The sequence below is a fragment of the Fervidobacterium sp. genome, assembly GCF_059913585.1.
The window spans coordinates 115,187-172,857 of record NZ_DBOLZL010000012.1; the positions used below are offsets into that span (position 1 = coordinate 115,187).

At 38.9% G+C, this 57,671-nt stretch carries 47 protein-coding genes (2 of these 47 running past the window's edge); 24 read left to right on the forward strand and 23 right to left on the reverse strand.

The genetic code is table 11. From position 1 onward, the window contains the following. The 6 genes from AC3M61_RS03900 to AC3M61_RS03925 all read left to right on the forward strand — a co-directional run. Positions 1-240, forward strand: the 3' end of a protein-coding gene (locus AC3M61_RS03900) for a phosphate signaling complex PhoU family protein (RefSeq protein ID WP_500779590.1). The gene continues 468 nt to the left of window position 1, outside the view; 240 of the gene's 708 nt are visible here — the last part of the coding sequence; its start codon lies off the left edge, out of view; its stop codon occupies positions 238-240. Between the two features lie 93 nt (positions 241-333). Then, complete coding sequence (locus tag AC3M61_RS03905; protein ID WP_500779591.1) at positions 334-3,657, forward strand: LptF/LptG family permease; 3,324 nt, start codon at positions 334-336, stop codon at positions 3,655-3,657. A 10-nt stretch (positions 3,658-3,667) separates the two neighbouring features. Next, positions 3,668-5,023 (forward strand): tRNA lysidine(34) synthetase TilS, encoded by a 1,356-nt coding sequence (gene tilS / locus AC3M61_RS03910; RefSeq protein ID WP_500779592.1) that lies wholly within the window; start codon positions 3,668-3,670, stop codon positions 5,021-5,023. Then, positions 5,013-6,863 carry an ATP-dependent zinc metalloprotease FtsH gene (ftsH, locus tag AC3M61_RS03915; protein WP_500779593.1) on the forward strand — a complete coding sequence of 617 codons (1,851 nt, stop codon included), beginning with the start codon at positions 5,013-5,015 and terminating at the stop codon, positions 6,861-6,863. Before tilS ends, ftsH begins: the two co-directional genes overlap by 11 nt. A 36-nt stretch (positions 6,864-6,899) precedes the next feature. After that, positions 6,900-7,298 (forward strand): thioesterase family protein, encoded by a 399-nt coding sequence (locus AC3M61_RS03920; protein WP_500779594.1) that lies wholly within the window; start codon positions 6,900-6,902, stop codon positions 7,296-7,298. A gap of 40 nt (positions 7,299-7,338) precedes the next feature. Beyond that, the gene (locus tag AC3M61_RS03925; RefSeq protein WP_500779595.1) at positions 7,339-8,745 is read left to right on the forward strand and encodes a B12-binding domain-containing radical SAM protein; all 1,407 of its coding nucleotides are present in this window, start codon (positions 7,339-7,341) and stop codon (positions 8,743-8,745) included. Between the two features lie 54 nt (positions 8,746-8,799). On the opposite strand, the gene AC3M61_RS03930 is transcribed toward AC3M61_RS03925, so the two are convergent. The 7 genes from AC3M61_RS03930 to AC3M61_RS03960 all read right to left on the reverse strand — a co-directional run bounded on the left by AC3M61_RS03930 (position 8,800) and on the right by AC3M61_RS03960 (position 14,670). Further along, a complete protein-coding gene (locus tag AC3M61_RS03930; RefSeq protein ID WP_500779596.1) occupies positions 8,800-9,021 on the reverse strand; it encodes a TM0026 family membrane protein in 222 nt (73 codons plus the stop codon). A 9-nt stretch (positions 9,022-9,030) separates the two neighbouring features. After that, positions 9,031-9,588, reverse strand: coding sequence for an ATP-binding cassette domain-containing protein (locus tag AC3M61_RS03935; RefSeq protein WP_500779597.1), 558 nt, complete (start codon positions 9,586-9,588; stop codon positions 9,031-9,033). 155 nt (positions 9,589-9,743) lie between these two features. Next, the gene (locus AC3M61_RS03940; protein ID WP_500779598.1) at positions 9,744-10,646 is read right to left on the reverse strand and encodes an ABC transporter substrate-binding protein; all 903 of its coding nucleotides are present in this window, start codon (positions 10,644-10,646) and stop codon (positions 9,744-9,746) included. Positions 10,647-10,977: 331 nt separating this feature from the next. Further along, positions 10,978-12,120, reverse strand: a complete 1,143-nt coding sequence (locus AC3M61_RS03945) for an ROK family transcriptional regulator (RefSeq protein WP_500779599.1) — start codon at positions 12,118-12,120, stop codon at positions 10,978-10,980. Positions 12,121-12,477: 357 nt separating this feature from the next. Beyond that, the gene (locus tag AC3M61_RS03950) at positions 12,478-13,155 is read right to left on the reverse strand and encodes a 16S rRNA (uracil(1498)-N(3))-methyltransferase (RefSeq protein ID WP_500779600.1); all 678 of its coding nucleotides are present in this window, start codon (positions 13,153-13,155) and stop codon (positions 12,478-12,480) included. Between the two features lie 106 nt (positions 13,156-13,261). Then, positions 13,262-14,371, reverse strand: a complete 1,110-nt coding sequence (locus AC3M61_RS03955; protein ID WP_500779601.1) for an ABC transporter ATP-binding protein — start codon at positions 14,369-14,371, stop codon at positions 13,262-13,264. Positions 14,372-14,376: 5 nt separating this feature from the next. After that, the gene (locus AC3M61_RS03960; protein WP_448378968.1) at positions 14,377-14,670 is read right to left on the reverse strand and encodes a type II toxin-antitoxin system Phd/YefM family antitoxin; all 294 of its coding nucleotides are present in this window, start codon (positions 14,668-14,670) and stop codon (positions 14,377-14,379) included. A gap of 175 nt (positions 14,671-14,845) precedes the next feature. Between AC3M61_RS03960 and AC3M61_RS03965 the strand changes: the two genes are divergently transcribed. From AC3M61_RS03965 to AC3M61_RS03975, 3 genes are read left to right on the forward strand one after another with little or no spacing between them, the layout of a single operon-like run. Further along, entirely contained in the window at positions 14,846-16,294 is a 1,449-nt protein-coding gene (locus tag AC3M61_RS03965) for a radical SAM/SPASM domain-containing protein (RefSeq protein WP_500779602.1), read from the forward strand. A 47-nt stretch (positions 16,295-16,341) separates the two neighbouring features. Next, the gene (locus AC3M61_RS03970; RefSeq protein WP_500779603.1) at positions 16,342-16,908 is read left to right on the forward strand and encodes a TetR/AcrR family transcriptional regulator; all 567 of its coding nucleotides are present in this window, start codon (positions 16,342-16,344) and stop codon (positions 16,906-16,908) included. 30 nt (positions 16,909-16,938) lie between these two features. Continuing rightward, entirely contained in the window at positions 16,939-18,141 is a 1,203-nt protein-coding gene (locus AC3M61_RS03975) for an MFS transporter (protein ID WP_500779604.1), read from the forward strand. Between the two features lie 102 nt (positions 18,142-18,243). On the opposite strand, the gene AC3M61_RS03980 is transcribed toward AC3M61_RS03975, so the two are convergent. From AC3M61_RS03980 to AC3M61_RS04000, 5 genes are all read right to left on the reverse strand, one after another. Then, positions 18,244-18,606, reverse strand: a complete 363-nt coding sequence (locus AC3M61_RS03980) for a S1 RNA-binding domain-containing protein (RefSeq protein WP_033191244.1) — start codon at positions 18,604-18,606, stop codon at positions 18,244-18,246. A gap of 41 nt (positions 18,607-18,647) precedes the next feature. Next, positions 18,648-18,860 (reverse strand): 50S ribosomal protein L31, encoded by a 213-nt coding sequence (gene rpmE, locus AC3M61_RS03985; protein ID WP_500779605.1) that lies wholly within the window; start codon positions 18,858-18,860, stop codon positions 18,648-18,650. Positions 18,861-18,941: 81 nt separating this feature from the next. Further along, the gene (locus AC3M61_RS03990; protein WP_500779606.1) at positions 18,942-20,756 is read right to left on the reverse strand and encodes a heme NO-binding domain-containing protein; all 1,815 of its coding nucleotides are present in this window, start codon (positions 20,754-20,756) and stop codon (positions 18,942-18,944) included. An 80-nt stretch (positions 20,757-20,836) separates the two neighbouring features. Then, positions 20,837-22,402: a GGDEF domain-containing protein gene (locus AC3M61_RS03995; RefSeq protein WP_500779607.1), complete on the reverse strand. Its 1,566-nt coding sequence runs from the start codon at positions 22,400-22,402 to the stop codon at positions 20,837-20,839. A 155-nt stretch (positions 22,403-22,557) separates the two neighbouring features. Then, positions 22,558-23,733: a CsgG/HfaB family protein gene (locus AC3M61_RS04000; protein ID WP_500779608.1), complete on the reverse strand. Its 1,176-nt coding sequence runs from the start codon at positions 23,731-23,733 to the stop codon at positions 22,558-22,560. Positions 23,734-23,869: 136 nt separating this feature from the next. On the opposite strand from AC3M61_RS04000, the gene AC3M61_RS04005 reads away from it, so the two are divergent. The 8 genes from AC3M61_RS04005 to polA all read left to right on the forward strand — a co-directional run bounded on the left by AC3M61_RS04005 (position 23,870) and on the right by polA (position 36,291). Next, positions 23,870-24,547 carry a class II glutamine amidotransferase gene (locus AC3M61_RS04005; RefSeq protein WP_500779609.1) on the forward strand — a complete coding sequence of 226 codons (678 nt, stop codon included), beginning with the start codon at positions 23,870-23,872 and terminating at the stop codon, positions 24,545-24,547. A 2-nt stretch (positions 24,548-24,549) separates the two neighbouring features. Next, positions 24,550-25,755, forward strand: coding sequence for a diaminopimelate decarboxylase (gene lysA, locus AC3M61_RS04010; RefSeq protein ID WP_500779610.1), 1,206 nt, complete (start codon positions 24,550-24,552; stop codon positions 25,753-25,755). Between the two features lie 90 nt (positions 25,756-25,845). After that, positions 25,846-28,191 (forward strand): DUF4350 domain-containing protein, encoded by a 2,346-nt coding sequence (locus AC3M61_RS04015; protein WP_500779611.1) that lies wholly within the window; start codon positions 25,846-25,848, stop codon positions 28,189-28,191. Between the two features lie 149 nt (positions 28,192-28,340). Further along, a complete protein-coding gene (locus tag AC3M61_RS04020; RefSeq protein ID WP_500779612.1) occupies positions 28,341-30,827 on the forward strand; it encodes an ATP-dependent Clp protease ATP-binding subunit in 2,487 nt (828 codons plus the stop codon). 59 nt (positions 30,828-30,886) lie between these two features. Continuing rightward, positions 30,887-32,290, forward strand: coding sequence for a DNA repair protein RadA (radA, locus tag AC3M61_RS04025; RefSeq protein ID WP_500779613.1), 1,404 nt, complete (start codon positions 30,887-30,889; stop codon positions 32,288-32,290). Positions 32,291-32,322: 32 nt separating this feature from the next. Then, the gene (locus tag AC3M61_RS04030; protein WP_500779614.1) at positions 32,323-33,198 is read left to right on the forward strand and encodes a DegV family protein; all 876 of its coding nucleotides are present in this window, start codon (positions 32,323-32,325) and stop codon (positions 33,196-33,198) included. 38 nt (positions 33,199-33,236) lie between these two features. Beyond that, on the forward strand, positions 33,237-33,620 hold the full coding sequence (locus AC3M61_RS04035; protein WP_500779615.1) for a carboxymuconolactone decarboxylase family protein: 384 nt from the start codon (positions 33,237-33,239) through the stop codon (positions 33,618-33,620). Then, entirely contained in the window at positions 33,598-36,291 is a 2,694-nt protein-coding gene (polA, locus tag AC3M61_RS04040) for a DNA polymerase I (RefSeq protein ID WP_500779616.1), read from the forward strand. Before AC3M61_RS04035 ends, polA begins: the two co-directional genes overlap by 23 nt. A gap of 4 nt (positions 36,292-36,295) precedes the next feature. On the opposite strand, the gene AC3M61_RS04045 is transcribed toward polA, so the two are convergent. After that, on the reverse strand, positions 36,296-37,168 hold the full coding sequence (locus AC3M61_RS04045; RefSeq protein ID WP_500779617.1) for a DMT family transporter: 873 nt from the start codon (positions 37,166-37,168) through the stop codon (positions 36,296-36,298). A gap of 105 nt (positions 37,169-37,273) precedes the next feature. On the opposite strand from AC3M61_RS04045, the gene AC3M61_RS04050 reads away from it, so the two are divergent. From AC3M61_RS04050 to AC3M61_RS04080, 7 genes are all read left to right on the forward strand, one after another. Next, on the forward strand, positions 37,274-37,837 hold the full coding sequence (locus AC3M61_RS04050; RefSeq protein WP_500779618.1) for a chromate transporter: 564 nt from the start codon (positions 37,274-37,276) through the stop codon (positions 37,835-37,837). A 6-nt stretch (positions 37,838-37,843) separates the two neighbouring features. Next, positions 37,844-38,365 carry a chromate transporter gene (locus AC3M61_RS04055; protein ID WP_500779619.1) on the forward strand — a complete coding sequence of 174 codons (522 nt, stop codon included), beginning with the start codon at positions 37,844-37,846 and terminating at the stop codon, positions 38,363-38,365. Positions 38,366-38,418: 53 nt separating this feature from the next. Next, entirely contained in the window at positions 38,419-39,198 is a 780-nt protein-coding gene (locus tag AC3M61_RS04060; protein ID WP_500779620.1) for an oxygen-binding di-iron domain-containing protein, read from the forward strand. Positions 39,199-39,202: 4 nt separating this feature from the next. Further along, positions 39,203-40,045: a methyl-accepting chemotaxis protein gene (locus tag AC3M61_RS04065; RefSeq protein WP_500779621.1), complete on the forward strand. Its 843-nt coding sequence runs from the start codon at positions 39,203-39,205 to the stop codon at positions 40,043-40,045. 31 nt (positions 40,046-40,076) lie between these two features. Further along, on the forward strand, positions 40,077-40,949 hold the full coding sequence (locus AC3M61_RS04070) for a sulfide/dihydroorotate dehydrogenase-like FAD/NAD-binding protein (RefSeq protein WP_500779622.1): 873 nt from the start codon (positions 40,077-40,079) through the stop codon (positions 40,947-40,949). Then, positions 40,940-42,370 carry an NADPH-dependent glutamate synthase gene (gene gltA, locus AC3M61_RS04075; protein ID WP_029684206.1) on the forward strand — a complete coding sequence of 477 codons (1,431 nt, stop codon included), beginning with the start codon at positions 40,940-40,942 and terminating at the stop codon, positions 42,368-42,370. The genes AC3M61_RS04070 and gltA overlap by 10 nt, the downstream gene beginning before the upstream one ends. Before the next feature lie 65 nt (positions 42,371-42,435). Continuing rightward, a complete protein-coding gene (locus AC3M61_RS04080) occupies positions 42,436-42,714 on the forward strand; it encodes a hypothetical protein (protein WP_029684208.1) in 279 nt (92 codons plus the stop codon). Between the two features lie 51 nt (positions 42,715-42,765). On the opposite strand, the gene AC3M61_RS04085 is transcribed toward AC3M61_RS04080, so the two are convergent. The 10 genes from AC3M61_RS04085 to AC3M61_RS04130 form a co-directional block, all read right to left on the reverse strand. Continuing rightward, entirely contained in the window at positions 42,766-43,773 is a 1,008-nt protein-coding gene (locus tag AC3M61_RS04085; protein WP_029684209.1) for a substrate-binding domain-containing protein, read from the reverse strand. Positions 43,774-43,801: 28 nt separating this feature from the next. Continuing rightward, positions 43,802-44,575 (reverse strand): glycoside hydrolase family 16 protein, encoded by a 774-nt coding sequence (locus AC3M61_RS04090; RefSeq protein ID WP_500779623.1) that lies wholly within the window; start codon positions 44,573-44,575, stop codon positions 43,802-43,804. 155 nt (positions 44,576-44,730) lie between these two features. Continuing rightward, positions 44,731-47,955: a cellobiose phosphorylase gene (locus AC3M61_RS04095; RefSeq protein WP_500779624.1), complete on the reverse strand. Its 3,225-nt coding sequence runs from the start codon at positions 47,953-47,955 to the stop codon at positions 44,731-44,733. A gap of 30 nt (positions 47,956-47,985) precedes the next feature. Next, positions 47,986-50,097, reverse strand: coding sequence for a glycoside hydrolase family 3 N-terminal domain-containing protein (locus tag AC3M61_RS04100; protein WP_500779735.1), 2,112 nt, complete (start codon positions 50,095-50,097; stop codon positions 47,986-47,988). 72 nt (positions 50,098-50,169) lie between these two features. Beyond that, a complete protein-coding gene (locus tag AC3M61_RS04105; RefSeq protein ID WP_500779625.1) occupies positions 50,170-51,099 on the reverse strand; it encodes a carbohydrate ABC transporter permease in 930 nt (309 codons plus the stop codon). Then, positions 51,096-51,947, reverse strand: coding sequence for a carbohydrate ABC transporter permease (locus AC3M61_RS04110; protein WP_500779626.1), 852 nt, complete (start codon positions 51,945-51,947; stop codon positions 51,096-51,098). The genes AC3M61_RS04105 and AC3M61_RS04110 overlap by 4 nt, the downstream gene beginning before the upstream one ends. Then, on the reverse strand, positions 51,944-54,301 hold the full coding sequence (locus AC3M61_RS04115) for a DUF5696 domain-containing protein (protein WP_500779627.1): 2,358 nt from the start codon (positions 54,299-54,301) through the stop codon (positions 51,944-51,946). The genes AC3M61_RS04110 and AC3M61_RS04115 overlap by 4 nt, the downstream gene beginning before the upstream one ends. Further along, positions 54,291-56,330, reverse strand: coding sequence for a YIP1 family protein (locus tag AC3M61_RS04120; protein WP_500779628.1), 2,040 nt, complete (start codon positions 56,328-56,330; stop codon positions 54,291-54,293). Before AC3M61_RS04120 ends, AC3M61_RS04115 begins: the two co-directional genes overlap by 11 nt. A gap of 38 nt (positions 56,331-56,368) precedes the next feature. Further along, on the reverse strand, positions 56,369-57,241 hold the full coding sequence (locus AC3M61_RS04125) for a carbohydrate ABC transporter permease (RefSeq protein ID WP_500779629.1): 873 nt from the start codon (positions 57,239-57,241) through the stop codon (positions 56,369-56,371). A 35-nt stretch (positions 57,242-57,276) separates the two neighbouring features. Then, a protein-coding gene (locus tag AC3M61_RS04130; protein ID WP_500779630.1) for a carbohydrate ABC transporter permease crosses the window boundary here: on the reverse strand, positions 57,277-57,671 show its final stretch. Its footprint extends 499 nt past the window's final position; only the last 395 of its 894 coding nucleotides appear in the window; its start codon lies beyond the right edge, outside the window; its stop codon occupies positions 57,277-57,279.

Here is a 57,671-nt window from a genome sequence, read left to right on the forward strand (position 1 = left end):
GAGTCTTACTCAAAATTCAACGAAGAAATAGTTCGACTGATTCAAGATAATCCAAGAGTTGTTAAACGTGCGTTGATGTTGATGGACATTTCAAAAGGGTTGGAGGAGATATCAGATTATTCGGTCCAGATAATCGAAGTTACCCACTTCATTGTTACGGGCAAATACTATACGTGTTATAAAGACTCACTTAAAGAGTTTTCTATAGAACTCTTCAAAAATTTGTCTCAACAAAGTTGAAAAGTATTTCGAGTATAGGTTCTGACCTTAAAGCATATTCCACCAATAAACCTTTTTCAGGAGGGATATACTCTGAGAACTCTCACAAAATACGTGCTCAAACAATCTCTTAAACCTTTTTTCATGGGGCTTGCTGGGTTCATCGTCTTTGTAAGTGTTGAGTGGTTATACCAAATCTCCGACTATATAATAAGAAACAGGGTTGGGGTTTCAAAGCTTTTATTGTTTGTCGCCTATAACATTCCTTATTTCACAGTTCTTGGCATACCGGTGGGTGTGCTTTTTGCGATATTTTGGGTGATTAGCGAAATGTCGACAAATAGGGAAATTACAGCGATATTAGTTCATGGAATCTCGTCAAAAAGGCTCGTAACTCCATTTTTGATTCTTTCAATAATCTTGGGATTTTTTTCTTGGCTTTTGAATGATTACATCGTTCCTAACGCAAATTACAAATCGTCACAAGTATTAAATCAATACATCCTTCAAGCTCCAGAAACTGTTATCAAGACAAATATGCTTGTAGAACTTGAAAAAGACGTTTATTTTTACGTAAAGCAATATGACAAACAAAAAGGAGAACTATACGATGTCGTTCTTTTTAGAAACGAAGAAGGGAATGAGCAGATTTTAACATCAAAGAAAGTCATAAAGAAAGAAGATGGCTGGTATTTGCTTGATGGTAACATGTATGTTGTTGAGCTAGAAACTGGTTTTCTAAAACTGGATATGCAATTTAATGAAATGAAGTTGGATGTTGCAGGTGAAATCGAACAGATGCTTAGAGCCTATAAAACAACTCGTGATAAGACTTCAAAAGAACTTCGTGAACAGCTCGAGACTTACAAAAAGTTAGGTATAAACACTGCATCACTGACTGTGGAGTTACATCAACGTTATGCAACAGCTCTTGGTTCATTGGTTATAGTGCTAATAGGTTTGCCTGTATCGTTACTTTTTGGTTTTTCCAGCAAATCCTGGAGTGTGATTTTGACGTTCATACTTGTTGTGCTTTATCAGGGTTCTGGAGCATGGCTTTCTGGTATGGGAAAAGAAGGACTTATGGATCCAGTATTAGCTACCTGGTTACCAAACATACTGTTTGCAGTGGTCGGGCTCATACTCTACTTGCTTATGGATACCCCAATAGCCTACAGAGCAAGAGAAATTCTTAGTAAATTCTTTGTAGTCTTTTTAATCATTGTTCCCTTTACTTTCCTTCTCTCATCAACAGGGTTTGCCGGTGATTTGAAAGTTACAGCAAGTATTGCGAATTTTTCAGAAAATTCCGTCTTTTTGAAAGACGGAATTACAGTAGTATGGGATAAATATAGACTTGAATGTGATGAGGCAACTGCTACACTGGAGGACGGTAAGGTAAAAACAGTATTTGCTTTCGGAAACGTGTCATTCTACGATGGCGATAGGAAATACGTTGCAAAATCGCTTACTTACCACTTTGAAACAAGTAGAGTGCTCGTAGTTAATGCAAAGACCATCTATACTTACAATTACAAAGGTAAAAACGTTCCCATATATGTGTATGGTTCAGAGATAGAGGGCGAAAACATCGACGACGAAACAAAAACAAAGATAGAAATACGTAACCCTTCGATAACCACTTGTAGCTACGAAGAACCTCACTACCTGATACTCTCAGAAGAAGTTTACGTTTTGGAAAACAAATACATCATTGCCACGAACTCGTTCCTTGTAGTTCTTGGAGTTCCTATTTTCCCATATCCTGTTTTTGTAACAGCACTCCAAGGTGAACCACCGTATTCTTTGACTTTTACTTTAGGTAATACATTTGGAGTTTCCCAAACTTTTGCTTTTAATGTTAACAACTGGAACGCGAAGTTGACTTTGGGAATAGACAACATAATGTTTCAAGCTAACGATAACATCAACAAGCTGAATAAAGTATCATACGACCTGAAAGCAGATAAATTTGAGTTTACACTCTTTCCTCTGACTTATAGGTATTCCAACAAAACGGTATATTACAAATACGACGGCATGGTTTACCTTGAAGGTAACTATCTCTCAGATACTAACTACTACCAAAGAATAGGACTTTCATTACAAAATGCGAATGCACAACTTTATTTCAAGCCTCACATAATGTACGACGCGCGTTTGACAGATACGATAGTTAGTATTAACGGTGGCGTCAGAAACGTGTCCTTTGTCATCTTAGATGCTAATAGACTCAACTTTAGCTTTGATAACAATTTACAGCTAAGAACTGATGGATATTTAACATCGTTAGAAAGAAATTGGGTATCAGTGTACCGAGGTTCATATAATTTGAATATCGCTAATAATGATATAAAGTATACTCTTAACCTATCAGGCACGTTATCCGAAAGTGGTCATAACAGAACTTTTCTTTATACTTATCAACTTCCTTGGACTTTCAAATGGAACTCGTTTACTACGAATTTCAACTATACTTTCAATATCAAGGGTGTTTCAAATATATCTACAACGAAAACAGAATCCCTTGCTATGTCTGATAGATACCTTGTAGATTTAAACTACAATGTTGGTCCATTTCGATTTACAGGTAGCTGGGAACAATCTTTTGCATTTTTAGACGAGCCACAGTCAACTAACAAAAATATCTTTAAACTTACCTTTACCTTGAATTCTGGCAAGTTGACAGCAAATGTTAGTAGAGGCTTCGATTTTCTGAATAACAAACAATTGCAAGACACATTCACAATAAAATATTCAGAGCAATTTGGTCCAATCAATGCAAGCGGTTCAATCTCTGGAACATACGACAATAGTAACGCAAAGCTTGGTGTTCAGAACATCAATTTTGGTATTAATCTCAAGGAGTTCCAAACAAGTTACTCTCTTCAGTTCTCAGTAATTCCTGGGAATCCAATAGCAGTGTTTGTTCACACTCTAAAATACTCCAACCTCAGTGCAACGATTTATCAGAAACCTGATTACATAGAGAGAGCAACAGTGTCTGGCTCGCTTAATTTGTTTGACTACACTACTAAGATAAGTGGAACATATTATGTGAGAACAGTAGGAGCAGAACCAAATTGGAGCTTGTCTTATAGTATGGAAAAGAAAGATGAGAAGTATGTGATATCTTATAACACAGATAATACAAAAAAGTATCTTCTTGAATTGAGTACAAAAAAGATAGATCCAAATATTTATATAAAGCTTAGATACGACCCATCAAGAAATGTTATTGATAGCATGAATTTATCAATTGATAAGTCCTTGCACTGTTGGAGGCTTCTTATAGGTGCAGACTTATCATACAAAAGCACTGGTAACTGGTTAGATTTCTTGGACAAGCTTACTTTTAAATTCTATCTTACAGACATATCTGACATTTTCTTCCTTCTGGATCCAAAGGCAGGTCAATTTCAATTCAGTGGGATGTGATAACACCAGTATGGCATATTTGACAGATTTTAGCTCTCATAAATTTGAAACGCTCGACCTCTATGAAAAGTTCAAAAAGGTAATAGATGAGTATGCTTCAGGAGTAACTTCCTTTCTTCTTGCCGTCTCGGGTGGAGTAGACTCAATAACTATGCTTGATTTGTTTTTCAAACTAAAAGAAGAAAGACAACACTTGCGAATAGGTGTTGCAACGTTCAACCATAAACTTCGCCCAGAAGCTGACGAAGAAGTTGAGTTTGTAAGAGCCAAATCAGAACGAATGGGATTTACATTCTACACAGATTCTGCCGATGTTAGGAGTTTTTCTCAGCAGAATAAGATGTCAATTGAGGAAGCTGCAAGAGCTCTGAGATATGGTTTTCTTGATCAGGTTATGAAAGAGCACCATTACGAATTAACTGCAACTGCCCACAATGCTAATGACTTACTTGAAACAATGATTATGCGGTTTACAAAAGGGACAGGTCCTTTCGGACTGGCAGGACTGAAAATAATTTCGAACAATTATTTCAGACCACTGTTATTTTTCACAAGGCAAGAGATAGAACTTTATGCAAAGGATAGAAATTTGGATTATGTTGTTGATATGTCAAATTACGATGAACACTATCAGAGGAATTATATAAGACACAACATAGTGCCACTTCTCAAAAAAATCAACCCCAAACTTGAAAGTGCAGCAATTTCTTTAGCGCTTAGTATTTGGGAAATGGATGAATATGTTGAACGAGCGATAGAAAAAACGGAAAAGTATATCTTGGGCAACAGGTTGATTTTTAAACTACATAGCGACCCATTTTTACAAATCGAGCAACTACGCAGGTTATCACTACGAGTCTTTGGTAAACCATTGGATAGGGAGAAGATTGAGCGTTTTTCAAAAAATGTTATTAAATCTAAATCGTTCAAGGTCTCGTTTTGGGGGGAACTTGGGGCTGAAGTATCCCACGGATGGGTGATGCTTGGGAATATTAAACGTTTTGATTCTTTTAAATTCGTTATTGAGCTATCAAATGATAATGGAGATTTCTCGAAGAAACCCATGAAAGGTATAGAGGTCAACGGGTACTTTATTAATTTAGTGATTCATGGTATAATTAAGTCTGATGTTTCTAAAATTTGCTTAGTTGTGAGAAATTGGAATGAAGGCGACAAAACTTTTGAAGGTAGAAAGTTGAAAGAAATATTCAATGAAAAGAAGGTTCCGACTTTTGTGAGGAGGTTGATACCAATAGTTGTGTTAAACGAACGTGTAGTTTACGTGCCGGGATACTACAAATCAAAAATCCTTGATGAGATGGGATTGGAAATTGTTTCGAAAGGAGGTATAAATTTTGAATCGTAACTTGAGTTCCATTATTTTTTTCATACTAACAGCTCTCTTTCTCTTCTGGGTTTACCAAGGACTGGTAAATTCAAAAGGTGTTGTAGAAATTAATATGAGTTACAGCGATTTTGTCAATCGCTTGGGTAATGGAGAAACCGATATAGCAAAGGTTATTATCAAAGACGATGGGAATATTTCAGTTGAAACAAAGAACGGAAAGTTGTATTCAGTTTATGCTCCGTGGTTTAGATACGATGTCGAAAAAATTAATAAACTCGTCGAATATGGAATTATTGTTGAAGGTGAGCGAAGTGTTGATAGTTCATTTTGGATAAATGTGATAGGAAATATAGCGATGTTTATAATAACATTGCTACTTTTTGCCTTCATAATCCGCGGACTTGGGAGAGGCAACAACCAAGCCTTTAACTTTACAAAAAGCAGAGCAGAAAAAGTAGGACCTAACAAGATAAAAGTAACGTTTAAAGATGTTGCTGGTGTTGATGAAGCAGTTGAAGAGCTTAGAGAAACTGTTGATTTTCTAAAGAACCCCGGAAAGTATGCAAAAATTGGTGCACGAATGCCTAAAGGGATACTGCTTGTAGGACCGCCTGGTACAGGAAAAACACTTCTTGCACGTGCGGTTGCAGGAGAAGCTAATGTCCCATTCTTCCACATAAGTGGTTCTGATTTCGTTGAGTTATTTGTTGGTGTTGGTGCTGCGAGAGTTAGAGACCTTTTTGAACAAGCAAAAGCAAGCGCACCGTGTATAGTTTTTATAGACGAAATCGATGCAGTTGGTAGACATAGAGGTGCTGGTCTTGGTGGAGGACATGATGAAAGAGAACAAACGTTGAACCAGTTGCTTGTAGAAATGGACGGGTTCGATGTTAACCAGGGAATCGTAGTCATGGCCGCAACAAATAGACCAGATATACTTGACCCTGCGCTTTTAAGACCTGGCAGGTTTGACAAGAAAATCGTTGTGGATCCACCAGATGTGAAAGGCCGCGAAGCTATATTGAGAGTTCATTTAAGAAATAAACCTATAGACAGAGATGTGGATGTTTCTCTGCTAGCTAAAAGAACTACGGGATTCGTAGGTGCAGATTTGGAAAACTTGGTCAATGAAGCTGCTCTTTTGGCTGCAAGGGCAGGGAGAAACATCATTAAGATGGAGGACTTTGAAGAAGCGATAGACAGAGTAATAGCTGGACCTGCAAGAAAATCAAGGATGATTTCTGAAAAGCAAAAGCGAATAGTTGCCTATCACGAAGTAGGCCATGCTATTATAAGTTCTTCCTTACCAAATGCGGATCCTGTTCACAGAATTTCTATTATTCCGCGTGGTTACGCAGCTCTGGGTTATACCTTACATCTTCCAGCGGAAGATAAATACCTTGTGAGCAAAAGTGAACTCCTTGACAACATAACAACATTACTTGGTGGAAGGGCTGCTGAAGAGCTCGTTTTTGGTGATTTCACAAGTGGTGCAGCAAACGATATAGAACGTGCAACGGAAATCGCAAGGAAGATGGTTTGTGAGTACGGAATGAGTGAAAGTTTCGGTCCATTGGCTTGGGGAAAGACAGAACAGGAAGTATTCCTTGGTAAAGAACTCACCAGAATCCGTAACTACAGTGAAGATGTCGCAAAACTCATCGACCATGAGATTCAAAAAATAGTGATGAGCTGTTATGAACGAGCAAAACAGATACTTGAAAAGAACCGCAGCAAAATGGACCAGATAGTTGCCGTATTACTTGAAAGGGAAATTATGACTGGCGAAGAACTGAGAGCTATGCTAAATGGCAACGAGGAAAGCGGGAATTCCCAAGACGAAGTAGCAGCAAACTAAAAGTCAGGTGTGAACAATCTACAAGGGGGAATAGGAATGGAGCGTTTTGAAAGCCTTTTAGGCTTGAACAAATCTTTTGAAATTGTAACCGATGAATCAATGGTTTGGGACGAAGATAACGAGCTTTCTTATCTTCATCTAGTCTCCACATCGTCTCTTTTTAAAGAAATAAGTGCCTCTTCCTTTGAGTTGTTGAACAATTATCTGACCGAGGATGAAACGTCGGTTGTTACAAAAGTGGAAATTGAACACATAGCACCTGTTGTTGTCGGGGAGCGCCTTGTGGCCGGACTAAGGATAACAGATGTTTCCAAAAATCACATTACGTTCAAAGCACTTATTTTGAGAGAAGCGCAAAAAATTGCAGAAATTAAACTGACACGCGTCGTTGTTTCCAAGAATTACTTAAGAAGAAAAGCAGTTGAACATGCATGATTAAAAACCAAAAAGACAAGAAAGGTGAATAACTTAAAGGATGAGAAGACCGCGTAGTTCGGAAGCTTTTAAAGAGTATAGCTATGTTTTAAAATTTAGAAACTCTGAAAAGATTGTTAAAAAAATAGAGGGCAACCTTGGTAGGGTTGCCCTCATTTTCCCAAATTCCTATACAGTTGCGAGTGGTTCATTGGCTTGGAGTTGGGTGCAAACTCTACTGGCAGAACGTGGGTTAAATGTTCAGAGATTTTTCTACGAAAACTGGTTTGAACGCTTTTACTCCATGGAGGACCAGATTCCTTTAGACGAATTCCCCGTATGGCTATTCACGTTACAGTTTGAAAACGACTTGATAAACGTCGCAGATATCCTCGTCAAAAAGGGTATCCCTTTGTCAGTATTCGAGCGACAACCCTACCATCCGATAATTGTAGTTGGTGGACCTGTAACGCTTTTCAATCATGAATTAGTAGACGAAATATCTGATTTTGTATTCGTTGGAGATTTAGAATGCAGTGTTGATGAATTCTCAGAAGCGTTGCGATTTGATGAGAAAGATGATATAATCAGACACCTGTTGAATATCAATCAAATCTATTCAAGAAAATTCGGAAAATTGAAATTTTCAAATTGTATTGGCAACTTAAGCCCAGTGCCGGTGGGCCACTTCATAACCCCTTTTTCCCCATATAAAAATAAATTACTTGTTGAAATAGGACGAGGGTGCATTCGTAGATGCGCGTTTTGTGTAACCGGTTATACGAAAAAGCCTGTGAAATTTGCAAGTCTTGATGAAGTCATAAACGTTTTTGAAAAGTACAAAGGTTTTGAGTATGGATTGATAAGTGCAACAATAACTGACTACCCTTATCTTGAAGGACTGTTAGACTACCTAGAGAATCAAAATATACCGTTTTCAGTTTCATCAATGCGGGCAGATAAGATTGACAAAAGACTCTTGATGTTGTTGAAAAACACAGACCATCATTCTTTCACGATAGCACCAGAAGGTATATCACAAAGGATGAGAGATATCATGCTTAAAGATTTAACAACAGAACAGATTATCAAAACTCTTGAGTTAGGAAGAGAAGTTGGCTTCAAGCATGTTAAGTTTTACTATATCATCGGACTTGAAGAAGAGGACGAGGGTGATTATGCAGAGTTTTTCGACTTTCTAAAAACTGTAGTTGATATGGGTTATCAGGAAGTTGTGATAAGTGTCAATCCACTTGTTCCAAAACCATTCACACCTTTTGCTGGTAGAAAAATGATAGAGAAACGAGAGTATGAGGAAAAAACGAAGTTCATAAGAAGAAATCTTCCGAAAAAAGTCAAAGCAGACTTTGAAAGTTACAAGCTAAGTAGAATACAATACGAGCTCTCACACTTAAAAGGTTCTCAGACGGTAGCTTATTTGGGGCAAATCATCAAAACAGAAAAATAAAAGACGCGGAACTTGAGTTCCGCGTCTTTTTTTGCTCTGCAATTTTTTGCTTTCTTACCTTTCTTTCTTCTTTTCTTCAATTTCCCGCTCTTCGAGTTCTTTACGTCTTTTTTCCTTACTTACAACAAAAATCAAAACCACAGCGGTGAATACCGTGAGCCCAAGGTTTAGATAAAACTCGAAGGGTTTAGGTTCCTTACCTAAGTAGTAAGTTAATACTAAAAGTTCAAGCACAAAAGCCCATGTGAATATAGTTAAAACAGTGCGGGTAAACATATTTGAACATCACAACCCTTCCAGTTTTCTGTATAATTTTGGAACACTTTCGACAAGTAGTTTTGTGTATTCATGGGATGGTTGCAAAACAACCTTGTCTGGATGACCACTTTCGACTACTTCTCCATCTTTCATTACGAGTATGTTGTCGGAAACGTAATAAGCGAGGACTAAATCGTGTGTGATGAAGATGATAGAGGTTCCCTGTTCTTCCCTTAGCTCTTCGAGCAATTTGATTATACCTCCACGACTCGAGGCATCAATCATAGAAGTTGGTTCGTCTGCAACTATTAGTAGAGGTCTCAAAATCCAGCATCTTGCAATCATTATTCTTTGTTTTTGACCTCCAGAGATTTGGTGTGGATATTTTCCAAGGACATCCTTTGGGTCTATTCCCACTTTGAAAAGCGATTCCTTAATTATCTCCAAACCTTCTTTTTTATTTTGGGGTTTTTTCTCCATTAAATTCACAGCCTGCCAAAGAGTCCTTTCGACTGGATAGAACGGATTGTAACTTGCGAATGGGTCCTGGAAAACCGCGTGAATTTTCCTTCTGAGCCATTTCAAATCTTCCTGTTTTTCAATGTCTTTCCATTATCTGTTGTTTCAAGCCATTTTGGAACTGGTTGTGGGTTCTTTGCAGAGGAAATTCCAAAGAGAACTGGCCACGTATCAACATGCCATGGAGCTGGTCTGAACCAATATGGTTGGTCTTGGTTCGGTCAGTTGACCCAATATTTTGTTGAATATTCATACCAGTGGGCTGTATAGAATGCAGGTATTGATGGCATATCTCTTGCTATTATCTCCTGAATTCTAAAGTATGCGTTCTTTCTCACTGCTGGATCAAGTGTAGATACCGCACTGTCAAGTAGTTTTACTATTTCATCGTTATCATAGCGTTCCCAGTCGCCTGCCCAAGTGACTTCCCCAACTGGGGCAGAGAGTCTTTTATCGAGAACGAATCTGTAAATGTTGAATGGATGATCAAAGCTTGGTCCAACGCTCCAAGAGATAATCATGTCGAATGTTCCTTTTGTCATTCTGTCTGCCCATACCGAGAAGTCTGGGAATTCTGTTATTACCTTGATTCCTATTTGTCTTAAGCTCTTTGCTATAAGTGCACACATCATCATCCAGTCTGTCCAACCGTATGGAACAGAAATTGTGTAAGAAAGCCTCTTTCCATCAGGTCCGACCCTTATACCATCTCTACCAACCTTGTATCCGTCATCGTCAAGTATCTTCTTTGCTTTGTCAAGGTTGTAATCTGGTCTTCCATCAGCTGTTCCGGAGGTTTTCTTCCATAGGTCGTAGTTGATGTGTTGTTTGTTTGGTTCTAAAAGGTCGATAACAAATGACGGATGAGCTTGACTTCCATATCCGAAGTATGCTTTTTCTAACATATCATCGTATGGGATAGCGTATGCAATAGCTTTTCTTACTTCAGGGTCAGAAAGTCCTGGTTTTGTGTTGTTCAGATATACAAATCCGACTCCATCAGGTAAGAAGTATGGTTTGGATTTGTACCATGTTCCAACTGGCAAATTCTTCTTTTGCCACATTTCCCAAACACTTGGGATGAACAATCCTGCCCAGTCTACGTTGCCTTTCTCAATTGCCAACGTTGCTGTTGGGTTGTCCTTGTAAATGACGTGTGCGACATACTTTGGTCTTGGTAATCCAACTTTTCAGCAATAACTGGAATCCAAGCGTCTCTTCCAAGGTCATACTGGAATGCCGGTAGGTACAAGAACTGGTCAGTTCCCCATGTTGACTGCGCTGCGTAAAGGTTCCAAGTAGTTGCTGGTCCTCAAAGTGCTCCCGCGATGTAAACTGTCTCTTCTCGCGGTAATGTTACCGCCGCCATGGTTAACGAAAGAACCACGAGCAAAATGAAAAACGTTCCAAACCGCCTCGTACAAACACCTCCTTAAAAATGTGGTAGAAAAAACGTTATAAAGTCCGCAAAAAATGTTCAAGAACAAGTACATTGGCACCGACTAAAGATGGTGGAACATCTTCAAAAATTGTGTCTCTAATCACGGTGTTGAACAAAGTCTTGTCCAAAACCTTATACAGTTCTTCTTCGATAAGATTTCCAAATGTCTCATGAATATCGTTAATCAAACCCCCGAGAATAATGACGTCAGGGTTAAGAAAACAGATAATGTTTCTAAGAGTAATAGCCAAATATTTGATATAGTTTTCTAAAACTTTCTTAATTTCTTCATTACCTCCACTCCAGAGTGATTTCAGGTAGTGAAACTTTTCCTGAAGAGTGTTGTTTTTGGCATAACCGTTGTCTATCAGGTAGTCGAAAGTCCCTAACATCCTCGTAGGTGAAAGATATCTTTCCAGCTCTTCTTGACAGAATGAGACATGTCCAATCTCACCTGCTGCGGAATTTCGACCACGGACGATACTACCGTTTACCAAGATTGCTCCACCAATTCCTTCACCAAAGTAAAGGAAAAACGCTACTTCTGAATTTTTCACATCCGCTGAAAAGAAGCGCTCAGCGAGCATCGAGAGATTTGCATCGTTTTCGATGAATATTTCTAGCCCAAGCTCCATAAACTCCTTTCCAAAGTCTATGTTCCTCCAGTTTAAATTAGGGGCACACATGAGTGTTTTGTTCTCATAGTTCACAATTCCAGGAAGTGAAAATACAACCTTTGATACGTGATTTCGCGTAGGGTATTCTTTTGTAATTTTTTCAAAAGAATTGATTACCGTATTTCTGAACTTTTCGAAATCTTTTTGAGTATCAAAACTATCTACGATTTCCCATGAACCATCGAGATATCCAACAGCAACAAGCGTTTCGACAATCTCTACATTGTATATAATAGACGTTACAAAAGATTTGGTTGGGCTGTATATCACTGAACTCCTTCCAATATTCGTAGATATACCGACAACTTCTAGTAATCCTTCCTCTTCTAGTTCACCTATCAATCTCCAAACAGCGCTTTGTGCAAGCCCCGTTTCCTTGGAAAGTTCTGCACGACTTGCTTTTCCCTTTTCCATGAGGTATCGAAGTATGATTCTTTTATTCTCTCTTTTCATAGAGACTGGATTAAGCTTTTTCGTCATATTTTTCCCCCGAACTGTATGCTTATGCAAAGGTTTCATACCTCTGAATTTATTGGTTTTCGTTAGTTTTTTCTTTCTCAGAAATAATCACATAGATTATACATGGAATACACAAGAATCCAAAATGGATTAAAATAGCCAAAGGTGGGCTAAGTCTTTACAAAATATCTTTAAGAAAAGGATTTATAGCAGCTCAAAAATATTCGGTGAATTTGTGTCGCTTTCGAGGAGGGAATGGAAACAATTTACATAGCATGTGTTAAATAACTTATGGCAGGTGAATCTAAAAATCAGAAGCAGCGGAGAAATAATAAACAGCGGGAGTTAGTTCTGAAATTAAATCAATTTTATTACAAGTCATATCTTGCCCAACTTCATACTGAAGACGCCTGTTGCAAGTATTATAGCAGTTTCAAATCTCAAAATCTTTTTTCCAAGGCAGATACTTCTGAATCGTTTCTTCAGCAATGAAAGCTCCTTCTGGCTGAATCCACCTTCAGGACCTGCTATTATACCGACGTTTTTTGATATTCTTTTTGGAATTTTTCTTCCTTTAAAATCAAGTATGTATGTGCTTTCCGGAGCTAAAGAGAAAATGTCTAAAAACTCTATAGGTTTTATTACGGGAAAGGTGTATCTAACACATTGCTTAGCTGCTTCTCTGACAACAAGCTCGAGCTTTTCCTGTTTATCTTCGTAGTGTCTTGAAGCACGTTCGTTATTGAAAACATAAATTTCATCAACGCCTAATTCGACTGCCTTTTCAATTGTCCACCTCAGTCGCTCCCACCGACCAGATGGTGCAAAAAGCACAAGCCTTCCTTCAGGACTTTCAACGAACTCGTAGCTTATCACATTGCCAACTGCTGAATATTTATCTATCCTTTTAACAACAACTTTGTATTTTCCCCCATTTCCATCGGTGGCTTCTATGATTTCTCCTTCTTTCAGTCTCATCACTTTCATGTGAGTTACTTCATGCTCATCGAAATAAACAGCATCATCTTTTGGAATGCAGAAATACAAATTTGGCAAAGTAATTCCCCCCATTTAGAACTTTTTTAGAATACGCCGCCCGTGGAACGGGCGGCCCATTATGGTTTAATTTCATTCAATAAGACACATCCAGAATTTCATATTTTTACCAGTGCAATATTTCCTTTTCTGTTTCTTTGTCAAATACATGCATCGTGCTCATGTCGAAAACCAAATCTATCTTTTGACCTTCCTTTGCCTGCGTTTTTGCATTAACTCTTGCAACAAGTCTGTCTTCGCCAGCAATCACATGCAAGAGTGTTTCACTTCCAAGTGGTTCGACAACATCTACCATAACTTCGGCGGTGTTTTCTGGTTTTGGAGCGATTGCAAACATTTTATCGTAAATGTTCTCTGGTCTGATACCAAAAATGATATCTTTGTCGATGTATTTTGAAAGCTTGTCTTCGTATTCCGTTGGAACTTTAAGTTTAAGCCCACTCGTCTTGACCCAAAGACCACCTTCACCGCGGATGATTTTTCCAGGTATAAAGTTCATCGATGGGCTGCCAATGAAACCAGCAACAAATATGTTGGCAGGTCTGTTGTAAACTTCGTATGGTGAACCAATCTGTTGTATTACTCCGTCTTTCATTATGACGATTTTATCTGCCATTGTCATAGCTTCAACTTGGTCGTGTGTAACGTAAACTATAGTTGCTTCGAGTCGCATGTGAAGTTTTTTCAATTCAGCCCTCATTTGAACGCGCAACTTTGCGTCGAGGTTTGAGAGAGGTTCGTCAAACAAGAAGACCTTAGGATTCCTAACTATTGCCCTACCAACGGCAACTCTCTGCCTTTGACCACCGGAAAGTTGTCTTGGTTTCCTGTCAAGAAGATGTTCAATCTCAAGAATTTTTGCAGCTTCTCTCACTCGTCTTTCAATTTCGTCCTTTGGCACCTTTCTAAGTTTCAAACCGAATGCCATGTTTTCATAGACCGTCATATGAGGATAGAGTGCGTAGTTTTGGAACACAAAAGCGATGTCTCTATCTTTTGGTTCAACGTCGTTAACAACTCTTCCATCAATTTTGATAGTACCTTTTGTAATTTCCTCAAGGCCGGCTATCATTCTTAGAGTTGTTGTCTTTCCACAACCCGATGGTCCAAGAAGTACAACAAATTCTTTGTCCTCCACGGTGAATGTTGCGTCTTTAACCGCTTCCACTTTGCCTTCGTAAATCTTCCACACATGTTCAAGGTCAACCTGTGCCATACGTGTTATACCTCCTCTTCTTTTTGATGTGCTTCAGTATCTTCTATTTCTTCAATTTCGAAGATTTCTTCCAATTTCAGCTCTTTAAATAACGAAGGGTCACCGAGGTCAAGTAGGTATAACTCCCAGACTTTGTCAACAAAGTCCATTATCTTTGTGTATTTATCGTAAGATACAACTACAACCGCCGGTTTTCCGTTCCTGGTGATTATTATGTCCTTTGAAAGAGCATCTTCAACCACTTTTGAAAACTTTGCTTTTGCCTCTGCCAGCGAGTAAAAATCCTGTTTTACTCTCATACATTGACCTCCTTGACTATAATTATAGTCAATTTTTTTCAAAACATGTTACCACTTACGAAAAGTTACTAATTTGTAACTTTATAGAAATATTAATTCCGAGAGATAGGGTGTAAAATTTGACTGAACGGTCAATAAAATATCGCTTTTTATATTGAAAAGGAGGGGTAAACTCATGTCAGTTGGTGGTTTGAAAGGTATGGTTTATCATCAAGCTGGTAAGTTGGTAGCTAGTGTTGTTAGAAAGGCGGACAATCAAACATTTGCCAAGCTTTTATTCACAGTATCGGCACTTAGTAAAGAGCCAGCAAAGAGTGGTTTGAAGAAACTTGGATTGATGGCTCAAGAGGAGCACCCGATGATTAAAAAGTGGATAAACATCTTTCAGAAATCTTCCCCTAAGGCTGTTGAAAAAATCATAAATAACCTTATTATTAACGAATTTGCAATTGGCGAACCTCTCAGGCAAAAACTCATGCATGAACACAAAGTTGTTCTTCCAAAACTCGGAGTTATAAGCCCAACCTATGCGTGTAACTTGAACTGTGTTGGATGCTATGCCGGATTGTACGGAAGAAAGTATGAACTTACAAAAGATGAAGTTAGAAGTGTTTTAAAGCAAGGTGAACAACTCGGAATTTACTTCTGGGTTATTACCGGTGGAGAACCTTTCTACTGGCCACATCTCATGGAGATATTGGAAGAATTTAGCGAGCATTACTTCATGATTTACTCCAATGGAATTTTGATAACAGAAGAGAAGGCTAAAAAACTTGCAGAGCTTGGAAACGCTACAATATCTATATCCGTGGAAGGGTTCGAAAATGAAACGGATTGGAGAAGAGGTCACGGAGTCTTCAAAGCAATTCTTAACACATGGGACAGATTGAGAAGGCACGGAGTTCCATTTGGAGCAAGTGTTACAGCCACCAGAATGAACCACGATATCATTATGAAAGATGAATTCTGGAACTTCCTTGAAGAAAATGGTGTGGAATATGTGTGGATTTATCAATTCATGCCTGTTGGTCAAGACCCTGTTATGGACCTTGTCCCAACACCACAGCAAAGGTATGAAAGGTTCTTCAAAACTGAACAGATGAGGCTAAGCGGAAGGTTCGCATTTGTTGCAGATTTCTGGAACCACGGATTTTTAACCCACGGTTGTCTCTCAGCAGGTGCAAAGTATTTCCACGTGAATGCAAAAGGATACGTTGAACCGTGTGTATTCCAACAGTTTGCAGTGGACAGTATTAGAGAAAAGACATTGCTTGAGATATTTAAGTCACCATTCTTTGAAGCTTACAAGAGAGCAATTCCATTCTCCAACAATCTTTTCAGACCATGCCCAATCATCGATAATCCAAAGGTGTTCAGAGCAATGGTTAAGAACTTCAACGCAATTCCACAGCACGAGGGTTCTGAAAAGACAATTACAGAGCTTGCACCCGAGCTTGATAAACTCGCAGAAGAATGGAAAAAGTATGCTGATAAACTCTGGTATGAATACGGATACGTTGAAAGATACCCAGTTAACAGGGGTATTTACAACTACGAAACAAGGATGAAGAGATACGCAAACAAAGAAGAGGTATTGAAGGTCGATAAGAAGATGGCTTTGTAAGCTCCATAAACTTCAAAATCCATACTACTTATTCGGGGGCGCTTAAATTGAGTGTCCGTTCACAGGAAACTAGAAAGAAAATTTTAGAAGCTGCAAGGAAATTGTTTGCTGAAAAAGGGTATGAAGGTGTTAGTATGGAGGACATTGCGCAGGCCTCTGGCGTGCGCAAGTCCCTTATTTATTATTATTTTGAGAGCAAAGAAGTTTTATTCGAAGAGGTTTGGATAGGAGTTATCGAGGAACTTGAGAAAGAATTATTCCCCGAAGTTGAAAATGAAAAGAGTATAGCCGGAGCAATAAAGAAACTAATAAAAAAATACGTTGAGTTTACGCTAAATAAATCAGAGTTAAGTAGATTAATTGCACGCGAGCGAATGAACGTTCTGGAAAACGGGGAAAGTTTATCAAGAGCAAAAGGTAAGTACGTTAGTTTGCTTAATAGATTAGAGAGGATTTTTGAAAAAGGTAAACAGGAAAATGTTTTGAACGATATCGAACCTTCTGCAGCAACTGAGATAATTTCTACAGTTGATTCTATTCCTCGTAAAAGCCTTATCAAAAGTGTTGAAGAATTTCTGCTGAAAGTCATTCTCAAAGAAAAAGTAGAACACTAAGCCTCAATAACGTATGAGGTGATTTTAAACATGGAGAAAGAAGTTTCTCAAAAAAGGAAAGCCCTTTACTTTGTCCTTTTGATGGGGTTAGTAAGTTTATTCAGTGATATCACTTACGAAGGCGCAAGGAGTTTGATAGGTCCTTACCTTGGCTTGCTTGGAGCATCTGCCGTTGTTGTAAGTAGCATTGCAGGATTTGGTGAACTCTTAGGCTATACTCTAAGGTTTTTTACTGGAAGATTGGTTGATAGGACACGTAAGTATTGGTTTTTCGCGATACTAGGTTATTCGATGAACTTGTTTGTAATTCCAACATTAGCTCTAACAAAGCATTGGTATGCAGCTGCCGTTTTAATTATTTTAGAACGCGTAGGGAAAGCTTTGAGAAAACCTGCAAAAGATACAATCACATCTTTTGCAGGAAGCCAACTTGGTTATGGAACAACCTTCGCTATAGAGGAATTCCTGGACCAAATTGGTGCGACCATTGGTCCACTGATTATGAGTGTAACAATAGCGCAGAACATAAAACTTGAAACTGTAGATGCTTACCGTAAAGCCTTTGGTTTTCTACTGTTTCCAGCTCTTATAACTATAGGCATTATTGTGGTGGCAAAAATTCTGGTACCAGAACCAGAAAAAATGGAAAAGACTCAATCGAAAGCAAGAAATGTCAGGTTTGACAGAGCTTTTTATCTATATCTCATCTCAATTTCTCTTATTGCTTTTGGTTTTGCTGATTTTGCGTTGATAGGCTACCACGTTCAGAGTAACAATATACTATCTCCTACACTAATTCCTGTGGCATACATGATTGCTATGATTGTAGATGCCTTTGCAGGTTTGGTATTCGGTAGACTTTTTGATAAATTTGGGATAGTAATCATGGCTTTTGCATCGTTTATTACATCATTTTACGGGTTTTTCTCGTTTGGAATGTCAAAAGAGGCAGTATTTTTAGGTTCTGTGCTTTGGGGCATTGGTATGGGAGCAAATGAATCCATAATGAAAGCGACAGTGGCTAAACTTGTGAGTTCGGAAATTAGAGGAACGGCATATGGGTTCTTTAACGCCATTTTTGGTGTAGCTTGGTTTATAGGAAGTGCTGTGCTTGGGGTTTTATATACTATCAACAGATTTTATCTTATATATCTCGCCTTCTTCACACAGTTGTTTGCAGCAGTTTTACTTTTGTATTTGTCGAACGTGATTAAAAAACAAACCACAGTCTAAAGTCAGAAAAGTTCAAACATACGAACGCAAAAAAATCAGCCATAAACAAAGGGGTGCACATTGCACCCCCTTCATTAGTTGTAATTTATGAAGTTTTTTTGCTTATCTTCTCTTTGTTACGCCCTGTTTCTTGTCAAGTCTCTTCTTGTATTCAGAGTAGGTCTTTTGGCTGTCTTTCAAAAACTTTTGGAGCTTCTTTTCAAACTCTTCTTTCTTCAGTTCAGCGTCACTCATCTTCGTTGTTTCTTCTTTGAGTGATAGTTCCCACTTACCGTCTTTACCCTTTCCTACTATCTTTGCTTCAACCTCCTGACCGACCTTGAGAAAATCTTCGACTTTCTGCACATACTGGTTAGAAATCTTTGAAATGTGGATAAACCCCTTTTCTCCGTTTTCTAGTTCAACGTTTGCTCCGAATTTGAGTACCTCTGTTACTTTGCCTTTTACAACTTGGCCAACTTCCATAAAATGTAACCCTCCTGAAAGATTAGATTGGAGAAAAAATATCAATACTTACCTTCGAACTTTTTCTTAAACTTTTGCACGCGTCCTTCAGTGTCAACTATCAGGCTAGCACCCCCACTTCCTTTATAAAGTGGATGGCAATTTGAACAAACATCAACTTTCATCTGTTCTTTTGTTGTCCAAATCTTGTGCTCAGCACCACATGCACACTTAACTGTTAATAGCCTCATCTCTGGGTGGATACCCTTTCTCAACTCACTCACCTCTCCTAAGTGATTTTTCGACTGTATAAATTCACGTTATATATTACCACTTTCTTTTAAATTTTGCAAGTCTTATATTTTTATGTCTTTGAAATTATCTTGTATCATGTTTAAGAGATTTATTGTTTCTTTGACATTTGCAAAGACGTTGTTTATTTCGTCCAAGAATTTTTGAATCGATGCACTAATCTCTTCAGCTGTTGCAGAACTTTCTTCAGATATGGCAAGTAGGTTTTGAATGCTATTAGTTATACTTTCAAGTTTCTCAGTTTCGCTATTGAGGGTTGAAACAAGGGTGTTCAGTTGCTCAGTAATTTGTGATATTATACTGCTCGAATCTTTACTTTCGCTCGCACTTTTTTCTAGAGTCTGGGATTGTGATTTCAATTCTTCGTATCCTCTTATAATGCTTTGGTTTAGTCTATCTATCCCGCTTGAGACAGTACCAAGGAACTGTGAAATTTTAACAGCAGATGCCTTACTTTCCTCAGCAAGTTTTCTAATCTCGTCGGCAACAACGGCAAAACCTCTTCCAGCTTCCCCACTTCTTGCGGCTTCAATAGCCGCGTTTAGAGCAAGAAGGTTTGTCTGTTCGGCTATACTCATAACGGTTTCGGCTATATCCATTATGGCACTTGCCTGTTTTCTTAATTGCTCACTTTCGTTTGCGATGGCTTCAAAATCACTACTCATTAACTTCATTCCATTTGCCGAATTTTCTACGCTCTTTGCAGCTGTTATAATTTTCTCTACCGCCAAGTTCAAGTTACGTATAATCTGATTTTGCTGATTTATCGTTCTCGATATGGTATCAACGTTTGATGAGACTGCGTCTGATATTCTTTCAGCATCGTTACTAATTTGTACAGCGGTATCGGCAACTTGAGAGGACAATTCTTTCATCGTGTCTATCTGTTCGAGAACAGCTTCAGATGAATCTAACGTCTTTTTGGCAAATGCCATCAATTCTTCCGTATCACCTTGAATGCCTATGAGAAATTCCCTAAGTTCGTTAACTGCTTCAGTGTTGACCTTAGAAACTTCCTCAAAGTCTTTTTCACCAACTATATATACAACGCTGTTAAGGTCCTTTTCTTTAAAAACCTTTGCCTCTTCTTTTAAGCCTTCAAGTCCTTTCTTGAAATCTCGCAGACCAAAAGCAACACCAGCGAAAGCCAGAACCGATGTTAATAAAGCGCCTATAAGAGGTCCAAAAAACTTAGTGAGCAAAAATGAAGCAATAAATGTAAATACAGGGAAAACTATTGTATATGTTGAGACAAGGCTTTTAAGAAGCCCAAAGGAAAATGCTTTATAGCTTTTCAATTTTATCGTTTTTCCATATGGTTTTGTGGAACGAATCTTCACTTCAATGAAACTTCCTGAGCTTGTTGTCCCCTGATCCAAGATTTCAACTTCAATTGGATCATTAAAAAATTCCGAAGCGCCTTTGAGTAATCCCATAAAGTAATATCTAAAATCTCTCATTGATTGGTATCGGACTATTGCTGTTCGCTCATCAATGTAGTTGAAAATTATTCTCGGAGGTTTGGCACCCGATATTCTTCTTGTCAGAGCTCTGTGTACACCGTCCATTGCCGAAAGAAAAGACATACAGCCGTCTTTCTTGAAGTATCCTGGATAAGCGGCGTAAAAACTTTTAATGTTATTGTATCCTGTCTCTTCCCACAACTGTTCGTAAGTTTTTCCAACCTTTTGTGCCAACTTTTTCGAAAATTGATATACAACGTCATCAGCTACGTCATTTGTTGGTATCAACAACTTAGTTGTATCAATCTTGAATTCTTCGATTAGAGAATTAACAACCGCATCACCGTAAAGTTTCTTCCAAGTGTTAATCCACACGTTCATAATAAAGCTCTTCATATTTAGACCTCCTTCTTGTTGTTAGGTATCCTCTTCTTTTAGTAAATATTATAACATATAAAATTGAATTTTGTACGAATTTATCTTCTTTTACTCTCTTTCATTTTGTACATTAAATCATCGACTGCACGTAGGGTGTTTTCTAATGTTCCGGAAAATTGGACTATTCCAAACGAAAATCCGGGTCTCAATTCGTGAGAATTCTTAAACTCTTCTGAAACCTTAGTGAATATCTCGGTTGCCTTTTCAACTGGACAACCTCTGAGTATTACCAAAAATTCATCTCCGCCCATTCTTATAACAAAATCACTCGAACGGATATTGTTCTTGATAGTTCTAACGAGTAATCTCAGTATCTCATCTCCGACATCATGACCATGATTATCATTAATACTTTTGAATTTATCCATGTCAACGTATACAAACGCATCTTCCGGTGCAAATAACGTCTCAGATAAGTATCCCCTGTTATATGCTCCTGTCAATGGATCAGTAATACTCTTCATGTGAGACATAGTCACTCGAACAACCATTTCTTTGTATTCATTAACAAGTGTATAAGCAAAACCAGCAAATAGTGAAACTATACCAAATGCGGATAAGAGTTTGGAATTAGTAGAGAAGAACATGGAAAGACCGTCGTGTGTAATTGTTAAAACAAAGAAGAAGACGAAGCCAAAAAGAACTTGAGAAAAGGTTCGTAATATTTTAATAAATAGATAGGCTGCATTTACAATAAGAATTAATGAAATATTATTTGTAAGAACTTTCATTGCATAATTCGATGGCATTGCAGCGACTAAAATTGCGGCGATAAGATTATTGGATATTATGATTTTATCCAAAAGATTATTTTTTTCAAAATACTCTCGGTTAATACCATAAATTAATTCTGCAAAGCCCAAATAGGCAGAAGCAACAAAAACTTTTCGCATTAAAAGCAAGATAAACGTATTGCCAAAAGACGGGAATGGAAATAAATCAAACATCCATATACCACCAAGAAAGCTTGCAACTGAAAGATGTCTGTAAACTTCTCGTTTGACTTTATCGGTACTTCTTGAAATTAAATAGAGAATAATTGATAGTGTTAAGGTTAAACCTGTTGATATTGGCAAAAAGACACTTGTGAGCAGATAGAGTACAGAATACTTTAGTTTATGAGAATCGCTGATTATCTTAACTGGAAAATCGATTCCTACTTCGTATATACCAGATAATTCTATATCTATTGTATCAAAACGGTCGGGCAGTTGAAAAATAAATGGTTGATACCAGACATGCCCGGTTCTATCTTCTGAGAATCCAAAACTACCTATTACTTTATCATCAGCGTTTACAACAAAATAAGATGCATCTATCTGTGGGATATATAGATATCTAGGATTATCTGTTTCTTCCGTTTTATAATTTACCAGAGCTCTTATAATAACGGTGGAAGGATTTTTTAAAATCTTGTAAAACGTCTTTGGCAGCACGCTCTCTGTGAAAATGTTACTTTTATCTCTAAGTACTTTCCATCCATATATCTCTATACCCTCATCAACTAATGCATACTGAAAGCTTAGAAATAATAAGAAAAACAATGATGTTGCGAAAAAGAATGGTTTAAAGTAAAAACTGATAAATTCCTTCAATCTTACCACCTTACCACATCCCCCTACATGTGCAATGTCCATGACGTTATTATTTTATCACGCAGACCTAAATTCTCAAAACAAAAAGCGATAGACTTAGCTATCGCTCAAATGTGAATTATATAGAAGAATTTTACATAAAGCAAATTTAGAGAGTAAAACGCTTAGAAATACATTCCAATCTGAATTGAAATACCTGTTGGTCCGCCTGTGCCAAGATACAATGAATATCCTATGCTTCCGTATACGCCCATTCTTGGATTAAAATCATATGTTAGTATGGCTCCACCAAAAGCTCCAAATATATATCCAACAGGTTCAAATGTATCTAAATCGATAAGTCCTATTAAAGACAATCCGCCATTCACACTGGCGTTTATCCTTCCCATTTCGAGTAAGTTGAATCCTACACCGAAGTTCATGTACGCAGGAGTATAGTTAAGTATGCTTCCAAGAAATGTTCCAACACCAATATAAAGCGGAAGGGGTATATCTTCGGTACTACCCCATGCTGAAATGCCAAGTCCAAACATTCCCGAAAACATACCGAGTCCCAATCCAGCTTTGAATGGCATAATCGGAAACTCTGTGGCTATGTCGTATTCTTCTGGTCTTTCACCATACATAAAGTTTGCTATGACCGTACCGTCTGATTTGTTGTATCCAACTACCTTTACGTATCCAATCCCACCATTTGATGTTTCGATTTGAAAAATGTATCCTTTTTTTGCAAGTTTTGGGTCAATTCCAGCTAAAGTAACAGCATTTCCATTGACCGCTTTAACATAAGCTTCAAGTTTAAAAATCTGTCTTAATTCGTACCAAATATCTGTTGCTGTTGACCTAAGTGCATTGCTTATAGCTTTTTGAGAACTCTCTTTTGACGAACCTTCCGACTCCATTGTCTTCGAGGCGAGTAAACTTCCATCTTCGATGTTGTAAAGTTTGATGGTATAACGTGATACGGCAATGTAAGAGTTCGCTTTACTGCTCCAAGATGAAGATAGTTCCGTCAACGTTAATAAGAGTGCGTACTTAGAACCTCCAAGCTTACCAATTTCAATGGCTTGCGAAACTCCAAACTCACTTAAATTTCTCTCTTTCATAATCTGCTGTAGGTCTGAACGTGGAAATAACTGAAACCTCCCTAGTTCGAGTGCTTGTTCTTCGAGTATAGAAAGTAGATAATCTACTTCATCCATGTTCCAACCGCTTCCTACTTTTCCCGGTAGAATCACTAACTTTACCTTTTCCGTCAGAGTAATACCGCCTGCCGCAAAGTTCAGTACACAGATGATAAGTAGCAAAAATACTAGGAACTTTGAACTTTTCACAAACATCTAACTCCCCCCCTTTCAAACTTAGTGCTTAAAACTCCTACGATGTATTAGACCTAACAGGATGTGATTTAGTTCAAAATGATTTTTAATGGTATAATATCTTAAAACAAGACTATTCTCTGTGGGAGGGTTTAAAATGTGTAGAATGTCTGCGTTTTCATCGTCGAATGATATTTGCGTTGCTGAAGTATTTAATAAAGTATCTGTGATGGCAGAGCATGGTAGAGGAGCTCCACATGATGATGGGTATGGTTTAATAGTTCTAAGTGAATTTAAAAAAATTGAGTACAAATCAGCTAAGCCGATATATGAAGACATTAATTTTAAAATGCTTTGTGAAAAAATCAGCGGAAAGATTGGAATAATTCATGCACGTAAGGCTTCACCAGGTATTCCCGTTGGCTTGCATCAGCTCCATCCGTTCTATATAGAAGGTAGATACCTTGCACACAATGGTACGATAAGGGATGCCAACAAAGCTAATCTTTTTCAGAGTGATACATATGACTTTTTCCTTAGTATTCATGATTTCAAAGACTTTGAAGGCTTACTTAATAATGTGAAAAAGTACGTCGAAGCTCATGATTTCAGTGGACTTAACTTTTTGTTATTAGATGAGTTGGACAAGTCGCTATACGTTGGTTGCATATATACCGGAGATAGTGAATACTTTACATTGTATTACAAAGCTGACAAAACGGGGTTTTTTGTATATTCACAAGACGATGTCGATGACTTACTCGCCCCTATGGAAAATGGACAAATATTTAAGGTGAGAAATGGAGAAATAGTTGAAGAAGGGAAGGTGTTTTAAACGTGTTTAATTGTACTACGGTTAGTGATTCATTAACGAAAGAATTAGTCCAAGAATTGTCAATTTCGTATGGTACACCGCTCTATGTTTATTTCGAAAGAATAATAAGAGAACGTGCAAGGATTGTAATGGGGATTTTTAATGGTATCAATATTTTTCCAACCTTTGCATGCAAAGCAAACAACAACCCAAACCTGCTTCGTATTTTGAAGGAAGAAGGCTTTGGAACTGATATTGTTACGTTGGGAGAATACCACGCTTCAAAGCTGGCAGACATTCCTGACGGGAGAATTGTATGGAACGGTAATGGAAAATCTTTGAAGGAGATGTCGCTGTTATCGAAGATTAGATATGTTAACGTAGATTCAGTTGAAGAACTGGAAAGATGGAAAGATGTTGCCTCTAAAGTTGGAAATATCCCTGAATTATTCTTAAGGATTAATCCTAACGTTAATCCAAACACACATCCGTACATCTCCACAGGTCTGAAGAAGAACAAATTTGGGATTCCAATAGAAATGATAGAAGAAGCTTTGAAAAAAGTAAAGACAAGCAACCTTGAGTTAGTAGGATTCCATATTCACATTGGTTCACAAATAACAGATGTTGAACCGTTTTACGAAGCGTTAAGCCAGACTGTGGAACTTAGTAAAAGATATGGTTTTAGGAAGATTAATATAGGTGGGGGCTGGGGAATCAACTACCAAGGCAAAGAACTCGATTTATCGAAGTACCGTGAAGTGATTATACCTCTGCTGAAAGATTTTGAAGAGGTTGTCTTAGAGATTGGAAGATACATAATTGGACCAGCCGGAGTACTTATTCTAAAGGTCGAGTATGTGAAAAGAACCGATGCAAAAACTTTCATAGTTGTAGATGGTGGGATGAACGTTCTCATTAGACCAGCAATGTATGGAGCATTTCATGGTGTTAAAATCTTGGAGCCTGCGCAAGACGAGAGAGTGGAAGCAGATGTTGTGGGACCGCTTTGTGAATCTGGGGATATTTTAGCAACACACTGCATGTTGGAAATTCCAAGAGAAGGTAGTTATATTGTAATCGAAAACGCAGGAGCTTACGGATACGCAATGTCAAGTAATTACAACTCTACATTGAAACCCGCAGAAGTTTTAATCACCGAAAACAACGAACCAAAATTAATCAGAAGACGTGAAACATACGATGACCTTTTCAGAACTATAATTTAAATTATTTAGGGTAAAAAATTGAAGAGTTTGTGGTATAATTATCAGCTCACATGAAATGTAACTTGCAAAACACAGGGGAGGCTGGCTATTATGAAAGGATTGAACACGAAGATAGGTATAAAGCTATCTATCGCCATAGTGTTGTTAGTGTTGACAACCGTTTTTGCACTACCAAATTTTGAGTACCAAATCTATTACGGAAATTTGCATTCTCACACTTCGTACTCGGATGGAAGAGGAACTCCTGAACAAGCTTATGCACATGCTTCAAAATATGCTGACGTGCTAGCTGTTACCGACCATTGCTACTTTCTAAAAATACCTGTCAACGGGCAATCGAAAACCTATCTAACTCAGCAAGCAGCACGCAGTGCTACGATTCCGGGTAAATTTGTAGGATTGCAAGGTTTTGAATGGACAGCAGGTTCTGGTCATATAAACGTTTACGAGACACTTGAGTTCATTAGCCGAGATGAAAAAGGTGACTTGAAGGATTTCTACGAATGGATTACAAAGGTAAAAAAACTTGCGCAGTTTAACCATCCTGGGGTTACGTTTGGCAATTTTCAAGATTTCTGGTTTTGGCCGGAGGCTGACAAATATGTGAATCTCATAGAAATCGGAAATGGTAACTGGAGCAGTGCGGACATTATTTCCGAAGAAATGTTCAGCAACTTCATACTCGCTTTGAACAGAGGTTGGCACCTTTCACCAACAGCCAACCAGGACAACCACAAAGAGAATTGGGCAAGTGCAAACGACGCACGCACTGGCATTCTTGCAAAATCACTGACTTATGAGGATATTATGGAAGCACTATGGAACAGACGAACATTTGCCTCGGAGGACAAAACTGCAAAGCTCTATTTTTATACGGACAATAACATTATGGGGAGCATTTTACCTTACCGCGAAAAGGCGAATTTTTACATTTATTATTCAGACAAAGGAGACCCTGTTAGCAAGGTATACATCTTTTCACAAAGTAGAATCTACGAACTCTCAGAGCTTTCTGGAAAAGATGAATTCGAGTACAGCGGAACATTCGATATAATCGATGGTTACGAATGGTTCTTTGTTTACATCGTTCAAAAGGATGGGAACGAAATAGTTTCAGCACCTGTTTGGCTTGAAACTGATAGTCCGTTTAGGGTCAATTACGTTCGCATCGGTCCTGAAAAGCCAAGCGTGAATCAAAATGTTCAGATTACCTTTGACATTTACAATGTTTCTGAAAATCCACAACAAGGAACATTGACAGTTCTTCTCAACGGTAAGTCGGTGTATAGCGAAAGGCTTTCTTTGAAACCTTATGGTATCGAGTACGACAAAAACATCCAGCTTGGGAAACTCGAAGCAGGAGATGGCCGTATAGACTTTTTGGTTGATGGCAAAAATGTCCAGTCAGTTGCTTTCGAAGTTTCTGAAAAAGTAGGATTAACAATTCTTATAGACAAACTCCATGAGAACGATATTAGTGACGAATTATTGTCACTGTTAAGAAAATTTGAAGAACAGGGTAATACAGCAATTTTTGCTGACACTGTTTTGAAAGACTACAATGATGTTGATATCGTCTTAATTCCAACTCCCAAACAAGGTGGATTAGATTTCTTCAAAGACCTTATGCCAGATGAAATTGAGTGGCTGAGAGAGTTTAAGGGAAAACTTATTTTATTGAAAGGTAGTGACGAAGAGTATTTTGAAAAGTATTCAGAGTTGATCCAAAACGCTAGCGTAGTTAACAGTGTTGAAGAACTTGCAAATATAATCGGATTATCCTTACCAACTTCTAAAGAAACAAAACAACAGAGAAAAGTTGTTTACATAGACCAAGGGCACTCGAATGATTATTATAAAGATAAGCTCTCAAAGCTTGAATCTTTCCTTAAAACGAAAGGCTTCGAAGTAGCCTATATCGATAAAATTCAAGATATCGACGGAATGTATTTAATTATTATGAACGGCAAAGGATACTCGGATGATGAAGTCGTGAATATTGTCAAGTTCGTTAAGAATGGTGGGATTTTGATCATTACATCAAAAAGCGACTATAACAACGGTGGGAATACAGAAGACTTAAACGCGATTCTTGATGCCCTAAACTCGCCTGTTAGATTCAACGATGACCAGGTGGTCGATGAAATTAACAACTACGGGGCTAATTACAAAGTAATTGCAGGTAACGTAAGATTCTACTCGCCTTGTTCATTGTTGTTATACGGTAACGCACAAGTTTTGATTTCCACAGACACGGCGAAATCTGTGGACTCAGATGGCAAAAACGACGCCCAACCTGTTGATAAAGTTATACTGGCATCAACTTTCAAGAGTGGATTAGGAAAAGTCTTTGTGCTTGGAAAAGCTGTCTTCTCTGACTATGATTACGAACTCAATAAAGACTTCATTCAAAATGTGTTGTTCGACGTAAAGTAAATGCAAAGCTAAAGTATGTTGAACATTGTATTCGATTAGATTTAGTCTATAAAAACATTATTTATTGAATTAAAACAGCGGGGTGTTCCCCGCTTTATTTTTTTCTTTTTGTATGTTATAATACTTATGGATATATGGAGGTGATTTACATGTTTGACAGATTTTCTGAGAGGTCAGCGAAGGTTTTTGTTATGGCTCAAGAGGAAGCGAAAGACCTCGGTCACTCATACGTGGGAACCGAGCATTTGCTGCTTGCAATACTGAAGTTGAATGATAAACCTCTTGCAAATATCTTAGAGAGGTATGGTTTGACATACGCACGTGTCAAAAACGAGGTTATTTCGATAGTTGGTTTGGGCATGCGCGGATTCATAATGTCTCCGCAAATGACCCCACGAGCGAGGAAGGTTACTGAAATAGCTTTTGAAGAGGCACGTATGATGGGTAGCGACAAGATAGACCCGGAGCACTTGCTTTTGGGTATACTGCGTGAGGGTGAAGGAATTGCGATTCATATTTTGAAAAAGCTCAACGTGAATATTCAAGCATTGCGTAAGGAGATAACTGAAAATATCTCCGATGAGGATTTCTTTGAAGAAAGCCAAGCGCTTCCACCATCTTACGAAGAACCAACAACTTCTCCAGCTGTCCGTCAACTCGAAGGTTTTGGTGTTGATTTGACAGCGCAAGCACAACGTGGAGAACTTGATCCTGTGATTGGAAGAGAAAATGAAATCGAAAGGCTTATGCAAATCCTTGTTAGAAGAAAGAAGAATAATCCTGTACTCATTGGAGAGCCTGGTGTTGGTAAAAGCGCGATAGTTGAAGGACTGGCGCAAAGGATAGTGTCAGGTGAGGTGCCGGAGCCGTTAAAGGGTAAGACTATATTCTCACTTGACGTAGCTGCACTTGTTGCCGGCACAAAATACCGTGGTGAATTTGAAAAAAGAATGAAGAAGTTACTTCAGGTTGTTAAGGGGAACAAGGATATAATTCTTTTCATAGATGAGCTTCACATGATAGTCGGGGCGGGTTCCGCTGAGGGAGCCGTTGATGCAGCAAATATTCTGAAGCCTGCTTTGGCGCGTGGAGAACTCCACTGTATTGGTGCAACGACACCTGATGAATATAGAAAGTACATAGAAAAGGATGCGGCTCTTGAAAGAAGGTTCCAGAAAATATACGTCCAAGAACCAAGTCCACAGATGGCGTTGGAAATTTTGAAAGGTTTGAAATCAAAATACGAAAGCCATCACAAAGTAAAGTATACAGACAAAGCACTCGAGGCAGCGGTATATTTGTCCCAAAGATATATCACAGACCACTTCTTACCAGATAAGGCTATCGATGTTATTGACGAGGCGGGAGCCAGAAGCAGGCTGAAATTATTCGTCATGCCAAGCAATCTCCAACTTTTGAAGTTACAGATAGAGGCCATCAAAAACGAGAAAGAAGAAGCAGTAGCTGCTCAGGATTACGAAAAGGCAGCAGAGTTGAAAGAGAAAGAACAGCAACTTAAGGAACAATTCAACGAAGCATATAGTAACTGGCGTAAAGAGGTTGAATCTACAATCGTTACGGTCGATGTTCCTGAGATAGAGGAAGTTGTGGCAGGTTGGACTGGCATTCCTCTCAAGAAGCTTGAAGAGACCGAGAGGGAAAAGCTCCTCAATCTTGAGAATGCATTGCATGAAAGGGTTGTTGGTCAGGAAGAGGCAATCAGTGCAATTGCACGTGCTATCCGAAGGGCAAGAAGCGGTCTGAAAGACCCAAGAAGACCAGTCGGTGTCTTCTTGTTCCTTGGACCAACAGGTGTAGGTAAGACCGAGCTTGCGAAAGCACTTGCAGAGTATCTATTCGGTGATGAAAAAGCTTTGGTAAGGTTCGATATGAGTGAGTATATGGAAAAGTTCTCAGTCTCAAGGTTGATAGGTGCACCTCCAGGATACGTTGGATATGAAGAAGGAGGAACACTAACAGAGAAGGTAAGAAGAAGACCGTTCTCGGTGATATTATTTGACGAGATAGAAAAGGCACATCCTGATGTGTTCAATATATTACTCCAAATAATGGACGACGGACGTTTGACAGATTCCCAGGGTCACGTAGTTGATTTCAGAAATACTATTATAATCATGACAAGTAACATAGGTGGAACCGAAATAGTTACTTCCAAGAAAAACCTCGGATTCGTTGGCGAAGAAACTCACGAAAGAGATTTCAAAGAGATGAAAGATAAAGTGCTCGAAGAAGTGAAAAAAGTTTTCAAACCAGAGTTTATAAACAGGGTTGATGAGATTATCGTATTCCACAAACTTACAAAAGAACACATTGAACAGATTATCGAAATACTGCTCAAAGATATCAGGGCAAGGTTAAGCGAAAGACACATCACTTTAGTGCTTTCACCAGAAGCAAAAGATTTCTTGGTTAGCGTTGGTTACGATGCTGTTTATGGTGCGAGACCATTGAAGAGAGCTATTCAAAAGTACATAGAGGACCCACTCTCTGAAGAATTACTGAGAGGTGAAGTTGAGGATAACGATGAAGTATACGTCGTTCGTGATGGTGATAAACTTGCTTTCGTAAAAAACAAACGAAATCAAGTTGCGACGACTGTCAAGTCTGAATCGTAGAAAAGATAACTCTTTCTGGTTTTTTGACAATCTTAAATGGTAGAAGGTGACTTGAAAAGATGCCAAAAACAAAAACCATTTACGTATGTGATAAGTGCGGTTACGAGTCACCAAAGTGGTTTGGAAAATGCCCAGTTTGTGGTGAGTGGAACAGCGCCAAGGAATTTCAACTAAAGGATGCTTCAACGGAAACAAAAAATATAAGACCTCAAGATGCGGGGATGATGGAATCTCATCCTCGCTTTTTTGATTTACATACAGCCCTTGAAAAATCTGAAGAAGAAAGAATCAAAACAAACATCCCAGCAGTTGACCAACTGTTGAATGGCGGATTAGTCCGAGGACAGGTTATATTACTGGGTGGGGAACCAGGTGTTGGTAAGAGCACCTTGGCACTTCAAATATGCGATGCTACAGCCAAAAGTAACGAAAGGGAAGACCATGTTGTTTATTACATATCTGGTGAAGAGAGTGTTCATCAAGTGGCAAATCGTGCCAAGAGATTAGGAATTAAAAATCCAAGAATTTTAATTTCTTCCGAAACACAAATAGAAGATATTCTCAGCAACATAGATCCACAAAAAGCAAGACTAATTGTTATTGACTCGATACAAACACTCAGCAGCGTTGATATAGATTCCCCTGTCGGTGGCGTTGTCCAGATAAAAGCTGTTGTCGAAAAGGTTAGAATTTTTTCAAAGAAATACAACGTCCCTTCCTTGCTTATTGCACATGTTACTAAAGAAGGGGTTATAGCAGGACCAAAATTAGTTGAACACGTGGTTGATACTGTGATATATTTCGAAGGTGAAAGAACAACTGATTATAGGATTCTAAGAGTTCAAAAAAATAGATACGGTCCTAGCGGAGAAATCTCCGTCTTCCAGATGACTCAAGAAGGATTAAAAAGTTTACCTGAGGATATATTACTGAACTATTCGAACACCCCAGGTAACGTTTTTACCAGCGTTTTTGAGGGAAGTAGACCTTTGAATGTCCAGATTCAGGCACTTGTCTCCCGAGTAAAGATGGCTTCTGGAAGGAGAATATCGCATGGTATAGATGTTAGAAAAGTCATAATATTATCTGCTGTCTTAGCAAAGCATCTGAACCTGCCTCTGGATTTTCATGACATATACATAAATGTCTCTGGGGGATTGAATATAACAGACCCCGGTTGTGAATTAGCGATCGCGGGTGCGATATTGTCATCTTTTCTCGACTCCTACATAGGAAATGCGCTCATGGTAGGAGAAGTAGGTTTGGACGGTAGTATCCGACCAACAGTGAACGTTACAAAGCGTATAGAAAACGCAAAAAAACTACAGATAGAAAGAATAATCATTCCAGCTAATGTTGAATACAACTCTATCAATTCAAAATCACACTTGAAAGTAGAGCGTGTGAAAGACGTAAAACAACTTTTTGAAATTGTCGTATCAGAAAAAATGGATAAAATTTGAAAAACTAAATCATAAGAGAAGGAGTGGAGAAGATGGCTGAAAAGTTGAAAGTTAAGATACTGATTGATAGTACGTCCGACTTTCCAAAGGAACTTATCGAACCATGGGATGTTGATATTGTCCCACTTTACGTTGTCTGGCCCGATGGAACGACGGAGAAGGATAATACAAGGGACTTCAATGAGTTGAAAAAATTCTACGAAAAGCTCAAAACTTCGCCAGAATTACCAAAAAGCTCACAACCAACTGTTGAAGACTGGAAGGCAAAATACGAAGAAGCGAAGAAAAACGGTTACGATGGTGTTTTAGTTATAACGATATCCTCAGCTATGTCAGGAACATTTAACTCCGCAGTTTTGGCTTCAAAAGAAGTAAACATCCCAGTGAGAGTTGTCGACTCCAAGAGGGCATCTACGGCTATATCTCCGATGGTTAGGTATGCACGTGAATTGTTCGACCTTGGTTTGGGACTTGAAGAGGTAGCTCAAGAGCTTGAAAAGAAAATAAAAGCCAAAGGTTTTGGTGCGTTCTTCTATGTCCAAGACTTCAACTTCCTTGTTAAAGGTGGAAGAGTCAGTAGATTTGCCGGGTTTGTCGGCTCGCTTCTGAAGATAAAAGTAGGCATTTACATAGATGACGAAGGCAATATGATTCCATTCACAAAAGCGAGAGCAACAAAAGCAATACACGAAGAGTTAATCAAAAAGGCTCAGGAAGAAGGGTTCCCTGCAGGTAGTACCGTGGATTTATACATGGTAAGTTGTGACAATATGGAGGAACTCAAAGAGATAGAAAAGGAACTAAGAAAAATTTACAAGGTCAAGAATGTCTACTACACACCTACCGGTAAGGTTATTTCTATGCATGTTGGACCCGGTCAGACGGGATTTGGTATAGAAAGATATTAATTGTATTAGTTTGTATCAGCTTGTAAGGGGGTAATGGAATGGCAAAGAATACATTCAACACCCTTGAAGAATTTAAAAAATTCAGAGAACAGATGAACAAAGAAATTTTAGACCGCGGGACGATAAATACGAAACGTTTTTGGAATCTTGACGGTGCAGTTTATCGTGAGGGTGCTATTGAGCCTAAGTATAAGGAACTAATGGGACTTGTTGCATCGATGGTTCTTAGGTGTGATGATTGTATAACATACCACATGATACGATGTGCTGAACTTGGGGTAACTGACGAGGAGTTTTTTGAGACATTTGACATAGCGCTCATCGTAGGTGGCTCAATAGTCATTCCACATTTGAGAAGAGCGGTAAATACATTATTAGAAATCCGGAGGCTCCAAGCAAATGGCGAGAGCGTTTCTGTTTGATGGAACAGGTTTGCTTTACAGAGCTTTCTATGCCATAGACCAATCATTATCGACCACAACCGGTATTCCAACCGGTGCACTTTACGGTTTGGCTCGAATGTTGCTAAAGTTTATAAAAGAACACATAACAGTAGGTGAAGACTACTGTGCTTTTGTTGTTGATGTAAAAGGTGGTAGTACTTATAGAAAAGAACTTTATGAAAAATACAAAGCGCATAGGCCAGAAACCCCAGAACCTTTGCTTAGACAGATTAGCCTTGTGGGTGAACTAATAGAAGGTTTTGGAATCAAACTTGTTCGTATGCCAGGTTACGAAGCCGACGATGTGATAGCTACACTGGCTAAAAGATTTGAAAAAGAAAAGGTTTCACTGGGAATTTCCGAAATAAACGTTGTGACAAGCGATAAAGATTTGCTCCAGCTTGTGAATGAGAATATTTCAGTGTGGCGTATAGAAAAAGGCGTAACCGATATCAGAAAATACACCACAAGGGATGTTTACGAACGATACGGGGTCTACCCTCAACAGATAGTTGATTACCTTGCTCTGGTTGGTGATACTTCAGATAACATCCCAGGTGTGCCTGGAATAGGTGAAAAGACAGCGGTGAAGATACTACAAGACTTCGGAAGCGTGGAAAATGCTTTGAAAAATCAGAACAAGTTACCTGATAAGATTAGAGAAAAGCTTTTGAGTTTCTCGGAGGACTACGAACTGAGCAGAAAACTCGTAGAACTGAACTGTGAGATTGAATTGCCAATCGATTTGAAGGAACTGAAATACCAAGGTTATGACTCGGCAAAGTTGTTAGAGGTTTTAAAAAAGTTTGAATTTGCAAGTATAATAAAAGAATTGCAATTGAGTACTCCACTTGAAAAAGCTGTTGAATACAACATCATCTCAAAAGAAAGTGAACTCAAAGGATTGCTTGAAGAAATACTCAAAGCAAAGAAGGTAGCACTTGATTTAGAAACCAGTTCTCTTGACCCATTTACAGGTAAGATAGTAGGTATCTCCATAGCAATTGACGAGGGCAAGGCCTATTACATACCAGTGGCACATTTGGATGGACCAAACGTTCCACTTGATAAAATCAAAGAGTTCTTAAAAGAAGTTGTCGATATGAGAAGGTTCGGAGGTCATAATCTAAAATTTGATATCAAGTTTTTGAAAAAAGCAGGTATAGAACCTGAATATCCGGCTTTCGATACCATGATAGAGGCTTATTTGCTGAACCCAAACGAGAAGAGGTTCAACCTCGATGAGATGGCTTTGAAATTCCTTGGATACAAGATGATGAGTTATGACGAGGTCATGCAGGGTGCACTACCACTTTTTGCTGGAGATTTCTCATATGTGCCTGTGGAACGCGCAGCGAGGTATTCTTGTGAAGATGCAGATATTTCATTGCGCATTCATAACAAGCTATATCCTCTTATATACTCAAACGAAATGGTTGAACTATATGAAAAAATCGAATTACCCCTTGTCTCTGTTTTGGCGCAGATGGAACTCAATGGTGTATTTTTTGACACGAAATACCTTTCTTCATTGTCCTTAGAAATGGAGAAAAAGCTATCTTCACTTTCACAGAGGATATTTGAAATAGCGGGGGAACCATTTAATCTGAACTCACCAAAGCAGGTTGGTTACATATTGTTTGAAAAACTAAAACTTCCCGCAATGAAGTCAACAAATACGGGGGCTTATTCGACAGATGTAGAGGTTTTAGAAAACTTGGCGTCCGATTTCGAGATTGCTCGTCTACTCTTGGAATACCGGAAGATACAGAAGTTGAAAAGTACGTACGTAGACGCCATACCAACGATGGTGAATAAATACACAGGTAGAATCCATGCCTCTTTCAATCAGACTGGAACCGCAACTGGTAGGTTGAGCAGTTCAGACCCCAATTTACAGAACCTACCAGGGAGAACGGACGAAGGAAAAGAAATTAGAATGGCTGTAAAACCACAAAAGGAAAATTGGTGGATTCTTGGAGCGGATTATTCACAGATTGAACTAAGAGTTTTGGCTCATATGAGCGAAGACGAGGAGCTTATTAGAGCCTTTAGTGAAAACAAAGATATACATTTAGAGACAGCAAAACGTATATTTGGTGTGAGCGACGAATTTGTCAACGAAAGTATGAGAAGAATCGGGAAGATGGTCAATTTCGCAATAGTTTACGGTGTGTCTCCTTACGGTTTGTCAAGAAGAATAGGCTTGGACATAAAAGAAACAAGAAGAATAATAGATGCTTATTTTAACACCTACAAAGGTGTCCAGGGCTATATAGCAACGATAAAAGAATTCGCAAAGAAAAACGGATACGTTAAGACAATGTTCGGCAGACGAAGAGAAGTACCGCAAATAAATGCTAAGGATCCAAACATCAGAGCTGAAGGTGAAAGGATTGCTATAAATACACCAATACAAGGCACCGCTGCAGATATAATGAAGATTGCTATGATAAAGATACACGAAAGAATGAAGAAAGAGAATTTAAAAAGTATGATGATACTTCAAGTGCACGACGAATTGGTTTTTGAAGTGCCGGAGGAAGAAATTGAATTGATGAAAGAGATTGTCAAGACAGAAATGGAGAACGCCGTAAAATTAAGAGTTCCCTTGACAGTAGACATCTATGTAGAAAAGTATATGCTGTAAATATTTAGTAAATTAAAATACTTCCTACGAACAACAAAACAGCTGCCAGAAGTCTGACACCTATCCGTTCTTTGAGAAAAACCTTAGCAAAGAACATCGTTACAAAAACAGATAACATAGAGAGTGGCTCCGCAACGCTAACACCGAAATAATTGAAAGCCTTCAAAAGCGCAACGTATGAATAAGCGTTACAAATGCCACCCAAAATAAGATAAAGCCACTTTTGTTTAATTAAGTTCGTGTAGTCTGAAATTCTACTTCCAGTTGCAACCCCGTAAATCAAAATGTAAGTACTTATCACAAGGTATATCCCCACCGAGTATCCAAGAGGTGAGAGGCTAATTGTAACCTTCCTATCGATGATTCTACCAACTGCCATGAGCAGTGACGATACAATCATCGCCACTGCTCCTTTGCTTTTAATGATATTTGTATACGAAACGACTACATTCTCCCCTTTTTTCAAAAAACTCACACCGTAAATCATCAAAATAGCACCTATTAGCCTTTTTATGCTAAACGTTTCACCTAAAAATATCGAAGCCAATATTACTAAAAATATAGCGTTCAAATTATACAACGGGGCAATGACAGAGGCATCTTCGTGCCCTAATGCATATGTGTAAAGCGAAAACGAGATTGAGTAGATGGAACCACTCACAAGTGACTTCATAAGTATTTCCCACGTAATTGTATTTAAAAACGGGAAGAATGAAAGAAAAGAGAAGAAAAAGAATCCCCATGCAGCCACGAAAGTGGGAGAACCCTTAGATATCTTATTTCCAGCTATACGTTCGTAGCCAAGCAGAATAATACGAACGCTCATCCACAGCAGACCCACAACTTGTGAAAATTGAAAAAGAGCAATGTTCGTCACCTATTTGTTCCCCCTTATTTCTGCTTACTTTTAGTTGTGCTATAATCATTTTAGCATATATCTTCAAAGAGCGAGCAAATTTAGAGTAGTTTGGGGGTGCTAATTTTGAGCAAATCGGAAAACATCCAAAAGGTTTCTTTATGGAAGCTTTTTTCAATAACTGCAAAAATAGGTGCAGTTACTATCGGTGGTGGCTACGCTATGGTTCCCATTATTTGCGAAGAATTTGCAGTAAAGCATAAGTTCTTACAGCCAGAAGAATTCGACTCGCTTCTGGTCATAGCACAATCTATGCCCGGACCAATCGCTGTTAACACTTCTACACTTGTAGGTTACAAGCTGAGAAAGATTCCAGGGGTGATTGCTGCTGTTGCGGGTGCTATTTTCTTTCCAATGATTATAATCCTTGCCATTGCAATCGTGCTTGGGAAATTTTATAACTTCTTAAAGCCTTTTCTTAATGGTATGAAAATTCCTTTGCTCGCTATTATAGTCGTTGGTGTATTGAGACTTTGGAGAAGCAGTGTGAGAAATTTAGAAGATTTTGTCATCTTCCTAGTTGCTTTCTCCAGTGTTACTTTCTTGAAATTCAATCCCGTCTACGTCATCTTACTGGGCATTTTATACGGGATTATCCGATTTTTTGTAAATCAAAGCAAAGGGGAGTGAACAGAATTGAATTACCTAAAACTCTTCGTTGTCTTTGCCCAAATAGGTGCAATCAGTTTCGGTGGCGGTTACAGTATCCTCAAGGCGATAATTCACTACGTGGTTGATACAAACAAATGGTTGACACTTGACCAATTTAACGAAATCGTCGCGATTTCCCAGTCCACACCTGGACCTATCGGAATTAATGCTGCCACTTTCGTTGGTTACAAAGTTGGCGGGATTGTTGGCTCTATAGTCGCTACTTTTTCGGTTATACTTGTTCCCATCGTTTCATCACTTACGCTTTATTTTTTCTACCGCAGACATTCTGGAAATAGAGTCGTTCAAAGTGTCATTTCTAAGCTGAAACCAGTGGTTCTTGGAATGATAGCCGCTGCGTCATTTAGCTTTATCAAGACTTCGCTTGGAACTCCTTTGGCAGTTGTTGTAAACATTGTTGCAGTTCTTCTTTTGCTCAAGACAAAAATCGATACGGTTGCGATTCTTCTTTTATCTGGTATCCTTGGCTACGTATTTTTTAAATAGATTACATGTTATAATACATAATAGATATCGGTACATTTAAGGGGGTGTGACGTGTGGCATTAAGGGAAGGCGTTGAAAATATCACACTTTACGATGATGGTCAGCATAAGTTCATCTTCCTTGCTTGGGAAGAGCAGGAAGAAGAAGGTATAGTTCAGACGAACCAATATCTGATAATCGACGGAAGTGAAGCGATGTTACTTGACCCGGGTGGAGCTCATGTCTTTCCGAGGGTACTTGCTAACGTTTCTGAAGTAATAGAGCCCAGCAAAATTAAGTATATCTTCTTTACACATCAAGACCCGGACGTTACCTCTGGAATCACGCTTTGGCTTTCTATAGCAGAAAACGCTAAGATTTACATCTCTGCGCTTTGGACAAGATTTCTCCCGCACTTTGGAATATACGACCAAAGAAGAGTGGTTGCACTTCCAGACAAAGGGGACAAATTGAGATTGCCATCCGGAACAGAACTTGAGTTCATTCCTACACACTATTTGCACTCAACAGGTAATTTCACACTTTACGACCCAAGGGCAAAGATTTTGTTCTCCGGGGACCTGGGTGTCGCTGTTTTCCCAAAAGGTCAACGCTACGTTTTTGTTGAGAACTTTAACGAACACGTGAAACTCATGGAAGGGTTCCATAAAAGATATATAACCTCGAGTGTTGCTTTGAGAAAATGGTTGAGTATCGTCGAGAGAAAAGAAATAGACATTGTTGCTCCACAACACGGGGCGATTTTCAAAGGCGAAAATGTTAAGAAGTTGTTTGAGTGGTTCAGAAATTTGAAATGCGGTATAGATATCATCGACGAGATATATGGCAGGTGATATTATGCCAGAAATCAGTAAAGAAACTATAGAACAGATGTCTTCCGCTTTTTTTGCCGAAAACTTGATGACCTCTTTCATGGCTCAACTCGATGAGGCTTTGATTTCAAGGGTAAAAATCGTTCAAGAGAATTTACGTGAGTTAGAGAATGTATTTCGCAATATGCAGGTAAGGTTAAATAAATTGTCTGAGCAATTTGGGAAAGAATCCCAAGAGATTGTCAGTGTTATTGAGCAATCTCAAAATGTGAACAGAAACATAACTGAGGAACTTAAAAAATCTGGTGCGGATATATCAAAGATAAATGACATAGTCATAGGTTCTGTGAAAAATACAACCCAGACGCTTGAGATGTTCTCGAAAGTCGAAAATATGGTCCTGGAGATTACAAAAATAGCGAAACAGACAAACCTTTTGGCTTTGAACGCCTCGATAGAAGCTGCAAGGGCTGGTGAATTTGGAAAAGGTTTTGCAGTTGTTGCATCGGAAGTTCAAAAACTTGCTGGTGAGTCTAACAGAGTAGCGAAAGAAATAAACGATTTGGTAAAAGAACTTTCAGCTTCCGTTTCCGAGGCACTGAATAGTATAAAGCTAGTAGGTGAAATCTTCCAAACTGTTCAAAGGTCACTTGAGCAACTCTTGGGGTTTATGAACCAAAATTCGGCACTGCTTTCACATGTTGCAGAGCTCTTATCAGGAACGAAAACAGAACTCGAGGCTGAAAATAGCAATTTCAATTCCGCTGTTGAGATAATGGACCAAGCGGCAGAAAAATTTGAGACGTTATCAAGAGTGATATCATCAATTGTGAAGGCGCAGACTAAACTTAAAGATTTGAGGTTATAAACCAAGATAGATCCTTAAGGAGTGTATAGCAGTGCGTGAAATTCAAAAGAACATAGTGATTTCCAAAAATAAGCTCGCAAAAGGGACTTACGAATTTTGGATAGAGAATGAACTTATTGCACGAAATGCTAAGCCTGGACAATTTGTGATAATTAGAACTTCAGAAAAGGGTGAAAGAATACCTATTACGGTTGCTGACACCCGTGATGGTGTGTTTCGCATCGTTGTGAAAGCTGTAGGTAAATCCACAATTGAGCTCTGTATGAAGGATGAAAAAGAACAACTTTTCGATGTTGTGGGACCTTTGGGTAAACCAAGTGAAATTGACTACTACGGAAAGGTTATGGTCATCGGTGGCGGGATTGGTATAGCTGCGATTTTTCCCATAGCGAAAGCACTAAAAAATGCGGGTAATGTAGTTACGGTAATCCTTGGTGCTAAAACGTCATCAGAATTGATTCTTAAAAACGAATTTTCTTTTGCGGACAAAGTTGTGGTTTGCACAGATGATGGGAGCGAAGGCATAAAAGGAACGGTTGTAGATGGAATGTTGAAAGAGTTTGAGATGGAAAAACCGAATATGATTTGGTCTGTGGGACCTGCTGTGATGATGAAGGCAACAAGTAACATAGCTTCCGAGTATAACGTACCTATTTGGGTATCACTAAATGCGATTATGGTTGATGGAACAGGCATGTGTGGGGGATGTAGGGTGCTTTTAAGAAAAGAAGAAAGCGGAACTTTAAAGGAGGAGATTAAATACGTATGTGTCGATGGACCCGAATTTGATGGAAGATACGTTGATTGGGACAGCTTCATAAGAAGGTTACAACAATACAAAGAAGAGGAGAAGAAAGCATTGGAGAAGTTTTTGGAAAAAGTTGGTGATATCTCATGGCTGTAAAAGACAGAATTCCAGTTCCTGAACTCGAGCCATCGGAAAGAAAGAAAAACTTCATGGAGGTTTCTCTAGGTTATACATTGGAATTGGCGCATCAGGAAGCGCAAAGATGTTTGCAATGTAAAGTTCCAACCTGCGTTTCAGGTTGTCCTGTTGGAATAGATATCCCTGGGTTTATAAGAGAGATAGTCAGAGGGAATTTGAAAAAATCGTATGAAATTCTCAAAAGTTACAATTACTTACCCGCCATCTGTGGTCGTGTGTGTCCTCAGGAAGTTCAGTGTGAAGGTGCATGCGTTCTGAACAAAATAGGTAAACCAATAAACATAGGAGCTCTGGAAAGGTTCGTAGCTGATTTCGCAAGTCAAGAAGGCTTTGATGATGAAGGAGGCGGGTTTGCAACATTTGATAGTATTCCTTACATATTGAAAATTGACCCAGCTAAAGTATCAGCCTTAAGGTCTAAAAAAGTTTCGGTGGTTGGTTCCGGTCCAGCGGGCTTGACAGTTGCATCAGAACTTGGAAAACTGGGTGTTAAAGTGCATGTTTACGAAGCATTACACGAGTTCGGTGGCGTGCTTGTCTACGGAATACCTGAGTTCAGGCTTCCTAAAGAGATAGTGAAACGCGAAGTGATGCAACTTGAAACACTTGGTGTAGAGTTATTCAAAAACATACCTATCGGCTATGCAATACATCCGAAGGAATTGCTCGAAAGATACGATGCGGTTTTTGTTGGAGTTGGGGCTGGGACTCCAAAGTTCATGGGGATTCCAGGAAGTGAACTTAACGGTGTTTATTCTGCAAATGAATTCCTCACGAGAGTGAATCTAATGAAAGCATATAGATTCCCGGAATACGACACTCCCATAAAGGTTGGGAAAAGAGTGGTAGTAGTGGGGGGTGGGAATACCGCAATGGATGCGGCCAGAAGTGCTTTAAGACTTGGAGCACAAGTTACTGTGGTATACAGGAGAACCGAAGCTGAAATGCCGGCAAGACGTGCGGAAATACATCATGCGAAGGAAGAAGGAATAGAATTTTTGTTCTTGACCAATCCTGTTAAGTACATTGGAGATGAGAGTGGTAAATTGGTAGGGGTAGAATGTATAAAGATGGAGCTTGGGGAACCAGACGAGAGTGGTAGAAGAAAACCGGTCCCAGTGCCGAATAGCAATTTTGTTATAGAGGCCGATATTGCCATCGAAGCAATAGGAACCGAGTCAAATAGGTTCTTGCTTAGTCAGTTTCCAGATTTAAAGACAAATAATTACGGTTATATAGTTACGAACGAATACGGTCAGACAAGTATTCCAAAAGTATTTGCAGGTGGCGATATCGTTACTGGTTCTGCAACTGTTATCCTTGCCATGGGAGCAGGGAAAAAGGCCGCAGAGGGGATAGTTAAATTACTTACAGAGTAAAATATAGTTATCGCACATTTTTACAGATAGCTAATTGACGATAGTCAAGGGGGATAAGGGGGATTATGCTTTACACCGAGCTTATCTTCGCAATGATTATCTTAATGCTACTTTTAACAATAATTTCTGGGACAATTCCTGCTCAAAGGGAAACACTGATGGAGTCAATCAGACAAGAACGAGCTCAGTTAATCGCTGAAAATATGTTTTGGCAACAGGTAGACAATGAATATCTAGAAAGTGTTCAATCTGATAAGTTTAGTATAACTTACGATGTTGTGGTGGATGGGAGGAAATACAAAGTCACAATAAACGCTATAAAGTTCGAAAGACCGCAAAAATAACAAAAGTAATAAAAATGCGGAGCGATTGCTCCGCATAATGTTTTGTATCTTTTATATCTGCCTAACAGATTCTCTTTCAACTATCTTTGTTGGAAGGATGATATTTCTTGGAAGCCTGGTTCGTTTATCTGTTATACGTTCAATCAAGAGTTGAGCCGCGGTTGTGCCCATCTCCCACCTGGGTTGCATAACTGTTGTGAGTCTTGGGTTTGTGTAATTCGCAAATGGTGCATCGTCAAAACCTATCACCGATACTTGCTCTGGAACTTTTATTCCATGTTCCTTCAGTGCATCCATCGCACCTATCGCTGCCCAGTCATTGACAGCAAATATCGCTGTGAAATTCAAGCCGTGTTCTTGGAGATGGCGTACCACGCTTACCCATCCATGTTCTGAGTTGTAACCTCTGTGAACCCCGTAATATATTTCCACATTGTCTTTACCTACTTTATCTAAGAACTTTCTTATCCCTTTTTCTCTGTCGAGTGCTGCTGGCGAGTTTTCTGGACCTGGGATAAAAAGAATTTTCCTGTGACCGTGCTCGTAAAGGTATTTAATGGCAGCGTATCCTCCACCGATATTATCAACGTTTACTGTATCAAAGTTAATTTCATCAACTGCAAAATCAATGACAACCATCGGTATGCCACTTTTCTCAAAACGTTGTATAAGCTTACTGCCTCCGTAAAGTTCTCCGAGAATGACTCCATCCACTTTTCTTCGGAAGTACTGGTCCAAAACGTGCTGTTCAGCATCAGGTTCACCTTTTGGCAATGCTAACATCACGTCGAATCCTTTTGAATAAGCATATTCTTCAATGGCCATGACGATATCGCTGTAGTGATAACCGCGTATATCTGGAATCAATATACCAATGGTTTTGAACAGTTCTCTGTAAGTTGTTTTGAACGACATCATCGGTTTGTAATTTAATTTCTTCATCGCATTCAGGACTTTTTTCCTCGTTTCTTCAGAAACATTTTCGCTACCATTAATAACCCTTGAAACTGTCGCTATCGAAACATTTGCCATTCGTGCTACGTCTCTAATGTTAGCCATCCAAACCACCCCAGAAATCTATCGTTAATTACTCTTCACCACTTTCATCACTTTCCATTTGATAAACCCTTACGTAATCCACATACATTCTTGCAGGGAATTGGGTCTCGTTTGTCGGATAACCGGGCCAGTATCCACCAACTGCAAGGTTCAATATTATGAAAAAGTCATTATCAAACACCCAAGCTTTTCCACGTGACTCTATCGCTGACTTTGTAACGATGTGGTAAATTTTGTCATCAACATACCATACTATCTTTTCCTCGTCCCACATTATTCCAAAAACGTGGAAATCACTTGTAAAATCTGGTGTTGGAGGCTCCAACCTTATCCTTCCTTGAATACCATTTGAACCAAAATAACCAGGTCCATGCAAAGTACCATACGCAGTCCACTTGTCATGTCCTAAGAACTCAACGATATCAATTTCTCCACAGGTTGGCCAACCAACATATCTAAAGTTGCTACCAAGCATCCAGAACGCTGGCCAGAGGCCTTTGCCATAAGGGAACTTTATTCTTGCTTCTATCTTTCCGTATTGAACAGTGAATTTACCTTCCGTCTTAATACGGGTGGATGTGTAATTAAAAGTCTTGTTGCCCTCTTTTACAGTTTCTTTTCTTGCCTCAATTACAAGCATTCCTTTTTCAATCCATGCATTTCTTCCCTCGGTGTAATATTGCCACTCACCATTTCCCCAACCGTTGTTGTTTCCTATATCGTATCTCCATTTACTGGTATCAAGCTCTTTTCCATCAAATTCATCTGACCAAACCAACTTCCATCTGGGATCTTTTATCATACTCTCATACTCCTTTAAGGATGCCAAGCAATTTGTAGTAAGAAAGGTTAAAAATACAACTGACACAATGACCAACAGATATTTGCGAAATTTAGGCTCTGAAAACAACATTCAACACCACCTTCTTTCTTTATTCTTCATTCTTTGTCATATAGTTACTCGTAAAGGAAAGTTATTTCTATACTTTCAATTTTACCATCTCTGACAAGTTTTGCATATGGTTCTTCGATAAGGTTGCTCGCGATTTCTATTTTTTCACCGGTCGTTGTTATCAGACTGATTCTTTGTTTTGAGACATCGAATTTGAAGGTATCGAACCTTTTTGGATTCAAATATGTTACCTTTACTTTTCCAAGGAAATTGAAAGATACTTTTCCTTCCTCATCAAACAACCACCCGGGTAATATGGGTTCAAAAGACAAGATGAGTTTACCATTGATAAACTTAAACGGCTTAAGTCCTGCTAGCATTATCCTCCACATGCTTAAAAACTCCGCACTTGCGCCGCTCAGTCTTGCAACAAAACCTGTTGCATGGATTTTTTCGTCTGGATTAGCACTACTTGCTATGAATGATGAATTTTCCAGAGGACTTCTTCCGTATACTTCAGGGTCCATAAATGCAACAATTACGTTCTTGAAATCCTCATAGAACTCTTCGTATAGGCCGTTCTTTATAAGCTCTAACATGTATTTGTATTCCATGTGTAGCCATATTGATTCATTTTCCAACCAACCGGGTGTGAACGCCTTGGCACGTCCGATTTCTATGCTTTGCTCTTTCAAAGGAGCGTTAACTTTGTACATTTTCAACTTTTTGTCATAGAGCTCTGATGACTTGACCTTTTTGTAGATTTCCTTGATAAATTCTTTGTTGTTTCCGTAAGCCTTAAACCCTCGAACCATTCCTTCCAAGAAATATGGCATCGGCTTTTGTCTGAACTTACGCACTTTTACGAATTTTTGATTACCTACTTCGCTGATAATTTCGTATTCTTCAGCCTCATAATAATAGTAAGTTGGCATCATTCCGTTGCTTTCGGTAATTGCTTTGTCAAGCGCGGATTTCAACTTTGCTCTGAACTTTCCAAGGACACTTGCCAGTTCATTTGCTGTGATTTCGATTTCTTCACCCAAGAATCCAAACTTTACATCTTCACGGTAAGCTTCCCTAAGGTCGGACATCTTTTCCCAATATTTGAAATCTTTATCAGCATCATTGCAAGCATTGTACCAATCGACAACTTCGACTTCTTTCTTTATTAATTCCATAACTTCGACTGGCAAGTTAACTTTTCTGTGTTGATATTCTTTCAATGTTTCTACAATGAAATTCATTAAACGCAGGAGTTCAAAGCTTTCTGCAACGGAAGAACCAAATAATCCGGGCAATCCGTTTAATGCGTCGTACCAACCGGGCTTGCCTGCTTCCATCTCTATGCCAACGCCAGCGGGGTCTGTTGTCGCAAATTTTACAGCTACAAGATTGACAAGCTTAGTTATTAGTGTTGTTCTGTAGATTTCACCTTTTCCTTTATTTGTTCTCATAACATTTTTGAATTTATCCCTTGACTCAATGAGTATTTTCTTTTCTTCATCAAGGTAAAGGGAATTGTACTGTCTTACTTTTCCGTCGACGAAGACATATCTTTTGGACCTGGGCAGTACACACTCTGCATTGTCGTAGTATGTATAGGATTTGTCGTCAAAAAGAATTTCTTCTTTTGTTTCGGGGTAGATTGCCAAGTAACTTTCGATGAGGTCCAAGTTGTAAGTCCAGTGGTCGGTCCAAAAACCTTCGCCATGAACCGCGTCCGTTTCTTCTTCAAGGTACTCTGCCAGATTCCTCAAAAATTCTTCGAAGTCTTTTTTAAGGACTATATTTTGCCTTTCAATGAATGTCAGCAATTTTCCAGGCGTTAGATTACCTGCGCTCAAGAAATTAAACAATTTTTCAACATTCTCCGCATTCTCCAGTTCAGCTTTTAAGAACTCTTTAACACCTTCGCATTCGGGTTTCAGTCTGTACCTGACACCGTTTATTACAAGTGGATTGTAACCGTCCGGCTGTATCAAGTTGACAAAGAATCGGATGTTGTAATTTCCTATCTCTGGGTGAAAGACAACGTCCTCTCTTCTGTTCTGATTCACATCTCTGTAATTTGCGTTACCAGAAGAATAATACTCAGGCAATAGCACGAAATAATTGTAATCCCTTTCTAAATCACCATGTTTCCTCGAGTATATGTGATAGACTAATCTATCTTTACCTTCGCGCAGAACGACTGGATATCCGCCCCTTAATATGTTGTCAAGATAAGTTTGTTTCGTATATTCATCAAATAAATCAGAAGAAGTCTTCGTCCATACATCATTAACAATCTCTTCAATTATTTTATTACCCTCTTTTCGTTTGTTTTCAAGGTATTCTTGGCTTGAGAATCTCTCTGCGTATTCGTTGAGTAGGTTCATATCAGGTGTATGCCCAACAACTGTGTAAATATAAAATTCTTCGCCGGGTTGGAGTGTTACTTCGACTGGAGAGAAAGCACAAGGTACCCTATTCGAAGTGATTTGCTTCATTTTTCTTATATTTTCTAACCTGGAACCGATGAAAACATCTGGTTCGATATATGAGGTGTTCATTCCAAAAATAACATCAGGATCCACCAACGGCATTAGGAGTTCCTTTTTTCCTGACTGAATTTTGAACGAAACGTAGAAATTACCCTCTTTGAATTCGGAAACAGCTGCTACGTCTTCTGCCGTAGACCTGAGTTTAAATACGGGCATCTTGTTTTCCAAATTATATACTTCCATCCAAGCCTTCAACGTGTTACCCACGTCCTTTAAACCGTAATCGTTTATTCCATAAGGAAGAAGTGCAGAAAGCCCATCGAGAATTTCAAAACGTTTTACTTCGTTAGATATATTTTGGAATTTAACAATCCTGATAAGTGCTCCTAACTTTTCCTGGGGCAGTATGAAGTAAAGTATATTCGTTTTGAGACCATGAACATTATTTATTTCTTCTATCTCCACTTCATTCCTTGCAATATACATCCTTTGTGTTACTTTATCGGAAACCACTTTTCCAAAAGGCTCAAAGAATGTATCCATAGACAAATCTTTAACAAACGTTCTGAAGCCGTGTGTGAAGATAACTTGATAAGACCTAAAAGCCGGATGGAATTCCATAATAGGGTTATCTTTATGAGCAATTCCAAAAGATGCGATTGCCTGAGCTCTGTTAACGTAAAACACCCACAGCGGTATACCTTTCTTACCAGCTATGCCGGGCAGAAAGCTTGCAAATGGCTTTGAGTTATTGTAATCTTCAACTACAAACCTCTTATTCTTGTCGAAGTAGTATCTTACCATTTCAAGACCTCCTTTTTTAAAATTATGAACTTAGTCAAGCACATACTTACCTATCAATCTGATATCTCTTGACGAAGCTCCAACTCTTATTTCGTATTCTCCCTTTTCAACTATCCAGTAATTACCATTAAAGCTTGCAAGGCTTGAGACGGGAATTCTAATTTCCATTTTCTGAGTTTCTCCTGGTTCAAGCAACTTCGTCTTTTCAAACCCTTTCAATTCTTGGTAAGGTTTGTCTATGTTTCCTCTTGGAGCCCTCACGTAAATTTGTACAACTTCTTTTCCAGACATGTTACCTGTGTTCTTGATTTCGAAAGTTACAACGATATCTCCACCGTCTCTGCATAGCTTTAGATTAGAGTATTCGAACGTCGTATACGAAAGTCCGAATCCAAATTCGAAAGCAGGTTCCACTCTAAATGTATCGTAATACCTGTATCCGACGTAGATGTCCTCATCGTAAACTACTACTTGCGGGTTATCTTTTGGCTCACCTGGGAATGACCTTGACGGAACATCTTCATATCTTTTTGGGAACGTCGTTGGAAGCTTTCCGGACGGATTCACTTTTCCACTTATCACATCCGCTAAGATTCTTCCTGCCTCCTGACCTGGTTGCCAAACCAATAATATGGCATCACAAAGATTTTTCCAGCTTTCCACTTCGATAGGAGAACCTATATTTAGAACGACTACAAACTTCTTACCTTGCTTTCTGAAAGCGGTTGAAAGTTTCGACATTATGTTAAGTTCATCGTCCGTAAGATAGAAGTCACCCTTTTCAAGTTTTCTGTCAACACCCTCTCCTGAGATTCTTGTGATGATGAATATCCCAACATCGTTTCTTGAAGCATATTTCTCGATATCTTCTTCGCTAAGTAAATCCTGCGGAAGCCTGGGTATGATATCTTCGCCCCATTGACCTTTAGTTATAACATAATCCGTGGTTCTAAAATCCGAGACTTTTTTTCTGTAAAATTCTGCCAGTTCCATGTCAACCTTTAACCCTTTTTCAATCGCACCATCTAAGAAGTTTATGGTGTATCTTGGGTGGGTCTCCCCGCTACCTGTTCCACCTCGTATCGTTTCAATCTGCCCCGTTCCGAATAGTGCAATTTTTGTATCCGGTGAGAGTGGTAAAGCATTTTCATTCTTTAGCAAAACAACACCCTCGCATCCGGCTTCGTATGAAACTTTTGCATGTTCGTCGAGGTTTGGTTTGTTTGAATACTTATACCCTTTGAATGAAGGGGTCTTAACAAGAACTTTTAAAATTGTTCTTACCCGCTCATTTAACATTTCATCGTTAATTTCTCCACGCTCGTAAGCTTCTTTAATTTCCTCGATTTCTGGTCTTCTATGTTTGAAAATTTGATACGTATTTCCTGGCATCAGCAAATCGTTCCAAGATTTGACTTGCTCGGCTGCGTTATCACCTGCGAACCAATCAGTCATCACTAATCCGTCAAATCCCCATTCGTCGCGGAGCACATCTTTTAAAAGCCATTTATTTTGGGATGTGTATTTACCGTTTAGCCTATTGTAAGAGCTCATCACAGTCCATGGCTTTGCCTTCTTAATAGCTATTTCAAATGGTTTCAAGTATATCTCTCGCAAAGCCCGCTCAGAAACGATGGTGTCAACAGTCATCCTATTTGTCTCCTGCTCGTTTACCACAAAATGTTTTAAACATGCGCCAACACCTTGTGATTGAACGCCTTCAACAAAACTTGCAGCCATTTCGCCTGTTAATAGAGGGTCTTCGGAATAGTATTCAAAATTTCTTCCGCACAAGGGATTTCTGTGGATGTTAATTGCCGGTGCTAAAAGTATATCTACTCCGTACTCTTTAACTTCTTCTCCCATTGCTTCTCCAACTTTTCTAAGTAGATTCCTGTTCCAAGTGGAAGCAAGCATAGTCTCAACGGGAAATGCTGTTGCATGGTATTTATTCTCATCATTTTCACGTTCAGGGTCTATCCTCAAACCAGCCGGTCCGTCGGCGAGTACCATACTTGGGATACCGAGCCTTTCTACGGGTCTTGTTTCACCAGCCTCACCTTTAACCCTTGGGGCAGGGTTATTAGGTAACCAAAGCACACCTGCACCAACCAAGAGATTTATCTTTTCGTCAACCGTCATTTCAGAAATTACCCTTTCGATGTCGAACTCCACTTTACTCATCTCCCTTCTTTGGCGTTTTTCATTATGTGATTATTCACCGGTAATTCCCGTTCGCTCGAGACTTTCAACAAACTGTCTTTGGAGGAACAAGTAAGTTATCAGTAGCGGAAGGATTGTTATCATAGTTGCAGCCATCCTAATACCCTCGTTAATTCTATTTGCCGCGCTGCCATCAGCGGTTGGAAACATCACAGCGTATCTCACAACGAAGTCCCTGAGTTCCAATGGGAGAGTCTTAATCTTATTTCCTAGCAGGAGACCTGACAGCAGAGTTTCATTCCAATACCAAACCAATGAGAAGATAAACGTTGTCACGATTGCAGGCATAGAAAGTGGAAGTATGATTTTGTAAAAGATTTGGAATGTATTAGCACCATCGATTTCCGCTGCCTCATCGAATGCTTTTGGTAGCATGTTGAAAAAGTTGAGATAAAGGAGTATGAAGATAGCACTTCTAATACCCTGTCCAAAAATCGCCGGTAAGAACGTTGCGAAGATACTATCAGTCAACCTCAGCGTGCTGAACAAAACGTATTTGGTGACCAGAGTAACTTGCGTTGGTATCAAGAACGTTGCAAGCATTAACACTATCCAGAATCTTTTCAGTGGAAATTCAAAACGTGAAAGACCGTACGCAATGAGGGCTGTTATCAAACTCTGTGCCAGTGCAGGTATAACTGAAGTATAAACACTGTTCCACAGTGCCTTGGGCATTTCCAATACTTTCCAAGCCCTAACGAAGTTATCAAGAGTTAGTTTAGTTGGTATCCAAACAACCGTTGGATTGACTAAGTCTTCGACACTCATAAAGGATGAAGTAATCATGTATAGTAATGGGTAAAGATAAGCATAACCAATGCCTATCAAAACAACGTATATGATAGTTTTGGTCGCAGGTTCTTTGAATGTCTTGTAATAAGAAATGCGGAATCTCCTCTCTTTATTCTTTGACATTTTCATATCCTTGTCTTCCTCCTTTCGCGTAACAACAGATACGCGATACCAAGAATCAGCATAACCGCTGCAAAGTATATCCACGATAAGGCGGCGGAGTATGAGTACGGCTTGTCTATGTCAAACATATGTTGGGTTATACTTGTATTAACTGCATTGTTTGCGAATGAAGCAAGGTCAACAATGGTGTAAATCGTGTTTACCAAGACAAATGGTTTTATAAGTGGTAGTGTTATCTTCCAAAAGATAACCCAGTCGTTTGCTCCGTCTATCTGAGCAGCTTCATATATGCTACTGCTTATCTTTTGTAAGCCTGCGAGGAAGAATATAATCTGAACGCCTGAGAACCAGAGAATCAACACTAAGTTATTGAACATGTATAAGAACGGATAGCTTATCGTGTTCGGTATCATTTGGAAGAATCTGTATATAAAGTACCTTCTTGGGTCTACAATACTTGCCGCGTTGTTTGCGACAAGCTCCGCCACAACAGGACCACTTACAATAACGACAGGCAAGAAGTAAAGCAGCCTAAAGAATGCCCTTGCTACAAGTTTTCTATTGAGTAGTATTGCAACTATCAGTGAGAATATAATAATCAAAGGCGTGGATAACACGATATTGAGTATCGTGTTCCAGAAATTTATCGGGAACGCAGGGTCTGTTCTGAAGGCGTATACATAATACTTCCATCCAACAAATGTGGCTTCAATTCCATGAACCGTAAAATTGACGTTAAAAAAGCTCAGGTAGAGTGAGTAAAAGAACGGATAAGCTGTGAAAATAGCGAAACCTATTATCCAAGGCAATGTGTACATGTAACCAGCAAGTGCTCTTCTTGTGCTTCTCCTCATTTGGAACCAACCCCATTTGTAGAATTGTTAGATTTAACAACCTTGAAGGATTCAGCCGGCACAACCACTAAACTATCTTTAAATTCTTCGTTTGTGTAATTGATGTATATCTCATACCCGTTATCGTAAGTTACTTTCACCACCCCAGGCTTTAGCACAATGCGATTCGTTATACTTGAACCTTTTACATATTTGAGAGCACCGTTGATTGTATTATAAATTTCCACCATTTTACTTTTCCAATCTTCGTATCGAGTTGATGGGTAATCCCACAACGGTGTGTCTTTCAAAGATGCGTTATCAAGCCAAGATACTAAGAACGAAGGATAAGCACCGTAATCTATAGCTTTCAAAACATCCGTCTTTGAGAAGAACCCGTTATTCATATACGGTGTGAAATAATTTAGTCTACCACTTAACACGATTTGTAGGAAAGGAACGGTATCTGTTTCAAAAAGATACTGACTGGAGTTCATTGGAACAGCCCCAATGGTTGTGGAATACTTCCATGCATAATTGTTTGGTTCAAATAGAATAACGTTATCCGTTTTTGAGGCTATATCGTTCAACGTTTTCTCAACAATTCTTTTAGCTTCCGAACGGTATATTTCCGAGCCTATCTTGAGATTACCGTAGAGTTTGTTCGCAAATTCTTTAACCGCGAAATTTTTAAAATCAAGCTGCGAAAGTTTTGATGCACGCGTTAAAAGATATCTTGAGGCAAGGTCTATTCTTACATAATAGCTTTTGTAGAGCCAAAGGTCTTTGTTATCCCTTTCTTCAGAGATTATGGATTGCGAAAGGTTCAGTCCAACTTCTTTTCTAAGGTTTAGTTGTTTTTCAGTTACCTTTGTCACATTGTCAACGAAAAAGAGTTCAACTCTTTTACCGTTGGATTTGTTCGTTGTGTTGAACTCAACAATGTGCCTCAAAAGTTCCTTGAAATCACCAACCTTCTTTTCCAATCCAAACTTTCCTACTTTGTTCCCGTGGATTCCCTTATCTTGCCAGCCTTCTATTAAAAGTACAATCTTGTTGATACCTTTGCTTGTTAGCTCCTTGATGATTTCTTTGATTTGCTCTACAGAAGAGATAGCTATAACTTTATGACCTATCAACATCTTTTCGATGTCTGAGACAATGATGCTTACGTAAAGAGGTATATCTTCAACTTTTGTTGAGCTAAGTTGTGTAGTGAACACATTTTTGTTCCCGAACAATTCGTTTGCGAACTTTTCTCTGTAGTACTTAGCCATACCTACATAGTTTGCCGATGGACCTGTAAGGAAAGAAATCTCAAGAACCGCATCGAACTTATTCCGGTCCTTTTGAGCAACTTGTATTCCAGCACCGCTTCTTGTTGTCGGTTGGAGATATTTCTGCCTGTAGATGAATTTTGCAGATGTCCAGTTATATTTACTTAAAATACCACTTGGATACGAAACTATAGCGCTATATTCTTGTCCTGAAGTTATAACCCCAAACAGTGCGTTCTGATTTACACCATGAACAATACCAAATACTGGCATAAGTACTGTTGGTTCTTCTCTTAAGAAGTCATTTGGTCTTCTTGCTCTCAAGTCATTGACCGTTACTAGGTTTTCTATAGAGTAGTCCTTACCGTAAACTCTCTTTTCAAACCAGTTTAGATAATGAGCTGGTTTTGAGAACCTTATTAGAGCACCCGGACCGTCTGGGACGAATGCATATCCGTTGACTTCGTCTGCTATTGTGCTTCCTAAGAAGGGCGCAAACATTACAGATGCTATTGTAAATTTCTTCCCTTCTTTTATCGTATTTTGAGGCAACTCGAATTTTACAGTATCATCCTTGAGAGTTATACGTACATCGAAACCTATCTCAAGTGGCTCAAAATAAAGCGAATACACTATCCCGTTATTGGTTCTTTGCCAATGCTTTTTAACGTTTTCGTCTGCGGAGCCTATAACATTTGATATGCCACGTTCATCAAAATATTCCAAAAGCACAAGAGACTTCGCTATAAGTTGGTACGTAGGGTTCATTTCGTTGTAAGCATCCGTCGTTTCTAAAACATCTCCCCATATGTATCCGGACCTTTTGTCAACAACCCGAACAGAAGTGGTTGTTAAATCCATCCAGAGTTCCAAATATCTACTCTCAGCTATCTTTTTATATCCTTCAAGTGTGAACGGTGATTTGACGAGTGTGGTTACTTCAGGTCTTGTAAACCTGTTTGAAAGATAATCATTTCCAATTGTTTGTGCAAAAAGAGGACGGAAGAACACGACCAAAATGACAAGGACGACTGTTGATAGAAACGATTTATTTCTCTTGAGAACGTCCTTGAATCTTTTGTGTTGTTTATCTTGCACGGTAGAGCACCTCCTGGACAATCGCGTAGACCGTTTGGACGAGTTGGTCCCAAAGCATGTAGACTATGGAGTAGACGAGTATAATTACAAATATCCAGACCAGAGTGAGTAGTATACTTTTTACCGTATCTCGGATACCGTAATCATGGATTTCTTTGACACCAGTGAAAAGCAAAACTGCAGACCAGGATATGAGAATCATTGAGGCAAAAGATACTATGAACGCCTCGTTGTATGTGAGTATGTAAGTAAGCAATATTACAAACGGCTGGAAGAGAATGTAAGGGGCAAAACTGTAGGCTGTGAATATATAAATGTCTCTCAATGTTCCACGACCGTCGTTAATAGAGCTAACTAAGTAGTTTGCAAAAACCCATAACATTGTTGGGGCAACACTGGCAAGGAGAACAAATCCGACGGACCTATCTTGGACGTTTAAGTTAAAGATGAAACTTCTACCAAAATAATCGAATTGTACTACTAAGAAGAAGAGTACATAAATGATGGTTGCTGAAAGCACAGACCCGTGCTTTCTCCTCTGAATGTAATAGAACGTGTCAAGAGGATGTCTCAATATGTTTTTAATGTAGAGTATATCACTTATTAGCTTAGACTTAATTGTTGTTTTTCTTTTGATTAGACCACGTTTTAATAACTCGTCAAATAGCACGAAAAGAGCTATTAGAATTACAAACGCAAGCAATATGGTACCTGCGTTCTTTTGCAAGAATTCGTTTCTAATTTCCCAATAGGCATCTGAATAATCCCTTTTTGCATAAGCCTTTTTAAATTCCTCTGTTGCAGCTCTGTAATTTCCTTCTTGGAAATATGCTTTTCCAAGTCCGTAGTGAGCGATTTTGGAATAACCATCGTATATCATAACTTCTTCCCAGAGTTTTTTACTCTCGAGGTATTTCCCTTGAGAATAAAGTTCGAGAGCTTTATGCAGGGTGTGAATATATTGAGTAGGATTGAAGACGTGGACAAGTCCTCGTTCTTTGTCAAGAACGTAAACCTTACCTTCGTCGTCAACGGCAATTGCAGATGCTACGGTAAACAACCCGTTTCTTTCCGTGGCGATAGCACGACCACCGAACGAAACTAGCAAGTTACCCTCAGAATCGTATTCATAAATGAGTCCTGTCTCAGTTAATGCGAATATTCTTCCATTCTTATCTACGGCAATATCTATGAAATTTGGTTCGTCCACCATCCTACCTTCTTTAGATGGAGGAAGTATATTTAAGCCTATTGTATTATGCTTTTTAATGGCACTTCCATTTTCTTTCTGGGTTACTGTGTAGATAAGTCCTTTGCTATCTATTGTGATATTGGTATAAGGTTTTGGAATCCTGTTTAGGAACTTCTCTTTCTGTTCCTTAGTGTAGAATATGTCGATGAATTTGTCCAAAAACGTTATCCCAACGGTATTTGCACCAAAGTAACCAAGGAACTCACCATTTTGATCCAGTTGTATAACGCCTTCGAATGTGCCTTCGCTCACAATGTAAAAGTTCCCTCTTTTATCGACAACAAGCTTTTTTGGTTTAAAGTTCGCAGTTTCTCCAAATAACGGATTCGTAGGTCTACCCAGCCTTCTTATTTCGTTACCCGATTTGTCGAATATCACAACTTCTGATGTACCAGGGTCAGCTACGTAAATATATGTCTCATCAACAAATACCCCAGTCGGTTGGAATAAAGACATATCACCCACGTAAGTTGCTTCCCTGGTTACCATGTTGAAAACAACGATTCTTGCATTACCAGCATCGGCAATGTACATCTTATTGTCCTTTATGAAGATATCCTCGGGGTAGTAGAGGTCTAAATCCTTGAAGAGGACTTCACTCACAACGTATGCATCCTGAGTTATTTTCCACTCATTTTTACCTGATATTGTGTAAGTGAGAAACGCACTGTTAACGGCAAAGAGTTGATTGCATAACACGAAAAGTACAAGCAAAACTCCGAAAAGTATTGTAGCGTTTTTCAATCCTGGTTTGTTCTTCTTGCTCTTGCTTTCCACGATATCCACACCACCCAACGAAAAACTTTGAGTATCTGTTATTTCAAACCACTGTAAGCCATTGTATTCATAACCCTCGATTGCATAATTATAAAAAGCACCAAATTTGGCACGAACATTATTAGACCAGCAGCAGCAGCTATCCCTTGACCTGCCACAGTGTTACCCGTTGTTTGAGTAAGGTTGGAAACATAGAATGCGAACGTTTTTAGATTCTCGTTGTTTATGTAGTAAGTTGATGCCTCTGCACTGTTCCAAGCAACTTGAAATGCCAAAATACCTACTGTTGATATAGCTGGCTTTAAGAGTGGCATTATTATATTGAAGATTATTTGGAAATCATTTGCTCCGTCAACAAGCGCTGCATCTATAAGTGCATCAGGGATTTGGTCTATAAACTGCTTTACTAGAAAGACACCAATTGGCATTGCCAAAAGCGAGAGAATATTAATAATAAACGTATCTATAAGCCCTAGCTTTTGAACTATTAAATACCTTGGAATAATAACAGCAATGGGAACAAACATGAGTGCAAGATTATTTATCGTAAAGAGTAAGTTCTTGGTTTTGAATTGCTTCTTGGAGAGTGCATATCCCGCAAAGACAGAGATAATTATTGTAAAAAGCACCGTGAAGAAAGCGGTCAATATGCTATTCATTAGATACCTAGATACAGGTATCGTTGAAGCCCGCGTGATTTGGAATAATTCATAGAAGTTCGCTAGTGTTGGCCTCCTAACGAAAAATCTTGGAGGATAGAGGAATAATTCGTCAACTGGTTTGAAGGCTTGTGAAAAGATAAAAATTATAGGCAACATCATGAAAATCGCTATCGGTGTTAAGATAAAATAGAATTTCAGCTGACTTTTATGGAAATATCTTGGATTTGTTTTTGTAGTGAACTTTGCCATACTTTCTCCCCCTAACTCTTGGCAATTTTACTGACTTAGTAACGCTCTCCAAATAAGCGCCACGCGATTCTTGAGAAGAACCAGATAATCAAAAGTAGCACAACAGAGAGAGCAGCTGCGTATCCCATTTCATACCTGAGAAAACCGTAATCTTCGATGTGGTTAACGATTAGTTGCCCAGCGTATTGTGGGGTTGGATTTGAGCCAGAGAGTGCAACTCCAATGCCTGCAGAAGTAAATGTGTTTACTATTGACATCACCGCTCCAAAAAGCATCTGCGGTTTCATTGCAGGTATAGTAACGTATATGATTTCTTGCAATCTGTTCTTTATGCCATCTATGTACGCTGCTTCGTAAAGCTGTTCATCGACGTTTAATATACCTGCAAGCATCGCCAAAAATCCTACTCCCATACTGCTCCAAAGCGAAA

Excerpts from the sequence above, each read along its gene's own strand:
- AC3M61_RS03960 (WP_448378968.1), bottom strand. The coding sequence starts at position 14,670 with ATGAGAGTAAAACAGGATTTTTACTCGCTGGCAGAGGCAAAAGCAAAG.
- AC3M61_RS04030 (WP_500779614.1), top strand. The coding sequence starts at position 32,323 with ATGGCTGAAAAGTTGAAAGTTAAGATACTGATTGATAGTACGTCCGAC.
- AC3M61_RS03925 (WP_500779595.1), top strand. The coding sequence starts at position 7,339 with ATGAGAAGACCGCGTAGTTCGGAAGCTTTTAAAGAGTATAGCTATGTT.
- AC3M61_RS04100 (WP_500779735.1), bottom strand. The coding sequence starts at position 50,097 with ATGACGGTTGACGAAAAGATAAATCTCTTGGTTGGTGCAGGTGTGCTT.
- AC3M61_RS03975 (WP_500779604.1), top strand. The coding sequence starts at position 16,939 with ATGGAGAAAGAAGTTTCTCAAAAAAGGAAAGCCCTTTACTTTGTCCTT.
- AC3M61_RS04020 (WP_500779612.1), top strand. The coding sequence starts at position 28,341 with ATGTTTGACAGATTTTCTGAGAGGTCAGCGAAGGTTTTTGTTATGGCT.
- AC3M61_RS04015 (WP_500779611.1), top strand. The coding sequence starts at position 25,846 with ATGAAAGGATTGAACACGAAGATAGGTATAAAGCTATCTATCGCCATA.
- radA (WP_500779613.1), top strand. The coding sequence starts at position 30,887 with ATGCCAAAAACAAAAACCATTTACGTATGTGATAAGTGCGGTTACGAG.
- AC3M61_RS04105 (WP_500779625.1), bottom strand. The coding sequence starts at position 51,099 with ATGAAAATGTCAAAGAATAAAGAGAGGAGATTCCGCATTTCTTATTAC.
- AC3M61_RS04095 (WP_500779624.1), bottom strand. The coding sequence starts at position 47,955 with ATGGTAAGATACTACTTCGACAAGAATAAGAGGTTTGTAGTTGAAGAT.
- AC3M61_RS04035 (WP_500779615.1), top strand. The coding sequence starts at position 33,237 with ATGGCAAAGAATACATTCAACACCCTTGAAGAATTTAAAAAATTCAGA.
- AC3M61_RS04000 (WP_500779608.1), bottom strand. The coding sequence starts at position 23,733 with ATGTTTGTGAAAAGTTCAAAGTTCCTAGTATTTTTGCTACTTATCATC.
- AC3M61_RS03955 (WP_500779601.1), bottom strand. The coding sequence starts at position 14,371 with ATGGCACAGGTTGACCTTGAACATGTGTGGAAGATTTACGAAGGCAAA.
- AC3M61_RS04065 (WP_500779621.1), top strand. The coding sequence starts at position 39,203 with ATGCCAGAAATCAGTAAAGAAACTATAGAACAGATGTCTTCCGCTTTT.
- AC3M61_RS03945 (WP_500779599.1), bottom strand. The coding sequence starts at position 12,120 with ATGACGAAAAAGCTTAATCCAGTCTCTATGAAAAGAGAGAATAAAAGA.
- AC3M61_RS04110 (WP_500779626.1), bottom strand. The coding sequence starts at position 51,947 with ATGAGGAGAAGCACAAGAAGAGCACTTGCTGGTTACATGTACACATTG.
- AC3M61_RS04080 (WP_029684208.1), top strand. The coding sequence starts at position 42,436 with ATGCTTTACACCGAGCTTATCTTCGCAATGATTATCTTAATGCTACTT.
- gltA (WP_029684206.1), top strand. The coding sequence starts at position 40,940 with ATGGCTGTAAAAGACAGAATTCCAGTTCCTGAACTCGAGCCATCGGAA.
- AC3M61_RS03920 (WP_500779594.1), top strand. The coding sequence starts at position 6,900 with ATGGAGCGTTTTGAAAGCCTTTTAGGCTTGAACAAATCTTTTGAAATT.
- AC3M61_RS03930 (WP_500779596.1), bottom strand. The coding sequence starts at position 9,021 with ATGTTTACCCGCACTGTTTTAACTATATTCACATGGGCTTTTGTGCTT.
- AC3M61_RS04125 (WP_500779629.1), bottom strand. The coding sequence starts at position 57,241 with ATGGCAAAGTTCACTACAAAAACAAATCCAAGATATTTCCATAAAAGT.
- polA (WP_500779616.1), top strand. The coding sequence starts at position 33,598 with ATGGCGAGAGCGTTTCTGTTTGATGGAACAGGTTTGCTTTACAGAGCT.
- AC3M61_RS04085 (WP_029684209.1), bottom strand. The coding sequence starts at position 43,773 with ATGGCTAACATTAGAGACGTAGCACGAATGGCAAATGTTTCGATAGCG.
- AC3M61_RS03990 (WP_500779606.1), bottom strand. The coding sequence starts at position 20,756 with ATGAAGAGCTTTATTATGAACGTGTGGATTAACACTTGGAAGAAACTT.
- AC3M61_RS04090 (WP_500779623.1), bottom strand. The coding sequence starts at position 44,575 with ATGATAAAAGATCCCAGATGGAAGTTGGTTTGGTCAGATGAATTTGAT.
- AC3M61_RS03965 (WP_500779602.1), top strand. The coding sequence starts at position 14,846 with ATGTCAGTTGGTGGTTTGAAAGGTATGGTTTATCATCAAGCTGGTAAG.
- tilS (WP_500779592.1), top strand. The coding sequence starts at position 3,668 with ATGGCATATTTGACAGATTTTAGCTCTCATAAATTTGAAACGCTCGAC.
- AC3M61_RS03980 (WP_033191244.1), bottom strand. The coding sequence starts at position 18,606 with ATGGAAGTTGGCCAAGTTGTAAAAGGCAAAGTAACAGAGGTACTCAAA.
- AC3M61_RS04005 (WP_500779609.1), top strand. The coding sequence starts at position 23,870 with ATGTGTAGAATGTCTGCGTTTTCATCGTCGAATGATATTTGCGTTGCT.